Below are 56620 nucleotides of genomic sequence, written 5' to 3' on the forward strand. Positions count from 1 at the left end.
GCATGAATGGCGATCGGGTCGAGGCGGGCAAACGCTGCGCGTCCTCGACTAATCGTAACTTCAAGGGCCGTCAGGGACGCGGGGCGCGGACCCATCTGATGAGCCCCGCGATGGTCGCCGCCGCAGCAGTGACCGGACATCTCGCCGATGTGCGCCCGCTGCTGGAGGGACGCGCATGACCGGCTGGACACAGATCAATGGCACCGCCGTCGCGTTACCGCAGGAAAACGTCGATACCGATCAGCTTATACCGGCGCGCTTTATGTCGGCGCCGCGGGCTGACGGCTATGGCAAGTTCCTGTTGCATGACTTGCGTCAGGATGCGGCGGATCATGTGCTTGATCGCCATGTGGGGGCAGATGTGTTGATCACGCGGCGCAACTTCGGCAGCGGCTCAAGCCGCGAGGCGGCGGTCTATGCGCTGGTTGATTTCGGGATCAGGGCCATCTTTGCGCCAAGCTTTGGCGACATCTTTCAAAGCAATGCCGTCAACAATGGCCTGCTGCCCGCCCGTCTGAGGGATGCAGAGATTGACGCCCTGCTGGACGCGATCGGCACCGATGCTGTCAGCGCGACAGTGGATTTGGAAAAATGTGCAGCGGTGATCGCGGGGCATACCCTGACGTTCGAACTGGATCCCGTCTGGCAAGAGAAACTGGTGAACGGTTGGGATGATATCGACCTGACCGCCCAGCATAACGACCGCATCAAAGATTTTCGCACGGCACGGTTTGCCGCGCACCCGTGGGCAGTGCCCGCACCTTAAGACGTGCTGATCCCCGCAAGAGGGACAGGACGGCAACATAACGGGGTCCAACAGCCCCACCAACCGGGAGTATATACGATGAAACAGACAATCCTTGGCGGTATCCTCGCCTCGACGGCGCTGACCACGGCTGCTTTTGCGCAAGAGACGCTGACCGCAGTGCACGCCTTTCCTGAATCCCTGATCTATACCAAGTCGTTCCTTGAATTCGTCGACAAGGTGAACACCGCCGGTGAAGGCGTTGTGCAGATCGAAGTGCGCGGTGGCCCCGAAGCCATCGGCATGTTCCAGCAGCCCGACGCCGTCCGGTCGGGTGTGGTCGATATGGTCTATACGCCGGGGAGCTTTTACGCAGGGGCTTTGCCTGAAAAAGACGCGCTGGTCACATCCAACCTGACCGCGGTCGAAACCCGCGCCAATGGCGGGTTGGACCTGATCGACGAGATCCACCAAGAGAAGATGGGCGTCAAATACCTCGGGTGGTTCGATTCCGGCGTATGCTACAACCTGTGGACCCGTAACGAGCCCAGCCTTGACGCAGAGGGGAACCTGGATGTGTCGGGGCTCAAGCTGCGCGGCAACGCGGTTTATAACGCCTTCTTCACCGACTATCTGGGCGCGCAGGTGATCGATCTGCCCACAACCGAGGTTTATTCTGCGCTGGAACGTGGCGTGGTCGATGCAACAGGCTGGACACAGATCGGCCTGATTGACCTTAAATGGAACGAGTTCCTGAACTACCGGATCGAACCCTGCTTCTTCTCGACCGATCTTGGTACGATTGTGAACCTCGACAAGTGGAACTCTCTCTCGGACGAGGCGCGCAAAATCCTGCAAGACGTGGCGATCGAGCACGAGAAAGCCTCGGCCGAGAAGCTGGGCGCGGTGCGTGATGAGGACTTTGCCAAGCTTGAAGAGGCAGGCATGACCGTTGTCACGCTGGAAGGCGAAGCGGCGCAAAACTATCTGGCAGCGGCGACAGAGAATACGTGGAACCGGATGAAGGGCCTGATGGCCGAAAGCCCCCAAGGCGACGGGAACTACGACAAACTGATAGAGCTGTTCTACGACGCGCAGAAAAATCAGTAAGCCACATCTGGCGCGCTCTGATGGGGCGCGCCTGCTTTCGTTCAAAAGGGGCAGCCATGGCGCGTGTCGGACAAATTTACAGAGGTTTCCTTTACGCGATGGCGGGAATTGCCGGGGCCATGCTGGTGTGGCTGATGATTTCGGTCATTCTGTCAGTGGTGATGCGCAACAGCGGGATGCAGCCTTTTGCGTGGCTCTTTACCTCTTCTGAATACGCGATCCTGTATATGACCATGCTTGGCGCACCTTGGCTGGTACGCGAGAAGGGGCATGTGCATATCGAACTGGTGACCGCGGCGCTGCCCGAAGCGGCACGGCGCTTTGTCAGCCGGCTGGTCGCGGTGCTTTGTGTTGTCGTGTCCTTGATACTGGCGTGGAAAGGGGCAGAGCTGTGCCTGAACAACATCGCGCGCAATGATCTGGATGTGCGTGCGTATTACTTTCCGAAATGGATACTGACGCTGGCCTTTCCGGTCAGCTTTGGCCTGATGGCGATTGAATTTTCCCGATTTGTTTTTGGCGATGACCTGATGCACTCCGGCGAAGCAGGGGTACATGAATAATGGAATGGTTTGAATCGCTGGCCCTTTTGCTGGGCTCTATTCTGGTGCTGATGGCCATCGGGATGCCGGTTGCCCTGGCTTTTCTCGCAGCCAATATCGTTGGGGCGTGGTTCTTTATGGGCGGAGCCAAAGGGGTCACGCTGCTGCTGAACAATGGTTTCGGCGGGCTGACCAACTATGCGCTGGTGCCGATCCCGTTGTTCTTGCTGATGGGCGAAATCTTTTTCTACACCGGTTTGGGCAAGCGCATGTTCAATGCCATCGACCGTTTGCTCGGCAAGCTGCCGGGGCGGCTGTCCTATGTCACGGTTCTGGGCGGCACGGCATTTTCAACGCTGTCTGGGTCGTCCATGGGCTCCACCGCGTTGCTGGGCAGCCTGATGGTGCCAGAGATGACGGAACGCGGGTATAAAAAGCATATGTCCATCGGTCCGATCCTCGGCACGGGTGGTCTGGCAATTATCATCCCGCCCTCGGCGCTGGCCGTGTTGTTGGCAACCTTGGCGCGGATCGATGTGGGCGCGTTGTTGATCGCGGGCATCATCCCGGGGCTCATCCTTGCCAGCCTCTATATCGCGACAATCTATATTCAGACCCGGATCGATCCTGACGCCGCCCCCGCTTACGAGGTTGAAGACCTGCGCTTTGGCCAGAAGATGCGCCTGTTCTTCGGCGATGTGGTGCCCATGTTGTCAGTCATGGTCGTGATCGTGATTGGCATGGTGGGCGGGCTGATCACCCCGTCCGAGGCCGCGGCATTCGGGGCGCTTGGCGTGTTGATCTTGGCCGTGGCCTTCCGTTGCCTCACATGGGAAGCGATGAAGAAATCGGTGATCGGCGCGATGCGGGTGACCCTGATGGCCTATCTCATCGTTTTTGGGTCGGCCACCTTCAGCCAGTTGCTGGCGTTTTCCGGTGCTTCCAGCGGGTTGATCCGGTGGGCGACGTCGTTTGATCTGGCCCCTGTGGCGATGCTGCTGGTGATGTTCGGGGTACTGCTGCTGCTGGGTATGTTCATGGAGCAGATCTCAATGATGTTGCTGACCGTACCGATCTTTTTCCCGCTCGCCACAACGCTGGGATTTGATCCGGTGTGGTTCGGTCTGGTAATCCTGCTGGCGCTCGAGATCAGCTTTACCACACCGCCCTTCGGGCTGCTGCTTTTCGTGATGAAGGGCGTCGCCCCCAAGGGCACAACCATGCGCGAGATCTACGGATCTGCATTCCCCTATATGGGATGCTCGGTGCTGCTGGTGTTCTTGTTAATCCTGTTCCCGCAACTGGCGCTGTGGCTGCCTGGGATGTAGTCGGAGCGCCAGTTGCAAACTCGCGCATATCATCCGCCGCTACTGGACCAAGCCGGCCAGCATTCGGCGGTATTCGGTGCGGTTTGACAGGGCGACGCTACCCACGGGTAGTCCGAGCAATCGGTCGCAGATTTCACCTTCAGATCGAAGACGCCTGTCAAGTGCGTCAACTGCCGCGTCAAGATCGTTCGCGCTCGCCAGGTCAAATGCCTTGATGAGAACCTCCCGACGGCCCTGCGAAAGGCTTAGCATCAGCTCGGCGGTCAACCCTGCGTCAACGGGGTTGAATGTTCCCTCAGCAATACCGGATTCAATGATGGCTTTAAGGACCGGCATCACGACCGCCGCCTCGGCGTCACAGATCCGGCGGTAGGGGATCTCGTTGCCGGGCCGTGAGAAGATTTGCACCAAACCGCGCAGTTCGTTGACGTTGTCGGCCGTCCATTGCGCCGCGCCATCCAGCAAACCGTTCAACTGGACCAATGCATCGCCGTTGTTCTGGCTCATCGCGGCTTCAGTGGTCTGCATCGCTTGTTCAGTCATGCGCGCGATGAGCCCGCTCAACAGGTCTTCTTTTGCGGCAAAGTGGTGGTAAAAGCCGCCGCGTGAAATGCCCGCCACTTCCTGAACATCCGCGATTGTCACGGCATCCCAGCCCCGTTCCATAAACAGCGCTTGGGCCGCTTCAAGGATAAGGTCTCGCCTTACCGCTGGCGCCATACGCACACGGCTGTCTCTTTTTGTATCGGTCTTTGCCAATGCGACGTCTCCATAGCCATACAGATCGTTAACCATACAGATCGTTGGTCGGTAAATACCTAGGCCCGTGTCATTCACTGTTCAAGACCCATGAGCATCTAAATGCTGAATGAGGTTGTACGTGTTCAGCAAAGCGCGTTTGATCCATCGCGATTGCGCTTCGTTTCAGCGGTAGGATCACTGGATGCCTAGACGTCACGTTGACGTTTCATGCGCACCGTCTATTTCTCGCTTACAGACTGCTGGTCTGTTTCTAAAAAGCGTCATATGATGCGACCTCTTTGAACGGCGGCCTACATGGTATGCATGTCTGAAAAGGAACCCTGCGTGTGAGAGTGAAGGCCAACTGGAAATGAGCGACAGCGAAAACAAAGAGCAATTGTCTTTCGAGGACGATAAAGGCGCGTCGCGGTCGGCGTGGATTGCCGCGGCTTTGGTTGTCGCCATCGTCTGCTGGATGGGCAGCGGGTATATCCTGCCCTCGGGTGACGAAGACGCAGGGCAAGCTGAAACTGCCCCCGCCAAGCCGGTTGCCGTAGCGGTTGAAAAGTCGACGCCTCAACAGGTCACGATATCCTTTCAGGCGGAAGGGCAGGCGCAACCTGACCGCGATACGTCGATCCGCGCCGAGGCGTCAGGCGACGTCGTGGATGTCTTGGTGATGGAGGGGGAAGAGGTCGAGGGCGGCGCGGTGATTGCTCGGCTTTCTGCGACGGGAGCGCAGGCGGATCTTACGCGGGGGCGCGAAGAATTCGCCCGTGCGGACCGAGAGTTCAAGAACGCAACCGAGCTATTGAACAGAGGGGTGGCGACTGCCGATCGGGTCAGCCAAGCACGCGCCACGCTTGCCGCCGCCGAGGCATCCGTGACCGCAGCGCAAGAGGCGATAGAGGCACTTGTTATCACGGCCCCGTTTACCGGACGTGTCGAAGAGCTGTCACTTGATGCGGGTGAGTTTATTCAGGCGGGTGCCGAAGTCGGGCGCATCGTTGATAATCGGCCGCTGACAGTTGCGTTGCAAGTGCCACAACAGGCGCTTGGTCAGATCAAAAGCGGCCAGACGGCGACGGTGAATTTCATCACCGGAGAAGAGCGTGAAGGCACGGTGAGCTTTGTCAGCACGGCTGCAAATGCCGAAACCCGCACGTTCCTCACCAAGATCACAGTGCCGAACGAAGACGGTGCCATTCCCGCCGGTATTTCCGCCGAAATTCTGATCCCGACCGGTTCGACAAGCGCGCATTTCGTGCAGCCCTCGACGATATCGCTGAGCCCAGAGGGGCGCTTGGGCGTCAAAACCGTTAATGAGAATGATATGGTCGTGTTCACCCCTATTCGCATCGTGCGGGCAGAGATCGATGGCCTGTATGTAAGCGGCCTGTCGGACGCGGTGCGGATCATCACTGTTGGTCAGGGGTTCGTGAACGAAGGCGAAGAGGTGGCACCGTCGTTACAGACCAAGGCGGATGACGGTGAGGAAAACAGCACCCCTCAAGATGGGCAGCCCGCGCTTCCCATTCCCGATAGTGACGCGGCAAGCGACGAAGGGCAGCGGGAATGAATACGATTATTGACGCCGCATTCTCGCGTGGCCGGGTCGTTCTGATGGTGCTTCTGATGCTCTTGGGCGTAGGCGCGGTCGCCTATGTCGCCATCCCCAAAGAAGCCAACCCCGAGGTGCCTTTACCGCTTGTTTACGTCTCCACGGGCCTTGAAGGGATCAGCCCGTCGGATGCCGAACGCCTGCTGATCGAGCCGATGGAATCCGAATTCGCCGCGATTGCCGGGCTTGAGAAGATCCAAAGCAACGCATCCGAAGGCTATGCAAACGTCCAGCTTGAATTCACCCCCGGCGGAGACATCGACGAAGCGCTGCGCAAAGTCCGGGAAGCCGCAGACAGGGTCGAGGGAGATTTGCCCGAAGACGCCTATGACCTCACGGTGACAGAGATCAACACCGCGCTCTTCCCGATTATCACCGCGCTCATTTCGGGGCCGGTGCCAGAGCGAACGCTGAACGCTATCGCCGATGACGCGCAAGAAGCCATCGAAGGGCTGTCCGGCGTTCTGGAGGTCGAGATTGGCGGCGCGCGGGACGAATTCCTTGAGGTACTGATCGACCCGACGGTTTTCCAAACCTACAACCTGAGCTTTGATGAGCTGATCGGCCAGCTTCAACGGAACAACCGTTTGATTGCGGCGGGGGCCATCGAGACGGGGGGCGGGCGCATCGTGCTCAAGGTGCCGGGCCTGATCGAGGACCTGCAAGACGTCATGGAAATTCCGGTAAAGGTGCGCGGAAATACGGTGGTGACATTCGAGGACGTCGCAACCGTCCGCCGCACCTTCCAAGATCCGACGGGCTACGCACGCATTGACGGGCAACCGGCACTTGCGCTGGAGGTGAAAAAGCGGTCCGGGGCGAATATCATCGAAACAGTCGCGGCCACGCGTGCTGCGCTGGAAGAGCTGCGCAAGGATTGGCCCGAAAGCATCGAGGTAACCTACCTGCAAGATCAATCCGAGCAGGTAGAGACGTTGCTGAGCGACCTGGAGGCAAACGTCATTGCAGCGGTTTTGCTTGTGATGATCGTCATCGTGGCTGCCCTTGGTCTTCGGTCGGCTATCCTTGTCGGTCTTGCCATTCCGGGGGCGTTTCTGGTGGGGGTAACGGCCCTTTGGGCGATGGGGTTCACGATGAATATCGTGGTTCTCTTTTCGCTGATTTTGGTCGTCGGGATGCTGGTCGATGGGGCCATCGTAACGGTCGAGCTGGCGGACCGTCGTCTGCAAGAGGGGGATGATGCGCAAACGGCCTATGCCTATGCCGCAAAGCGCATGGCCTGGCCGATCATCGCCTCAACCGCCACGACATTAAGCGTGTTCTTTCCGCTGCTGTTCTGGACCGGCATGGTCGGCGAGTTCATGAAGTTCCTGCCCATTACCGTGATCCTGACCCTTTTCGCGTCCCTTTTCATGGCGCTCATCTTCATCCCGGTACTGGGTGGCCTCATCGGCAAACGCCAGCCGCAAAATGCGGCGGCCAAACGTGCGCTAAGCGAAGCTGAAAAAGGTGACCCACGGCGCATTGGCGGGCTGACCGGAGCTTATGTGCGTCTGTTGGAATGGGCAATCCTCAGACCCGGCGCGACGGCGTTGCTGGCGCTTGCCATGCTGCTTGGCAGCTTTGGTCTATACGGGCAGTTCGGCACCGGCCTGTCGTTCTTCCCCTCGGTAGAGCCTGAGTTCATGCAGGTGCAGGTGCTTGCCCGTGACAACTTCTCTATCTACGAACGTGACGCGTTGGTGCGCAGGGTCGAGCAGCGATTGATGGGCTATGACGAAGTAGCCACCGTCTATGCCCGATCCACGATGAGCGCAGGGCAAGGCAGCGAAGAAACCATCGGTACGATACAGCTTGAGCTCACCGAATGGGACAGGCGGCGCGCGGCAGAAGCCATCGGCACCGATATCCGGCGGGATGTCGCAGACATTGCGGGTATTGATGTTCAGGTTCAGACCGAAAGCGGCGGACCCACCGCTGGCAAGCCGATCAACCTTCAGATCGCGGCACGCAATCCGGCGGTGCAGGGTGATGCTGTCGCGCAGGTCCTGTCCATCATGGAGCAGATCGGCGGCTTCACGGATGTGACCGACACGCTGCCGCTGCCGGGGGTAGAGGTGTCCATCCGCGTGAACCGGGCGGAAGCCGCGCGATATGGTGCTGATGTCAGTCTTTTGGGGCAGGCCGTTCAGCTGCTGACCCAAGGCATCGCCGTCGCGGATTACCGGCCCGAGGACGCGGACGGGGAGCTGGATATCCGCGTACGTTTCCCGGCCGAGGAACGGTCTTTGTCAGAGCTTGGAAACCTGCGCGTTCCCACCTCTGCCGGATTGGTGCCGATCTCCAACTTTGTCACCTTCGAGCCGGTTGAACGGACGGGCACGATCACACGCGTCGATGAAAAGCGCGTCGTGACGATAGAGGCAAATGTCGCACCCGGTTTGTTGGTCAACGATCAGGTGATGGCTTTGCAACAAGCCCTGGACGCCGCGGATTTGCCCGACGGGGTCAGCTATAGCTTCGCCGGCGAGGCGCAGGACCAGACCGAAGCGATGGTGTTCCTTGTTGGCGCCTTCGTGTCCGCGATTGTCTTGATGCTGGTGATCCTGGTTCTTCAGTTCAACAGCTTCTACCAAGCCTTCGTCGTGATGAGCGCGATCATCTTCTCGGTCGCGGGTGTTCTGCTTGGCTTGATCGTCACGGGGCGCCCCTTTGGCGTTGTGATGGGGGGCATCGGGATTATCGCGTTGGCGGGCATCGTGGTGAACAACAACATTGTTCTGATTGATACCTACAATGATCTACGATCCTCTGGCATGCACCCGCGCGAGGCCGCCTTGCGCACAGGCGCACAACGCTTGCGGCCTGTTCTTCTGACATCGATTACCACGGCGCTTGGCCTGATGCCGATGGTGCTGGGGGCCAACCTGAATTTTTTCACGCGCGAAATCGTCTTTGGCGCGCCATCGACCCAATACTGGACCGAACTGTCGAGCGCTATTGTAGGCGGGCTGGTCGTCGCGACCCTTCTGACCCTCATCCTGACACCCGCCATGCTGATGTTTGGACAAAAGCGAAGCCTGCAAGGGGACGAGGCGACGCCAGCGGAACGGCCGAGGAGAGCGTGGTTGTCGAGCTTATTCAGACGTAAACGTGCAGACCCTCAACGCTGACCAGGCGTGCGGTTAACATCCTTCGATTGGAAAGCCTGCGCGTTTACCAAGCATATGAGAGCAACATCCCAGAATAGTCAGGCCGAGACGCGCTTTAGCCCAGATCTTCCGATCTATGTCGGTGAGCGAGGTCAGGAATTATAAAGACCGCTACCTTTGATTTCGATGGCACCCGCATTCGCTTGACGTCAGCACCGCGTATGACCGACTGGCCCGTGAGGGTAATATGATCAGCGCCATCATCCGCGAGATGGCGGCGTAAAATGCCGTACACAGGGGTAATACGCGTTTCTATATCTCTGAAAAAAGCCCTTTTCCGAACCAAATAAGAAGAAGGGCCCCGGCAATCCATGGACCAAACGCGAGGCGCTCTTGGCGCCCGTGGCCCGAGAGCACTGCGTATCCAAGGGCACCCAGAGCCGACAGGAGCACGACCCAAGGCAAGGCGAAAACCCCAACCCATGCACCCGCTGCCGACAGTAGCTTTGCATCACCCAAGCCCAACCCTTCCTGCCCACGGCTGCGGAAATAGACCGCTCCGATCAGCCAGAATACCACATAGCCAATGATAGCGCCCCAGATCGCCTCTGTCGGGAGGGCACGCTGCGCGAGGGCATTCGTTACCAGTCCGACGCAGATCAGCGGAAGCGTATAGCGATCCGGCAGGCGGTGTTGGCGCAGATCAATACGAACAAGCTGACCCAAAATCGGAATCAGAATGAGGGATGACAGGATGAACACAGGCATTCGCGCATAAGACACGGCAGGCAGCGAAAACGCCAGTGTGCCTAGGTTCCATCTAAATGAGATATTCTATCATAAACTGTGAAACTTTCTCGGCGGCAGCACGTGGTGTGAACGGCGGAGCAATACTCGGCCACGGTAGCGACGGCATAGTGTTGTCGCGGGCGGCGTAAAAGTCGTCCACTTTTGCCCTTTCGGATTTCGGGAGGGCTTGGGGATATACACCGTGGACTTGTATTTGAAGGTGCGTCACGCTCATTTCCAGGATGGATTGAGCGGGCGTCAGATTGCCCGGGATTTTGGGATCAGCCGGGACAGTGTTGCGAAGATGTTGGCCTATTCGGAACCGCCTGGATATCGGCGGACAGCGCCGATCAGGCGCCCGAAGCTGGATGCGTTCACCAGCCAGATGGACCAATGGCTTGCTGAAGACAGGAGCCGCCCTCGCAAGCAGCGTCACACCGCCAAGCGTATTTTCGAGCGGTTGCGGGACGAGTGCGGTTTTGATGGCAGCTACACCATCGTCAAGGATTACGTTCGAGACCGGAAGCGGACCGGCAAGGAGATGTTCGTGCCGCTGAGCCATCCGCCCGGTCATGCACAGGCCGATTTTGGTGAAGCGCTTGTCGTGATCGGCGGCGTCGAGCAGAAGGCACACTTCTTTGCCCTCGATCTGCCGCACAGCGACGCATGCTACATCCGGGCCTATCCTGCGGCCAATACCGAGGCGTGGCTTGACGGCCATGTCCATGCCTTTGCGTTCTTCGGCGCGGTTCCCCAGTCGGTTCTTTATGACAATGACCGCTGCCTGGTAGCCCGGATTCTGCCGGATGGCTCCCGGCAAAGAACCCAGCGGTTCAGCGCGATGTTGTCGCATTACGTGATTCGGGACCGCTATGGCCGTCCCGGCAAGGGCAATGACAAAGGGGCCGTGGAGGGGCTGGTCGGCTACGGACGTCGCAACTTCATGGTGCCGATCCCGTCCTTTCCGGACTGGCACGCGTTCAACGCTCACCTGGAAGAGCAGTGCCGCAAGCGCCAGGGTGATGTTCTGCGTGGCCACAAGGTCAGCATCAGGGAACGGCTGAAGGCCGATCTCGCGGCGATGCGGGATTTGCCCGGCACCCCCTTTGAGGCTTGTGAGTTGCAAAGTGGCCAGGTCACATCGACATCGGTGGTGCGTTATCGCGGCAATGATTACTCGGTGCCGGTTGCCTACGGCCACCGTGCGGTCTGGATCAAGGGCTTCGTGACCCGGGTTGTTATCGGCTGCGGCGCCGAGGTGATCGCTGAGCATTCGCGCTCCTATGACACCGGCGACATGGTGTTTGATCCACTGCATTACCTGGCGCTGATCGAACGCAAGATCATGTCCTTCGATCAGGCCGCGCCTCTGCAGGGCTGGGAGTTGCCCGAAGCGTTCAAAACCCTGCGCCGACTGCTGGAAGCCCGGCAGGGAAAGGCCGGCAAGCGCGAGTATGTGCAGGTCCTGCGCCTTCTGGAGCGCTTCGAGATTGACGTGCTGCATCTTGCCGTCAAAGATGCCCTGCGAATGGGAGCGGTCAGCTTCGATGCAATCAAGCACCTGATCTTGTGCAGGGTCGAGCAAAGGCCTCCGAGGCTGGATCTGGATGTCTATCCCTTCCTGCCCAGAACCAACATCACCACCACCTCCGCCGCATCCTACATGAGCCTGCTGGCAGGAGGTGGGGCATGACGGATGCACCCGAACTGCTGCTGGCCCACCATCTCAAAACGCTTCGGCTGCCCACGTTCTTGCATGAACATGACAAGCAGGCCCGTATCTGCGCCGCTGAAGGCGTAGATCACGTGCGTTACCTGGCCCGGCTGACCGAGCTGGAACTGATCGACCGGGAACGGCGCATGGTGGAACGCCGGATCAAGGCCGCAAAGTTTTCGACCATCAAAAGCCTGGACAGCTTCGACTTCAAGGCGATCCCGTCGCTCAACAAGATGATGGTGCTGGAGCTGGCGCGCTGCGAATGGATCGAACGCAAGGAGAATGTGATCGCGCTCGGTCCCTCCGGCACCGGCAAGACCCATGTCGCCCTCGGGCTGGGACTGGCTGCCTGCCAGAAAGGATTGCCTGTCGCCTTCGTGACCGCCGCAGCCCTCGTGCACGAGATGATGGAGGCCCGCGACGAAAAACGCCTCCTGCAACTCCAGCGCAAACTCGCCAAGGTCAAACTGCTGATCATCGACGAGCTGGGATTCGTCCCCTTGAGCAAAACCGGCGCCGAGCTTCTGTTCGAGCTGATCTCACAGCGCTACGAGCGAGGGTCGACCCTGATCACAAGCAACCTGCCCTTCGAGGAGTGGACCGAAACCTTCAGCACCGAACGCCTGACCGGCGCGCTGCTGGACCGGCTGACACACCACGTCAACATCCTCGAGATGAACGGCGAAAGCTACCGCCTCAATCAAAGCCGCGCCCGCCTCGCCGCCGCTAACAAATGAACCTCACAGAATTGGCCTGACGGCCAATGCGCCTTGGACCGGGCTTGCTATATGAGGGCCGCACGCTCCAAGGCGCTCGCCCCAAACTGGCCGACTTTTGCTCCGCCACAATGGCCGAATTTTACTCCGCCGTTGACACTCCCTAGTGCCTGCAGAAGCATCTGGGGCGCTGGGATCCATAAATTGGCCTTGGTCTTGCCCTGGCGGACGCTGATCGCCTCTCCGTCGAAGTCTGACCACTTCATCTTGAGCACGTCGCCGATCCGCTGCCCGGTGCCCAGCAGGAGCTCGAACAGCAGGCGGGTGCGCGGCTCAGCCTTCTCTCTGGCGGCGTCGATCATCTCGGTCGGCCAAGGCAAGCGCTCTTTCTTGTCGTTTGACCTCGGAGACGCCCTTCGCCCGGTTGCCGCCAGTGGGCAGCAGGCCAAAGTCGATCGCCTTCTCCATCACGATTTTGAGGATCCGCAAGCGATAGTTGGCTTTGTGCGGGCTTTTCTTGGCCCATGTATCCCGCCACTTGATGACGTGGTACCGCTCTATCGCCTTGGGCTGCAGGTGTCCGATCTTGTCCTGAAGAAAGTCTAGGTGCTGCCGGTAGTCAGCCTTCGTTCGCGGCGCAAGGTTCGCAAAGTCGTCAGACCGCTCGTAGCGCTCGATCACGTGAGTGACTGTCTTACCCTCAGCCACCGGCATGGGGGCGTTCAGCATGCGCTCACGTTCCTGGTGCAGGGCAAAGGGGACAGGGTCGCCCGCGGGGAACTGGGTCTGGAGCGGGATCTCCACGATCTTCGCGCCGTAGCGTTTTCGGAAGAACAGCTTACCGTCCCGCTTGCGCCTATGGATGTAGGAGGGGAGGTCGCGTCCCTTCATTCAGTCATGTCCACAAGGTCAGCTGGGTTCGACGATTTGTCATGGCCTGCAATCTCTACCTCGATCCCACCACCTGGCAAAATCGTTGCCTTGCCGATTTGGCGGCCGAGCTTCTGTTCCAACGTCGACACATAGAGAGCGACGCGGGCAGGAGACAAGATGGTAGTGCCCGAAGTCGGTTTGACGTGTGCGTTCATCGTGCTGCACTCCGGTACTGGCCGGGTCGCAGTCGCAGAGGCTTCGCATTAACGTCGACTATCTCGATGCAACTTGTACCGTATTCACGCGACATAACGTATCCGGTTTCCCGCTCGTGGGAGGGGGATCTGGTAAAGATTACCTCGTCGCCTACTTCGGGGAAGTGAAACGGGAAGCGAGAGTTCACGGAGGCGCTCGTCTGCGTATCGACATTCGGTGCCGCTTCAACCGTTTGCTCAGAGTGGGCAGAGGGCTTGGGTTTCGATGTGTCCATTCTGATATGTCCGCTCTTCGAGTGATGGAGGATATCTCGCCAACCGAATGGATTGGTTGCACCTAAGCTGCGCTGAGACCTTAGGTGCAACCAAGGTGCGGCATGGGCCACGCTAGTTGCAAGCCTGCCTATAAGTTTGGGAAAAACTGCGAATTTGTCAACTTTTTCGAACGCAAAAGCGGTAGCCTTGGGAAAAGAGCCAATCCGGATTGAGTTGCGCAATCCGGATTGACCTAGTGCTTCACAGGGAAGGGGTGCCCCCGAGCGGGAGTTAATGCTCGAGGGCCGATGGGAAATTGCGACACTGTTGCGGAGTGCAATTCCACTCATGAGTGTGACAGATCGTAATGGCATGTCAACATTCCTTGCAGCTGTGGCGTCATTCGCAGACGCCTTCGATATCCAGTTCCATGAGCCCCTGTTCAGTGAGATGTGCTCTGCGATCGGGCTTTTCACCAGAGACCTGAAGCAATCCAGCCCGCACCAGCAGCTGCATTGTGCTGTCGGCGTGGCGCTTCTTGTAGGTTGGGTTCATAGCAGTCCAAACGATATCCAGTGGGTTGCGCGAGGGCATTTCGATAAGCCCGCCGTAGTTCAGTGATCGGTGGGCATCTATCAGCGCCGCCAGTTGCTGCTCTGTCAGTTTCCGGGTGCTCATAGTGCCTTGCCCCGTTGCAGCTGCGCTAAGCGTGTCTGGTTCACACTGTGGCCGCGAGCCGCCATCAGCGTCGACCATGCAAGGCGGCGCAGAAGGGGGCGGTCGTGGACTTCCTCAGGGTAGGCCGCGACCGACATCGCATCGGCTAGCTGGGCAGGCGGGGGAACCGCCAGAGGAAATTGGATTACCCGCGGGCAAATATGTTTGCACGACTTGTCCGCGGGCAGGATGCCGGTGCTTCCAACACCGACATCCAATCCATCCCGAAAAAACAAAGGAAATACGGGATGAAACTCAGCTGTGAACTCAAGCTCCCTGGAGCGTGGAAAAAATTTAAGGAGGTTCGGCGAATGCTGACCATCATGTACGACAACCCCGGTCTCACCATCTTTTTGGCAGTGTGCTTGATAGTCATGGCACTGTGCCTGCTGGCTGCTTACGCAATCTACCGGCTTGGTTAGGCCTTGGGCTGATGGGGTGGGTCCGGTGTAGGTTAGCATGTCTTCCTCCAATATCACTGGAGGTTTGATAATACGAAAAAATTGTACACATCAATTCAATAATTCAAAAAAATCGTATTATTTGAAAATTCACCTATACACCGTGGCGCTTGGCGATGAGAATAAAACGTGAACATTTGGGGGAATCGGGTTGCTTGTGCGGTTAGTCGCTAGGGTTGGGTTGGCGTTGGGTATCAATCTAAACTGGATATTTGCGCCGATAACGTGGGCTATAGTTAGTCGAGCTCAGCCAAAATCGCTTCACGCACGTCGGCTGGAAGTCTCGCTGGATCACCGCCGAGAATGAAGTTGTAGTCGACCATGAATGCTTTGAGGTAAAAGGTCATGAGCTTCACAGAAGGAGATCCTGCTTTCTCCTGGGAGATGAATGTCGTGTATTTAATGCCAGCGCTGGCTGCCAGCTGCTTGCTGGTCATACCCGTCATCTTTCTGGTTGCGACCAGACGGTGATGGATCGCTTCAGGCGATGTATCGCCAGCGCGGGTGAGTTTTTCTTGTTCAATGTAATCCATAGGTCTGATTACGCCCTGATACGAAAAAATTGCACTTTCCATCGACTGAACGGTTGATTGTACGAAAAACTCGTACTACGCTTAGTGTATGGAAACACCGACGCGAGCGTTCATTTTGGCCTTGGGTGGCTATCAAGCTGTTGCCCGATCTCTGCATAAGAGGTCGACTACGGTTCATACCGCCATGCAAAGCGGTACTTTTCCTGCCTCTTGGTATGACGCGCTTTGTCGAATGGCGATCGATGCGTCTTTGGAAGAACCGCCACGCTCGATGTTCTCCTTTCTGCAGATTGAGGAGGACGCGGCATGAGCTGGTCACCTTCAGTTTACCACCCTGTTTATCGCGGAGGGGTGTTTGAGAGGCTCGACGGTGAATACTGTCTCGCAGCCACTGCAGATCTTAGTGTTGTTCCCTTGCAGAAAAGACTTTCTCTTGTTGGCCATGCAGTTCGGACAAATGAAATGCTCTGGTTCTCCCATGTCGTGGCCTTCTTTCAGCCGATACATGATGCTGCCGGCAGGAGTATTCCAAAGTTCATAGCGGTCGAAGTCAGGCTGCTTTGTCTTCGATGCCGCAAGCGAAGCGGCAAGTATCGACAACCGTTGTATCAGCGTCGCGTTCGCGACCTGGATGCTAGCCACCTGTGCCAGCAATTCGCTAGCGGCGAGTTTGATTTCTGAAGCTGGGATGTCTTCCACTGTTTTCGACAGCTGTTTGATTTCGACGAGGGTTTCAGTTGCCCGCTTCGCAGACGTGCCAGTGTCTTCCGCGAGTTCAATCGCGTCTCTGATGGATTGGAATTCGATATCCACAGTCTTCCCCAAGTTGATTCGTTTCCGAATGTTACCTCCAAAGGGAGTTTCGCGACATGAGTGCGTTGCCGGTGACCTGCCCCCCGCGAAATCCCTCACCATGATGTAGAGTCTGCCCAACCCTGAAGGAGTAGACGAATGCGGAAGAGCCGTTTTACCGAGGCGCAGATTATTGGGATGATCAAGGAGCAAGAGGCAGGCATGCCGACGGCGGAGGTGTGCCGCAGGCACGGGCTCAGCCCGGCAACGTTCTACAAGCTGAAGTCCAAGTATGGCGGCATGGAGGTGTCGGAGGCCTCGAGGCTGAAGGCCCTGGAGGACGAGAACGCCAAGCTGAAGCGGCTTCTGGCCGATACGATGCTGGACAATGTGGTTCTGAAGGATCTTCTGGGAAAGAACTGACGACGCTGACCAAGCGGCGAGAGGCGGCGCTCAGGGCGCTGCGGGATCACGGCATCTCGCAGCGCCGGGCCTGTCGGCTTGTCGGTGTCGACCCAAAGACAGTCCGGCGCGAACGCCCGCCGGACTGCCCTGAGATCCGCAAGGAGATGCAGGAGATCGCTGGAAAGCGGCGCCGGTTCGGCTATCCCGCTGCCCGGCAGGGCATCACGAAGTGATGTCCCGAGAGGGGGCGGATTGGCGTGTTGCTTGAGCGCAAGGGCATGAGAATGAACCACAAGAAACTGTATCGGCTCTACCGGGAAGAAGGGTTGTCAGTGAAGCGGCGGCGCGGCCGCAAGCGGGCCCGTGGAACGCGCTCCCCGATGCCGGTGGCTACGTATCCCAATGCGCGCTGGTCTCTGGACTTCCTGGCTGACAGCTTCGGCCCATCCCGAAAATTCCGCATCCTGGCAGTGATAGACGATTGCAGCCGCGAAAACCTGTGCCTGATTGCTGACACCAGCATCTCCGGCGCGCGTGTTGCGCGTGAGCTGGATGCGCTGGTGCGGATCTACGGTAAACCCGGATGCATAGTCAGCGACAACGTCCTATGTCGGGAAAATCTGGCTGCTTAGGTCAGCAGGTCATGGGACATCCGGAGCACCGGATGCCCTGTTACGTTTGCCCAGACGGGCTCTGCCATCAAGAAATGATCTCTTCCATAGCAAACACAGGGTACGCGCGCTGGCGGCTCTCACCGTCCTTAAGACGAGATCATCGGGTCGCAAACACAGAAGGCCTGAACATTATCTACGAGGTCAGTTACCTGCCTCCACGGCACCTACAGAGAAAGGTCCTTCTGCGATCGATCACCCCTCAAAGAAGGGGCGATAGGGCTCGCCATGTTTAATGATCCCGTGAACTGTGAGGGCCATTCACCGCCCGACAGGGTATTGCGCAGCAATGTCCCGAAAGGGTGGCGGCGATTGCGGTATACGCCTTTCGGCGCAAATGTGAGTTGTGGCGGTCCTTGGCAATGTAGCGCTCGAACTTATCCCGGAAGCTGTTGGTGCGCTGCAGAATGGCAACCTGACCAGCCATCCATAGGGTGCGGCGCAAACGGGCATTCCCGTATTTTGACAGCTTGGTTTGGCCCCGGAATGTGCCCGACTGAATGGTTGCCAAGTCCATGCCGCAGAACTTCAAGAACTGCCGATGATGTCCAAAACGGCGCAAGTCGCCAGCTTCTGCGAGGATGGTCAAAGCGTTGATCGGGCCGATCCCAGGTATTGATGTCAGCAACTGATAGTCAGGTAGATCCTTGAGAAGCGCGACGGCGCGATCTTCAATTTGATTACGTTGCGCAATGAGACTGCGGCCTTCTCCAAGGACCAAGCGGAACATTCTGATCGCATCAGAATCTGGGGCAACCGGCAACCCCACTGAAGACTTAGCTGTCTCGTAAATATCTGCAAGCAAACGCTCTTTCGCGACCTTGCGCCCAATGACATCCCAAGCATCAGTGGTGAAAGCGGCTTTGCCCATTGCTGCGATCAAATGTGGTGATGGATAACGCTCAAGGAATGCAAAGAACCAATCACTGCGTGAGCTGCGGTAAAACCGACCCGCTTCAGGGAAGTACAGCGGCAGATAATGGGTCAACACCCGGTGCCAAAGTTCAGTCTTCGACTTGGAGACGATATCGTGGGTTTTGGACAGCTCTTGAATGTCATTCGTGCCGCATACCAGAGGGTCGTGGTAATATTGCTCGTTTCCGATCTCCATCATATGCAGGATCACTTGCGCATCCTTTGGGTCATTCTTATCCCAGCTGTTGTTGAGGGCTTCCCGCGTCCGCGCCAAAGCCACTGAGGACACCAGCTTTATCTCAAAGCCAGCAGTTGCCAGATAGTACGCCAAGGCACGGTGATAAGTGCCTGTCGCCTCAAAGGCCACACGAACTGGGCGTCCGTATCCCTTAAGTGCGGTGGCGAGGCGGTTGAAGTCGGCGAATTCGTTCAAAACTGTTAAGCGACGTCGCCGTTTCTGATCTGGAATAGCGATCAAAACTTCATGCCGGGCCTTGGCGATGTCGATAGCCACCAAAACAGGGGCATCTTGTGCAACAATAATCTTGGTCATAGTTGGTCTCCTTTGCGGTGTGGTTTGTGCAAAACCACTGTAGGGACCCGAGACCCGGCTATGACCACCTGCTGCGCTATCTGGAGGCTGCGCAGGCGGCCATAGCCTCTCAATCAGCTTCATTCCAAAGGTGTTACGGGACAGAGTTCACGAGCCGGGCCATTCTGAGGTGGGCCGATCAGAACGCAATTCCGTGGCACTATATCGACCCAGGGAAGCCGCAGCAGAACGCCTTTATCGAGTCATTCAACGGCAGCCTGCGTGACGAACTGCTGAACGAGGAGATATTTGACACCCTGGACGACGCCCGTCGGAAGCTGGCGCTCTGGCGTTACGATTACAACACCGTCAGGCCACACTCATCGCTCGGGAACAAAACACCGGTCGAAGCGCGCCCGACGCTTGAGCAATTTGAGGGCTCCGCGCCCGGCGCGCTTGCCCAGCACGAAACCGACGACTATCAAGACCAAACCCGCAGACTCTCGTCATGAGCGAGGGACCAGCGGGGGGCAGGTCAGTACGGAAACTTTGGCTCGCGCCATGACCATCATCGAAACAGCCAAGCTAAAGCATTTCTAATTTAACCTGAGGCATATCCGGCAGCCTGAAAGTAGTTTGAACACTCCTGCGGGGAGTACATTGCGCAGATATCGCCAAGGGCTTCGAACACCGAGGTGAATGATCGCGCACTGATGCGTCTAAGGTGGGACTTCAATTTGGAGAAAGCCAACTCAATCGGGTTCAGATCTGGCGAATATGGCGGCAGATAGAGGAACCAGCATCCGTGAGCCTTGAGCGCCGCAGCGGCTTCTTTGTTGTGATGGGTCGCGAGATTGTCGAGAACGACTGCCGTGCCTGGCGCGATCTCAGGGATCAGGACCTTCTGCACATAGGCCGCGAAGGCAGGACCATCCATCGCGCCATTGATCACCCAAGGTGCGATCAGAGCCTCATGTGTCAGCCCCGCAATCAGGGTTTGGGTTCCCCAACTGCCGAAGGGCGCATCCATCGTCAGGCGTTCGCCACGCGGAGCCCAACCGCGCAGCCGGGTGAGGTTCGTTTTGACCGCTGTTTCATCAAGAAAGACAACGCTTTCCGGCATCCGCGCAATGGCTGGCAAACGGTGTGTGAACCAGTCCTCACGTCGTCGCCTCACCTTGGCACGGTGACGTTCGGTAGCGACCAGTGACTTTTTTTGTGTGTAAATCCGAGGCGCTTTAGCAGATGCCCGATAGCAGAGTGCTGGACTTGCAATCCGGTTGCATCAGCAAGCGCATCACGCAACTCAAATAGTGTGATATCAGGGTCTTGGGTGATCAACTCTTCGAAAAAACTAACATGGGGTGCCAATTTCCCTGACCCTTTTGGACGACCCTGTACGGCAGGATCAGCCCGGCCCGTCGTTTGGATCTGATGCCGCCATCGGGCGCCCGTTGCTGGCGATAGCTTCAAGCGCGCTGCCGCCGCTCGCCCGCTTAGCCCTTCCTCAATATATTTCTGAAACCGCGCCCGAAGCGCTGATGGCAAAGGTGCTGACATAGTTCATCCTCCCAAACAGGATGAATCACAATCAGACCAGTTTGGGAATCCCCAGCGATTCAGGTTTTCTTCGAAACGCTTTAAACGGCCTCGATCCACAGGCCTATCTCGCGGACGTTCTCGACCGTATCCACGACCACAAAATCAAAAAGCTGGACGAATTGCTGCCGTGGAACTGGAAGGCGCGACACCCTGAAGCAAGCAGTCAGGCCACATAAACCGCGGTGCCAATGGCTTGGTTACCGCGGATCTGCGAACTGATCGCAGGAAACTCTTCGTTGAAAGTTGCAACTGCAGCGATCTTGAGGGCCCGAACGGCACTGCGTAGCGAACTTTCTGCCTACGAGCGCCGAGTCCCCATGATCGTACATTAGGACGATGCCTGTAGACTAATGATGACGATGCCAGGCGTCGGCACCGTGGTCGCCCAAACGGTCCGGTCAGTGATTGATGATCCAAGTCGTTTCCGCTCGTCGCGCGATATCGGCCCATGGGCAAGTCTGACGCCGCGAAGAGAGCAGTCTGTGAAGTCAATCGTCACAGTTGGGGACTCACTATCAAGCTCAAAAGCCCTCCCCCTACCATGCGCGAGCTAGGTGTAACCAACCGCAAAAACTTGCGACAGATCTCATTGCTCCGATTGCAATCAAGCTTCGCTGAGTAGGCGGGACAATATGCGTGCCTCGTGGTCCTGACCTCCGAAGAAGATCGCGAGAATGCGGACACGGTGTTGATGATCATCCACATCGAAATAGAGGACGGCGCGGCCCTTCGTAACGTTACGAATGCGCTTGCCGAGATGTGGACGGCGCGTCCCCTGATAGGGTGCCCCGCCCAGGCTGCGCATGGCAATTTCTATCTCGATCAATCTTTGCTCCGCGAGGTTGAAGGCCCGTTGTCCATCTTCTCCGAGCTCTTGCGCTGACTTGATGAGAAAATCAAAGATTAGGTCAAGGTCGTAATCGACGCCGTCGCCGCGAACGACGTCAAAGACCATGTTTGGTTTTCTTACGCGCTATCATGTCTTGGGTCCGTTGCTCACCCTCAACAAGCGACACGAAAGTGCCGTTCTGACGCTTGGTGAGAAGCTCACGCAGAGCTTCAGTCGCTTGTGATTGCTCTCTCAGGAGTTCAAGCCCCTGCTGCACGACTGCGCTCAGGGTAGCATAACGCCCTTGGGACACGAGATCGCGCGCGTAAGCCTCTTGGGCCTCGCTGATGGATACAGACGCTTTTACGCTCATTAGAGTCGCCTCATCTAGATGCTACTCAGTAGTATATACCCCCGGAGACCCATTGTCGAGAGGGTTAAGCAAACTGCCCTTCCAAAGAGCCATTGTTCTCGTAGCTATCAATCGGGCTTAGTTCGAGTGCCTTTCCAGACGGTTGCGATTGCGGGTTCGTCGGGGCGTACGATGTTTGAAGCTGAGTGCCCGAAGCCATCCGCGCGCAAGTCGTCCGCTGTCCGGCCCGGCGCGATGGCGCGCAGGTCGTCGTGGAACCACCTCGTAAAACCACGTACAGTGCGTAGCCAGAATAAATGGCGAACGATAAGCCGCCGACTAATTTTCGTACTGTACCTTTAATCGCCATACTGTGACCTTTATCACCGCACGGTCCGATCTGTGGATAACTGAGCGCGGGATTGATACTCGCCGTCAGATACCGTCATGTGTTTAAGTTCAGAATTTTGAAGTGCGGTTGGTTCTCGCTAACGCGATCTGAACAATGCAGGATGGACACCTTCCGGCGACTGCTCTCGCAGAAGTTTGCGAGAGCAGTTATTGGTTTTTTTAAACGTAAACCTCCGGCGGTGGCCGTCTGATCTCAAGCTCAATCCGATGGTAAGTCCGAGCTTATGTCCGACTTTATCAATCGTGCTCAAATCGAAGTACTTTCCGCAGCCGATGGTGAACGCCGCCGGCATTGGTCGGATGATGACAAACTGCGCATTGTGGAAGAAAGCTTCATTGGCCACCGCCAAGCGACAGTCACGGCGCGGCGGCATGGCATTTGCCGGTCGCTGCTGACCACTTGGCGGCGGCAGTTTCGTAACGGAGAGCTTGGGTCTTCTCGTCCGGTATCTTTCGCGCCGGTGACTGTGTCGAAGGAAACGCCCGTGTCACGAGCTAATCCAGTCAACTCCTGTTCACCTTCGGACTGTCAGGTAGAGATTGCCCTTCCGAATGGGCGTCGGCTCATCGTGCCGGTGGACGTCGAGACCGAAGCCCTTGCCCGGATTTTGGCAGTGGTGGACCGGCAATGATCGCGTTTCCGGCGGGTGTGAAGGTGTGGATTGCAGGCGGCGTCACCGATATGCGGCGAGGCATGAACACGTTGGCGCTGCAGGTGCAGGAAGGGATCGGCCGCGATCCCCACGCGGGCGAGATCTTTTGCTTCCGGGGCCGTAAGGGCGATTTGGTCAAGATCTTGTGGCATGATGGCGTGGGCATGTCGCTCTATCTAAAGCGCCTGGAAGCGGGCAAGTTCATCTGGCCAGTGAGCCGGTCCGGCGAAGCAGTGCAGATCTCGTCAGCGCAGTTGGGCTATCTTCTGGAGGGCATCGACTGGCGCAACCCGTGCTGGACACAACGCCCTGCAAAGGCTGGTTAATTCGCGCCATAAAGCCTGTTTTTATTGGTGCTTCGCGGCTTCGGCTGGTAAATATTGGTCATGTCTGACGCCGCCTCTGAACTCGCTAAATTACGCGCTGCCCTGGCCGCCGCAGAGGCCCGTGCGCAGGTTGCGGAAAGCGAGCTGGCGCAGGCCCGCGCGGTTGTCTCCTGCTCCGAGGCGATGATCCAAGAGCTCAAGCTTGAGATCGCCAAACTGCGCCGTGACAAATACGGTATCTCATCAGAACGACGCGCCCGGCTGATCGATCAACTGGAATTGCAGCTTGAGGAACTGGAAGCGGCGGCTACCGAGGATGCCTTAGTCGCAGATCAAGCAAGCGAGAAAGCCAGCACTGTGCGCGCCTTCACACGCCGCCATCCGGGGCGCAAACCGTTCCCCGATCACTTGCCGCGCGAGCGGGTTGTCGTCGAAGCACCTGCCGTTTGCACCTGCTGTGGCTCGGACCGGATCGTAAAGATGGGTGAAGATGTCACCGAGACGCTGGAGGTGATCCCGCGTCAGTGGAAGGTGATCCAGACTGTGCGTGAGAAGTTCACTTGCCGGGCCTGCGAGAAGATCAGCCAGCCGCCGGCCCCGTTCCATGCGATCCCGCGCGGATGGGCCGGACCCAGCCTGATCGCCATGCTTGTCTTCGAAAAATACGGACAGCACCAACCCCTGAACCGGCAGGCAGAGCGCTTTGCCCGTGAAGGCGTTGATCTGAGCCTCTCCACCCTGGCAGACCTGGTCAGGCACGCGACTGTCGCCCTGCAGCCGATCCATGCCCTGATCGAGGCCCACGTGCGTGCCGCTCACCGCCTACATGGGGATGACACGACCGTGCCGCTTCTGGCACGGGGTGGCGCGAAAAAAGCTCGTCTGTGGACCTATGTCCGTGATGACCGCCCCTGGAATGGCGGCGCACCGCCGGCCGCGTTCTTCCGCTTCTCCCGAGATCGTGGCGCAACCAATCCCAATCAGCATCAGGCAGAATGGCAAGGGGTGCTGCAAGCGGACGCCTATGGTGGATACAACGACCTCTATCGAGAGGACCGAGACGCGGGGCCCGTGACCAGCGCGCTGTGTTGGTCGCATGCGCGCCGGAAGTTCTTCGAGCTGGCCGACATCGCGGGCAACGTCCGCAAGGGCAAACCCGCCCATCAGATCTCGCCAGTCGCCCTGGAAGCGGTGAAACGGATCGACGCCATCTTCGACATCGAGCGCGAGATAAATGGGCTGGATGCTGATGCCCGGCTCGTCGCCCGCCAGAACCTGTCCCGTCCCCTGGTAAACGGCCTCCACGACTGGCTGCAGGAAGAGCGCGCGAAACTGTCCAGACACAACAAGGTGGCCAAGGCGATCAACTACATGTTTGAGAAGCATGGCCGTTGGAAGGCCTTCACGGCATTCCTCGATGACGGGCGTATCTGTCTGACAAATAATGCGGCCGAACGCGCCTTACGTGGCGTAGCTTTGGGCAGAAAGTCATGGCTCTTTGCAGGGTCCGAGCGCGGCGGTGAACGGGCTGCCGCCATGTATACCCTTATCGTCACCGGCAAAATGAACGACATCGGTCCGCAGGCCTGGCTCGCCGATGTTCTCGCCCGGCTGCCCGACTTGCCCGTCTCGCGCGTACATGAGCTTCTGCCTTGGAACTGGAAAGCTTTATCCCTTCCACAAGCAGCGTAACCATGCAGCTGAACAAGGTGTATTCCGTCAAGACAATCGACCGCGTCGCTGTCGAACTGGGCGAAACCGTTGATCGGATCTTTGATCTCGCCATCGGTATCGAAACCGAAGATGGTATAATCTGGGTCTACGGTCCCGGCGACGACGGTGTCATCGCATTCAATCCATTCGGGATCGAAAACCTGCAAGAGCTCATCGAAATGGACCGTGATCGCGACCGATGACCTCGCCGCGGCCTACGCCGGATGCTTACTTTTAAACGAACTTCGTGTTTTTGAAGAGTGCTTCAACACATCCGGTAAGGGGCTTGAGAGCGGCCCGCATTCCGTAATTCCCAAACATTAGGCCCTTGGCTTTTTTGGCGCCCAGGGCTCCTATCAAAGGTCATGCGACTTTTACTCCGACCGCATTAAAATCCACAACGAACTTAAAGGCGCCAAGGCCTTCGCAGGCATCGGAAAAACCTGCAAGACAGATCTCAATGTCTTGTTTGAACTGAGCCAAATTCATTTTTGAGGGCTGTTCGTGGAGAATAAGCTTGAACCTGGACGGTGTGTCATTCCCATCGTCCATCATCTGTGCATCGTAAAATAGGGTAAAATCGCGGAATAGAAGTGTGTGCAGTTGTTTCCCTGGCCAGCAGGAATAGTGGAATAGCATACAAACAATATGCAGGTTCATCATGCTTACAGCATTCTGCGCCTTGCGGCATTTTTCAGCTGCCTCCATGGTGGGAAAGTTAATGACATGCCCACGACACTGGTCGTTCTCCTGAAAAAAGTAGGCCGCAACCTCCGACATTGCATAGCCGCCTTCACCATACAGCTTGTACGCTATGTCAATTCCCAAAAGCGTACCATCATCTGTAACTGACGGACAATTAATGTATTCCTTCGCCAGAAAACGCAATGCGTCGACGAGGGGCTGAGGAAAAGAGGCTGGTTTCAGAACGATCGGTGTCAAATTAGTCATTGTTGTTCTCCATTTAACGGGCGGGGTTGATTGTGCCCATGAAAAGAAGATTGGAACGTTTATTTTAAGACAGAAACACTGAACGATAATTTGTGAAATTTTTTAGAAAAAGGCTCGATCCGGGGGGGGCAGGGCTGTATTCTGGTTCATACCTGCTCTTTGTGACATTGTTTGCACGCCGAAGACCTGGCGTGCGCGGAGCACTGCGTACGCCGCGCCGCTCGCTCCACCGATAAGATATCGGTTATAGGCCTGTTGGCTGATGCCAAGGGCTCTGGCAAATCCGTAAGCAGTACCCAGCCCAGCAGAAATCGCTGGCATCATCATGTTCTCCTAAATTGTCCGAACGAGAAAGTGCGTTGCGACAATGAAGCCTCTGGCCATAAGCACCATCATGAACAAGGGGATGGGGGTGTTGTCACGTTAATGGGCTTGAGGTTGCTGGTTCATTTCAATGTGGACGGAATAGAACGATAGAGGAACGTTCTTGCAGGACTTTGAGGTATCACGGGTTTGACCGGCAAGGCGAGGTACAAGGGTCGCGGAAGATGGACAGAGGCTTAGGTCTCATCTTGCGAGTGTCATTCGGCTGCCCCCCGTGGCGCGATATCATCATACTGTTCTTCGGTAGAAGGAGACCTTGAGCCTGTCATCCAGTTGCCCAAGGCGGTCGAAATCTCCGACATTCCGGGTCACAATCAGGCATCCAAGACGGGATGCCTGCGCCGCCAGGATCGCGTCGTTCTGCGTCTTCCTGCGGTTTTCCCCGTTATAACCGAGAACGCGCGCCATGCAGCCCGCAAGCACCATTCCTCGCATGGTGTCCTCATGCGTCAAATCAAAGATCCTGTGGGCGTCGATGCTCGTCAGAAGGGTTCGGAGCTCGCGCGTAGCATCGGATGTGCGAGGGTCGTTTGGGTCGAGCCGACCGAAAAGAAAGGCCAACTCGCCGAGAACAACGGGGGAGTGGTAAATCGCCCGCGCCCGAATGCGCTCCTCGATGTCATATGGAAGTCTACCTTGAAGCTGATCCAGGATCACGCATGTGTCGAGCATGATCCGTTCGCCGCCAACCGACGCATCGGCCAGAAACGAGAGATTACTGTCGGCACGCAAGGGCAGATCGGCTTTGCCGAGGGCGACCCGGCAGCGCCGTAGCAGTTCGTCGATTTCCATGCAGCGTCAGGCTTCCAGATAGAGGGTGGGGTCGATCTTTCCGCGCGCGGCGGTGAATGCATCCGCGAAGCCGTCCTCGATCACGATATTTGCGAGCGCGAACTCCAAGAGCTGGCTGTCAGACATTGCCCCGGCGCGGGCGCGCGCAAGCTCGAGGAGTTTCGGGTTGATCCGACCGGTCACCCGCGCACCCTTGTCACGCGACAGGCCCATTTCTTCGATCTGACTCAGAACTGCCTCAAGGCGGGCTCTGGAAGCCTCTGACTGCCGAAAGGTCTCTGTTTTTGCCATGACATCCTCCATTGATCAAAGTGTTCTACAAATACAATAAATTGTCAAACATTGCAAGATGCAAGGATCCTACCTGTATCTCACGTATACCCAAATTGAGGGGTAACTCATACTCACAGCGGCCGATCAACTGACAACACATTCTTTAGATTTAATCGGTCTGACTGGCGGACGTCTTCTTTGATTTTTCAATAAGCCTCAACACCGCCGCTGGATCGTTCGGGCGATCCCGTCCGCTGGTTTTTACGATCCGGTGGATATAATAAAGACCTGCAGCAGACCCGACGACCGATACGACTGATAGAAAAACTTCGAAATATGACATTTTTCGGCTCCTCGGCTGTATCGTAATTCAAATATAGTAGCACGGGTCAATGACCTCGTTAACTGCCAGCTAAAGGCGTCGGGTCAAATCCGATCCTACCAGCACCAAGAGACCTGCACACCAGCCTGCACCCGCGCCCAATTTTGAAATTGGCTCTTCCCCGAGACGGCACACAGCCCCAGTTTGCACACCGGCGGGCAATTGGCCCGCCGGTGCGTTTGTTCAAGCTGCCAGACTTTCAGCTAGGTCGGGAAGAACAGCTTCAGGGGCCCAAGCGGCAGTGAGTGCGGTGACGAAGTCCAGGAGAAATTTTTCGGCTTGGGCTCTGTTCGCAAACGGCTGACCGGTGCCTTTGTCAAGGACGAGAAGATGGCCGTCAGGCGCGTCGTGAAGGACAATGTCGGCATTCCAACCACCGTTAACTGGGTAAAGAACGGCCGCCTGAATATTTTCCGGATGCCAGTGTGGCAGGCCCCGACGCAGCGCAGGGGACTCTTCATGGAAAGTGGCGGGAAGGGCATCGACGTGGGTCCTGCGCTGCGCCATTTTGTGCAAACGACGTAAGCGATCCATGCCGTCAAAAAGCTGCTGATCAGTATATACATGTGTGGTCATAGATGTGGTCATAGAGTTTTTCCTTGAGGTCTTGGTTGGCTCACATCGCTCAGGCAAATGAGGGCATAGCTGAAGCGATGTGAGGGTAGGGCGGCTTTAGGTGCGCAACGCCGAGGGTGTCTGCGCATATGCGAGGAGCCGGGCTATCATCTCTACCCCTGCCCAAACGGCTTCCCCGTAGGTGGGATGAGGCAAGGCGTCCGGGGTGCCCAAGACATCCGGAGATCCATAGTAGGCCGAAGATTCTGGCAGCGGTGAGTGCAGCAGAAGATCAGCGACCCATCCGCCATCACGTCGAGTAACGATTAAGGCTCGAAAGTTCTGCGGGGCTAGGTGATGCACTACCTTGTCTAGCCGGGCACCGAAGGGCAGCTGGCCGGTTAGGCCTTTTCTCTTAAATACATCAAGTAGTTCAGCGAGTTGGGATTCGCCTTCAGCGATTTCGATTTGAGTGAAGCGATCAGTGTTCATTCGGAGTTCCTTTTGGATGTACGCCAGTTTCAATGGCGAAGAGGGTTTTTGAGGTTGGGGTTTCTGCTGGTTTTGAGTAGCAACCGGCTCGTCATCCCCTGCCTCGCCAGCAGGGCAGGGGTGACGCGGCGATGCCGCGAATAGAGTCTTTATTTTTTTGGAATTTTTGGGTGCGCTGCTTGGTGAGCTGTCACCATTGATCGAGCTGTTTGGCAGCGAGACTCTGAGCCTTCGTGCGCAAAGCAGGCAGATTTTCCGTCGCTTAGGTTTCGGGGTCCGCCGGAAGGGACGTGCCAAAAGCTAATCTGGAGCTGCGTTCCTGCGTGGACCTTCAGCCACCTGCCGCCCGCTCGTGAAAGCAACGTGATCCAGAACGCGCGCGCCCGAGGCAAAGGGGGGTTTCTTCTAATAGTATACTTATAGCGGTTTCCCCCTCTTGGTCAGAGGGGCTTAGCTGGCCCCTTATGCAGGTCACCAGGCACCCTTGCTGGCCAAAATCGCCTTCGCTCCATCGGGTACTAATGAGAGCGAGATGAACAGACCTCAGCGGCCTGATGGCCGCACCCGTTCGTTTGAATGTCTGATGATGGCCCTGTCATCCCGAGGGAGCATAGCTTTTTGAACAAGTGCTCTGGCGGGTACCAAACGAAGGCGTTGGGGTTTTGCCAATCCAAAACGCAAGGCCAAAGGTTGCCTGATCTCGATGTGATTTTCAGAAAAGCGCCTTTTTTTATGAAAGGCGTTTTTCAAGAACCTCAATCGATCCCCCGGCCTTTCTGTAAACAAACAAAGGAAAAGTTATGACAGATACTCAAACACATTCGCGATCTGCCGCCCATGCATCCAATATGCTTGTAATTGTAGAGACCGCACTGTTTGCCAAAGACCGCCTCCCCGCGGTAGGCCGCAATCCGCACGGCCAAGATGTGGCAAGCTTCCATCTTGCTGCCCGTCCTGGAGGCTGGGCACCAACGATCACATTCAAAGGTGGATCAGCAGGCAGCCCCGCGAAAATCTACCCATCCAAAAAAGAGGCATTTTTGGCCGGAGCAGGAACCTTGTGCCGCATCCTCAGCGGATCCAAGAAGCTGCCATTTGTCGTCGAAGGCGACATGTTGATGGTCGCAGGATACGGCACGGGTGGTTTTCCAGGAATTTTCATGATGAAAATGCCGGCACCCTGGATCTAATTAAGAGCACGGCCGAGCCTAAAACAGGGCTCGGCCAACAGATACCGCGATCTGCGGCGTTCATGATAACGGTTCGAGAACCGCAGTTTCATCATTCCTGATGACCGGGCGCTCTTCGCTCACGATGTGTTTGTCGAATTCCGGCCAGAGATGTTGAGATAATTGCTGTGCACCTTTCGCGGTGGTGAATACAACCGCGTGAGTCTTGTGACCACCACGCATGCTCCTCGAGAGCAGCATGGAAGTTGCAGACAGACCCCTGTCAGCTGCAATGCTTTTCACCCACTGCAACATGACTTCCGAAGGGAGTTTTTTTCTGAATTCCTTTGCTGACTCGAAACTGGGAAACACGTCCTTGGCGTCTTTAGTCAACCCGCTTGGAGACAACCGAATCCCACGCAGCACAGGTCCATTCGCTCCATCAATCGCACGTTCCAACTTTTGATATTTTTTGGAAACCTGCTCATCAGACTTGTCCTGAACGACAGCGTCGAATTTGAGCCAATCATTTACGGGAAGACCAGGCAACGGGACGTTACTAAGAACTAGGACCCGCTTAGGTGTGTCGGTGCTCAGCAGCCTCAGCCGTGCAATTGCCTGCTCAGACTGCGCCTCGCGACTTTGACGAAGCAGGGCTGCCCCGCGTGGGTCCGGATGGCTTCGGACCTTCACATCCACGCGCGTATCGTCTGCGCGCAGAAGGCTGGTCTTGGAAGCCATCAATCTTTCTCCGTCGGTAAAGCTAAGCGGCATGTCACTATCTCCAAAAAGCGCACGCAACTGATCTTCGAGAGCAACGACAGGAAGTTGCAAACGACCCACCAGTATGATTGTTGCGAAGTCACTATAGGTGTTTACGCCCAGCAATCTCGGCCCGAACCATCTGACAGTAGCGCCATGGAGCATCTGAGGCTGGGTCGACCTGTCATTGAAGGTTTCCCCGTTGTCTTCATATAATTTATGCAGAACAGCCTTAGGTGCCACGACAAGCACATCTTTTTTACGAGCGCGTTCTATTTCGCGCTTGATGATCCTGACAATGTCATCGCGCCGTTCTTTGTGTTCCTCGCCCTTGAGTGTTGAGTACGCAAGGGTTTGGTCGCTCACCTGGATAACATGTGCTTTTGGTCGTGTGAGTAAACGTTCAAACTTTGCATTTGCGCAAAAGCGACTGACGATGGTTTCGTCGAGATCTGCATCCAAGAGAAGAATTGGCGCATCAACGGGAATTTCATCTAATTGATGCACTTTTATCAGCGCACGGTTGCCCGATTGTTCTGTTGGTTTTGCCAGGCTGAGGCGCTCTGTACCGCCCCGACCTATAGTTCTTGCCAACAGGTTAAAAACCAGCGACCGGACCTTAATGCTGTTAGCTTTCGCGTGATCGAACGAGGCTATTTGCAATCGGACGAGATTCTCTGGGAGTCCCGGATCGAGTTCCAATACCGGCATAGCCAGCCGCTCTGCTGTGCCAAGGTCGCGCAATGATTTTGCTGTTATCTTTTTGTCGCGCAGCGCGAGATGCACCGGTTTTTTTTCCCGCAAGGCAGCTGAAACCGTCTCTTGCGTGTCTATATAGCATTCCTTTAGGGCTTCGTCCTTCAGGTGATCTGGTGTGAACATCCAGTCGTCATGGGGCAATGTTTCAATATTGATCATCTCTTTCCAGAATTTTTCGTCAATGATCCGCAGCGCAACAGGGCACGACAAAGGTGGTTTAGAGTTCAGATATGAATGAGCCAGAAACACGACGTGTGGCTTCGTGATGGCCTCTTGCGCAAGATAGGGGCATCCCTTGGCGCAGGCCGCTTCGACGATCTTGCCAGCTCGGTTTTCCTCTCGACATAGGGCCCGCGTGACCGATGAGACGTTTTTCGCGATTTCTTTCGCGACATCGGAGCGCGCGCACATAGCGGTGGCCGTTCCCGGGTTTAACGCACTCCTGCCGCGCAGCACGAAACTTGGATGATCGGAATTCAACTCTCTGAAGGTTTTCTCCGCTTCAACGGCCAAATCAAGCGTGGGCACATAGAACAGGATATGACCCCTTTTTAGGAATTCATGCCCATGCTTTGCAATGCACTCCAGCGCTGTGCGCGTCTTGCCAAGACCGGCCGAGACCTTGAGGCCGAGGACCGGAGGAGCGTTGTGCTCATCCCATGCATTCTGACCAGAACTGGTCGTCAAAAACCGCGCAATGTGTTCCATGAGTTGTTCTCGAGCCGTCTGGAGGTCGAGCCAGTCATCATGTGGAGGTACGCGTTGAGGGTCGGAAGTGTTATCAAGCATTTTGCGCGCTTTTCGCTATAGCAACAGACATCGTGGAGCACGGCTGTCAGAATTTTTGATTTACCAACGCTTAGAAAAGGCGTTGAAATTTGGGTTTGATGTCGTCGGCTCCTAGTACCGGTATCTTTGAAACCGGGGCGCGCAATGCGGACTAACTGCTGCACCAGCGTTGCCAGCGGATTGGCGCAGAAATTGGTCGAAAATTTGACCATCTCGTGGCGCGTTGTGTTTTGTCTGCCAAGCGTCAGCGCGGTGGGTTTCGGACGTGACCTATCGGTCAAAAGCCGCCAAGGTCGAATGTAACCGTCGAACATTTGGTGTCATGCCGGTCATAGGTATTCATTACCGGTGTGACACTTTTTTTGATCTGCGGAATTTCTCTGCCAGCAGGGTTCGACCGATTTCCTTGATATGATAATCAGAGGATCGGTCATGACGAACACTACCCTACTACCCCGAGATCTTGCCGGCCGTTTTGGAGGCTTTGGCGCGTTTCAGGCCAAAACCCCCGCACCGACAACGATGTTTACAAAATTGTCCCGCGCAGAGCCCAACCTCAGGCTGGCACTCACGTCAGCCATCGAACATCTTGTCGAAATCGGGGACGCGTCCGAAGGCGCTCCTGTTCCTGCGATGGTTATTACCGCCAGTCCCGGGGCTGGTAAAAGTCGCGTCGCGCGCGAGCTACTTGGGCATTTGGCTGGCAACAAACGCATTGTGTTTCATGCACCCACACTGGCGCTTTCTGAGGAAGCCGCTGAGCACGCCCAAGAACTTGAGGGGAAAGTCCATATCATTCGTGGTCGCGCCGCCCCCGACCCAACCACTTCGGACGAAAAGATGTGCCGAAAGTATCAGCTGGTTGAGCGCGCAATACGGCTAGGATTGAATATCCGCGAAAGCTTTTGCGAGCAGGGTGACGCGCGCTGTCCACATGCCGACAGCTGTGCTTATCTGAACCAATTCGCTGACTCCAATACGGTAGGGCATCGCTATATGGCGACGAGCTACCTCGGCTTTCCCGACGCCGACCAATACGGCGGTATCTTGCGTGTGATTGATGAAACGTTTTGGGCACAACAACTCTCATTCGTGACCATCGGCATCGATGCGTTTCGCTTGCCTCGAACTTTTGTGCGGCACTATTCCCAGCGTGGTCGAAAAGAGGACTGGCGCGTTGAAGCACATGCAGAACTTCTGACCGCCGCTCACAATCTGATCGAGACAATGATGCTGGGCCAATCCCCCTTGGAGTTGTCCTATACAGAAGAGGAGTATCGCGCGTTTGCGCGCCTCGAATATTCGGCTCAAGCAGATGTTCCCGCACCTGAACCGGATCAGACCGACGCGCAGCAATCCAGGTTGCTTGCGCGCGGCGAAGATCTCCTAAGAAATGCGTCCTGGTACGCCGCAGTCTGGACGGGCCTCGCCGATGCGAAGCAAAGGATGAGAACAACGACAGAACGGCTGCGTCTTGTGAACGGCCCCTCGGGCTACGCACTTAGTGTCTGCCGCGTACGCCCACAGCGTCATAAACAACCCATGCTCATTCTCGATGCCGATGCAGACCTTGAGATACTTGATGCTCTGGGTATTGAAGCACATCGCAGCACTAACATGGTGTTGCGCGCACATGCGGATGTTGTCCAAATTCATGATCGGCGCATGACACTCGGAAGTTTGAACAAAGGTCCCGAACTGCGCGAGGACTGGCGCCGGGTGATCCGTCGCGAGGTATTGGCGGATCAGATGGGACAAGGTGGCGGGGTTCTAGTCGGATGCAGCAGAAAGGTGGCGCTGCGCTTCTTCGAAGACGCGGGCCACAATTTCTCAGGGCTTCGGGATGAAGAGGTGTCCCAATGGATGCTGAACACACCGCTGCATGGGGCACACTGGCTCTGGTACGGCGGGCGCGCCCTTGGCACCAATCGATATCGCGACTGCTCGACCGTGATCGCGATCGGTCGCGAAGAGTTGCCTGTTGAAGCACTTGAAGACTACGGCCGTGCCCTGTGGGGGGATCGTGAGGACGCGGATCTGGAGTTTATTCGACCAGACGCACGCGGCCAACTGCGCCTGCCGGAAGTCGAAGTTCCCTATGAGATGTCAGATGGCAGTGCCGTTGCGGTGCAAATCCCCTGCCATCCAGATCCGTTAATCCGGCGCGTGCAACTTCAGACGCGAGAGCTTGCCACGCGCCAGCTTGTCGAGCGCCTGCGTCTTGCCCGCTCGGAAACGCGCAAGCGTGTTATTTTGGGGTGCAACATTCCGATACCGGGTCTGCCGGTTGATGAGCTCGTGAGCTGGCAAGAGTTTCGGCCGACGCGGCTCGCGGCGGCTTTGATTGATGGTTTGACCGACAAAGGAGGGCTTCGTCTCTCGGGCTCCGGTCTCGTCGAAGACGCCCCGGCTTTGTTTACATCACTTGATGCAGTAAAGGCTTACCGAAAACGGTGTAGGATCGAGGCGGCAGATATGTTGTCCAGCTTGCCTGCGCAAATACGTGACCAACTTCACATAATTGAGCTACAGCAAGCGCGCCCCTATGCGCGTTCTTGCACGGCGCTGATCAAGGCTGACAGTGCGCTCGACGCGCTTCGGCGTGCAGAGGAAATCTGGGGCCCGCTTTCAACGTGCACCTGTGCAGAGGTGCTAAGGCCAACGGGTCGGAAAACAGCACCAATCCAAGCTGTTCCGAACGGCTACATCACTGGCACGGGGCAGGGGCAAAGTCGGCAGAATCTGCGAAGTATTATGTAATGGCTCGGACCGGTTTGTTGCGATGTTCGGGATTTTTTTTTGTGCTGGGAAAACAGACATTGCTCACTGGCCCCATGCATCTTGAGATAACTGTCTGAGCAACCTTTCCGGCTCACGCTCAGCAGTCTGAAGCGCACGTACAGTCCACAAAGTTATGTGGTTTTCGAGCGGAGTCCTCGGCTGATGCAGCGTGGCGCATGCCACCGCTTCGGCGCGTCGCCACGGCCAGTATTGGAGCACTATTATGCCTGATCCTCGCATTCGACGCCTAAAGGATGTCGATATTATAAAACCGCAATACCCTGTTTGTTGCAAACAAGGGGAATTTTAAGGGGCAGGGTCCCTTCGACCCTGCGCGTCTTCTTGCGGACGCGCAGGACGAAGATCCCCCTTGTTGAATAATAGGGAGGTCGACGCCCATTCCCAGCGACACCTGTCGATCACCCACAGCGCAAGCTTTAACGCGCAGGCTGCGTTGGTGCGTCGTCCTTCATCCCCGAGCCTCTGCGTCCGCAGGCGCTTTTCCATTTTCGACTTTTTCAAGGATACTATGATGACCGAACTCAACCCCAGCACTCGCCCAGTTCTTTCTGCAGAGGTTCTCTTCCGCCGTCTCGCACCAACTGTTGCTGCAGACGTTTCCCAGCAACTGCACCGCGCAGGTCTGGTCAATGCCAATGATCTGATCTTTGCCTTAACCACCGGTCTGCACAGTTTCGCGCGCAACCAGGGCCTGTGTCTTGCGACAGAGTTCCCGCTGGCTTGGCCCCAAGCTTTGGAGGTTTTGAGGGGGTGCCGCAGTGAGGCAGAATGGGAGACGTTTTTGATGCAAACGAGCACTGCGCCTCAGGTCAAAGGACATAAGATGGCAAAAGGCGCGTCTCAGATGATCAGGATTCTGGAGACATTGCAGCAAACCGCTGACATGAGCCCAAGGATCGTAACAGCGTTTGGAACATGGGTGATCACGGCGGTCGTCATCGCGCATTCGGGCACCTTGGATGCCGATATTAGCCTCGAAGAATTGTCCGACTGCCTCTAGACAGCTTAGGCCTCCCTTCTGGCTTTCTAAAAGCCGGAAGGGAGGTTTTTGATGCAATTGGTTTAAATAGCTGGAGCCTATATGACAGTGATCGACTTGCTCCCCCCGCGAAGGGATCGCGTGCAATGATGCGAAATAAAATTGAAAACTTCGCCGTTCTGGACTTTGAAGCGTCAAGCCTTTCGCTCGAAAGCTGGCCGATCGAGATCGGTCTTTCGTGGATCGACAATGGTGCCGTGCAGACGTGGAGCTCGCTGATCAGCCCCGCCGCAACATGGGATATGAATGACTGGTCGTATCTTAGTGCCGCAGTCCACAAGATTGCGTTCTCGAGTTTGGCGGGCGCACCTTCGGTGCAGGTTGTGTCTCAGACTTTTCTGAACACCCTTGCCGGGCGGCAACTTGTTTCAGATGCGCCCGAGTTCGAAACACAATGGCTCACCCGCTTGCTGCACGCCGGTGGATATGACGAAGTACCCTCAATTGAGAGTTTCGAGCACATCTCGTTTGCCCTCTACTCTGATTATGCTTTGGATATGCTTTACGAAACGCTCGAGCGACGTGCGGCACCACACCGTGCAGGCCCTGACAGCGCACGACTTGCAAAGAGCTGGCTCAAGGCATCGAGGTTTTGAAGATAAGGCGGGCCTGCTCGGCCCCCCCCGACCGAAAGCCCGACATCTGCATAAAATTTTGCAGTGGCGTTTCCGCTGCATAATCGCTCGACCCATATTCTTTATACGACGGACGGACTTTGTGTTTTTCGTCGTTTGACTCCGTTACCGGCGTCTCATGAAAGGAAGGAAACGCACGTCGGAAGGAGACTGTCTTGTCGCAGAACATGGCAACGCGTTGCTTGGGATCTGATCAATCCCTGACGCGGCAAACAGAACTCAGGAGTTAAGCGGTGAAAGGTTCTTTGACTGTCTGATTGGAGGAGGTCGGCCCATGAGCTGTGAACGGCGGAGCAATACTCGGCCACGGTAGCGACGGCATAGTGTTGTCGCGGGCGGCGTAAAAGTCGTCCACTTTTGCCCTTTCGGATTTCGGGAGGGCTTGGGGATATACACCGTGGACTTGTATTTGAAGGTGCGTCACGCTCATTTCCAGGATGGATTGAGCGGGCGTCAGATTGCCCGGGATTTTGGGATCAGCCGGGACAGTGTTGCGAAGATGTTGGCCTATTCGGAACCGCCGGGATATCGGCGGACAGCGCCGATCAGGCGCCCGAAGCTGGATGCGTTCACCAGCCAGATGGACCAATGGCTTGCTGAAGACAGGAGCCGCCCTCGCAAGCAGCGTCACACCGCCAAGCGTATTTTCGAGCGGTTGCGGGACGAGTGCGGTTTTGATGGCAGCTACACCATCGTCAAGGATTACGTTCGAGACTGGAAGCGGACCGGCAAGGAGATGTTCGTGCCGCTGAGCCATCCGCCCGGTCATGCACAGGCCGATTTTGGTGAAGCGCTTGTCGTGATCGGCGGCGTCGAGCAGAAGGCACACTTCTTTGCCCTCGATCTGCCGCACAGCGACGCATGCTTCATCCGGGCCTATCCTGCGGCCAATACCGAGGCGTGGCTTGACGGCCATGTCCATGCCTTTGCGTTCTTCGGCGCGGTTCCCCAGTCGGTTCTTTATGACAATGACCGCTGCCTGGTAGCCCGGATTCTGCCGGATGGCTCCCGGCAAAGAACCCAGCGGTTCAGCGCGATGTTGTCGCATTACGTGATCCGGGACCGCTATGGCCGTCCCGGCAAGGGCAATGACAAAGGGGCCGTGGAGGGGCTGGTCGGCTACGGACGTCGCAACTTCATGGTGCCGATCCCGTCCTTTCCGGACTGGCACGCGTTCAACGCTCACCTGGAAGAGCAGTGCCGCAAGCGCCAGGGTGATGTTCTGCGTGGCCACAAGGTCAGCATCGGGGAACGGCTGAAGGCCGATCTCGCGGCGATGCGGGATTTGCCCGGCACCCCCTTTGAGGCCTGTGAGTTGCAAAGTGGCCAGGTCACATCGACATCGGTGGTGCGTTATCGCGGCAATGATTACTCGGTGCCGGTTGCCTACGGCCACCGTGCGGTCTGGATCAAGGGCTTCGTGACCCGGGTTGTTATCGGCTGCGGTGCCGAGGTGATCGCTGAGCATTCGCGCTCCTATGACACCGGCGACATGGTGTTTGATCCACTGCATTACCTGGCGCTGATCGAACGCAAGATCATGTCCTTCGATCAGGCCGCGCCTCTGCAGGGCTGGGAGTTGCCCGAAGCGTTCAAAACCCTGCGCCGACTGCTGGAAGCCCGGCAGGGAAAGGCCGGCAAGCGCGAGTATGTGCAGGTCCTGCGCCTTCTGGAGCGCTTCGAGATTGACGTGCTGCATCTTGCCGTCAAAGATGCCCTGCGAATGGGAGCGGTCAGCTTCGATGCAATCAAGCACCTGATCTTGTGCAGGGTCGAGCAAAGGCCTCCGAGGCTGGATCTGGATGTCTATCCCTTCCTGCCCAGAACCAACATCACCACCACCTCCGCCGCATCCTACATGAGCCTGCTGGCAGGAGGTGGGGCATGACGGATGCACCCGAACTGCTGCTGGCCCACCATCTCAAAACGCTTCGGCTGCCCACGTTCTTGCGTGAACATGACAAGCAGGCCCGTATCTGCGCCGCTGAAGGCGTAGATCACGTGCGTTACCTGGCCCGGCTGACCGAGCTGGAACTGATCGACCGGGAACGGCGCATGGTGGAACGCCGGATCAAGGCCGCAAAGTTCCCGACCATCAAAAGCCTGGACAGCTTCGACTTCAAGGCGATCCCGTCGCTCAACAAGATGATGGTCCTGGAGCTGGCGCGCTGCGAATGGATCGAACGCAAGGAGAATGTGATCGCGCTCGGTCCCTCCGGCACCGGCAAGACCCATGTCGCCCTCGGGCTGGGACTGGCTGCCTGCCAGAAAGGATTGCCTGTCGCCTTCGTGACCGCCGCAGCCCTCGTGCACGAGATGATGGAGGCCCGCGACGAAAAACGCCTCCTGCAACTCCAGCGCAAACTCGCCAAGGTCAAACTGCTGATCATCGACGAGCTGGGATTCGTCCCCTTGAGCAAAACCGGCGCCGAGCTTCTGTTCGAGCTGATCTCACAGCGCTACGAGCGAGGGTCGACCCTGATCACAAGCAACCTGCCCTTCGAGGAGTGGACCGAAACCTTCGGCACCGAACGCCTGACCGGCGCGCTGCTGGACCGGCTGACACACCACGTCAACATCCTCGAGATGAACGGCGAAAGCTACCGCCTCAATCAAAGCCGCGCCCGCCTCGCCGCCGCTAACAAATGAACCTCACAGAATTGGCCTGACGGCCAATGCGCCTTGGACCGGGCTTGCTATATGAGGGCCGCACGCTCCAAGGCGCTTGCCCCAAACTGGCCGACTTTTGCTCCGCCACAATGGCCGAATTTTACTCCGCCGTTGACAGATTTCACAGAAAAAGAAAAGTGTTGCCCTGTACGGTGCAGGGCGATTTGAACAACTCGGTTTTGCAGAAGCTTTAAAGTCCGATCCAGATGGTGAAGATTTTAATTTTATCAGTCTCTACAACCTTGAGAACTGCAAAAAGCAGCTCTCAACAAAACCTGAAAACGTTGATTTAGGCCGTATTGTAGTTTTCGTAGTTTCGACCGAAAACGATACGGACATTCTAGAAATAAGGAAAATGTCGGAAAGCTTTTTTCCTCGGTCTATTGTGTTGGCGCTACAATGCCCGACAATCCAATTCAGCCCGTCGGCTTGGCCGACCAATGTTCGTGCTGTGGTTAGGTGGGACGAAATGAGTGAAAGAGTAGGACTATTTTTGTCACTTATATCCGGAGGGCTAGCAATCTTCGACACCAAAATTATAAAAACAAGTACCCTTGGAGAACCTGGTAAATCGAATGGCCACAACAGTATTGAAGCCGAACCAATGCAAGTTCTCACTCGGCGTGAGATGGAGGTTGCAAGCGAGGTTTACAGAGGGGCGACAAACGCTATTATTGCTGAAAGATTAGGGATTAAAGTAAATACAGTTAATACGCACCTAAACACTTTGATGCGAAAACTCGGCAAACACAACCGCACAGAGGTGGCAGTTTGGTACGCTACATTCCACAAATTTCCTGATTAGGAGCGAAGCGTGAAGTGGCATCAAGCCAATTTATTGCGTTTGATTCTCGGATCATATCATTCAATTCGAGACGACGGCCACGACATTATTATATATGCTTTGATTTTTCAAACATATAGGCCGCCTCTGTCGGCTACGCAACGGTGAGGCATCAAATCTTCGCAGAGTACTTTACGATAAAACTCCATCAAACATTACCGATAGAAAATTGCATCTGAACAATAACCAATTCGAATCTTGCGGACCTAAACTCAGAATTTGTAAACTACGATATAGATGTATTTCTCAGTCAGTCAGAATATGGAAAGACCTCATTAAGTATATGCCGCATCTTTTGGTGCATATAGTTTTCGCGCGAAAGGCATTGCCGTGTCAAATTACCTTACTTCCTTTTCTAGCATAATTATTCAAAACTCAATTTTAAACGTATCTCTATTTAGCAAAGACGGAAGCATAACAAAATGCGTGACTCGATCAGTCTTTATTTTAAATAGCAGGACGCGACGATGTCCGCCTTGTGCTCCTAAATCGAGTGAGCCAAAAGGTGAAAATGACCTATACATCATAGATCCCGAGATTACAAAAACTTGGGAAAGCGCAAATATCCCTCAACTAGATACAGAATGTTATCTTATTCTTCTACACGGTGGCCCCGCTGAAAAATTGTTCACCTCTCAATCAGCTAGATACCTGGTAAACTGCAAAGTAGAAGCCGGTGATCTTGCATCGATAATAAGAAACTTTGCACATGCGATGAGTGTTGACCGCGCGCGAAGGCACCCCCATTAAATGAGCTACACCTGAGCACCGTGCATCTATATAACAAAATAGTGTGAGCGCCACTTGTTGAGCTCAGGGTAGGGGCGTCATCGCATTTCTTCCGATAGCTTTTCGCCTAAGTCTTCGGTTGGGGTCTTCCATCCAAGACACTTTCGCGGCGTGTTGTTGAGGCGATCACAGATCACCTTCATATCGTGATCAGTGCATTGCCGGATGTCGCGTTTGCGGGGCAACCACCTTCGAAGGCGTCGGTTTGTGTTCTCGACTGTGCCTTTCTGCCAGGTGCTGGAGGGGTCGCAAAACCACGTCTGGGTTCCGATCTCAGCTTGTAGGTGTGGCCAACTGACAAACTCGGTTCCGCGGTCAAAAGTGATGGACCGACGGGCGACGAGGGGGAGATCTTTGATGGCACTCATGATCTTGCCCATGACCGGCTTGGTGCGCTTGTTCGGGTTTTTCAGGATCACGGTGAAGCGGCTGACGCGCTCAACCAGTGAGGTGACGTTGGTCTGGCCAAGCTTCTGTTTAAACAGCATCAAATCGGCCTCCCAGTGGCCAAATTGACGGCGATGAGCCACATCATCCGGGCGAAATAAGATGCTGACATCGCGGTGGAACTTGGGTCCTCTGCGTCTTCGGGTGCGGCGGGGACGTCGAGGGATACAGTGCGTCGGCAGATACCACCACAGGTCTTCGCGCTGACCTTCCTTGGAATAGATGTAGCGATAGATGGTTTCTTGGTAGACCCTGAGTGGGGCATCCTCGTGGATCATGTGGTTACTGATCTGCTCAGGTGTCCAGCCGTTCTTGATGCGTTCAATCACGCGTCTGCACAGCTCAGGATGTTTAATCAGCTTGCGCTCTCGAGCACGACGTTCCGCTTGCATGAGGTGGGCAGCGGCACCATAATAGCCATCGTATCCAGGCATGTTTTCGTCCGAGGAATGGCTGCGCTTTAACTCGCCGAGTATCGTTGATCTGCAGCGCTTCAGAACGCGCGCCATCTCGTCAACCGGGACCTTCGCGTGTCTCCAGCGTTCTATCTTGCGTCGTTCTGTGATACTCAGTTGGTCGTAAACGGCTCCCATAACGGTTCCTCTCATTAGAAAAACTATTGTTTTCTGAAAAGAGTCGCACTTGAGGGTAGCGCGCGCCCCGGTGTGAGCTCACGGTGAAGTGCAGTTCCTGATATCTCGTTTTATTCCAAACGGTTCTGGATTTCCATCAGCTTGGTCTCAAAGACTTCCGCCGGTGTCCGGTAATCCAAGCATTTGCGCGGCGTGGAATTGAGGCGGTGGCAAATCGACCTCAAATATCGATTTGTCAGCGCCGTCGGGTCGGTTGAGCGGGGCAGGTACTTCCGCAGCCTGTTGTTCGTGTTCTCGACCGTGCCTTTCTGGTACGGCGCTTGCGGGTCGCAGAACCACGCATCTGCGCCGATCCCGGCCTTGAGATGTCTCCATGCGGAGAATTCGGTGCCGCGGTCGAATGTGATCGACTGACGCGCATCGGCGGGCAAGGGAGCCAGGCCCTGGATCAGCGCCTCCATGATCGGTTTGGACTGGCGATCCTCGTTGCGCATGACGACAGCATACCGGCTCACCCGTTCGACCAGAGACGTCACGTTGACCTTTCCATGCTCCTTGCGGAACATCATCAGATCGCATTCCCAGTGACCGAACTCGGCACGCTCTGAGATGCTCTCAGGCCTGTAGGACAGGCTCTGCGTGTCGAAGATGTGGGTCCGGTTGTGCCTGCGGTAACCACGCGGCCTGCGGCGTCTGCGATGTTCGGGAAGATGGCGATAAAACTGTTCATCGCGACCATCTTTGGAATAGGCGAACCGATAGATCGTCTCGTGACTGACCCGGATCGGATGGCGCTCCAACCGCATGCGGCCCGCAATCTGTTCGGGTGACCAGCCAGCCTTCAATCGGTCTTCAATGGCTTCCTTCAGTTCAGGGTAAACGATCATCTTGCGATGGATCGCGCGGCGCGCCTCGTATTTGTCCTGAGCGACAAGCGCGTGGTATCCATCCAGTTCCGGTATCTCTTTGTCAGTGTAACGATTGCGCTTAATGTCTCGGTAGATCGTGGAGGGATCGCGGCCCAGGCGATCCGCAATCTCTGAAATCGGCATTTTGACTTCCAGCCACTTTGCAAGCTTGCGTCGTTCGTCCAGCTTCAGGTGACAGTAGTGGGTTCCCATTCTTCATACTCCATGCAGCTCTCTGTATTCGTACAGAATTTGCACTTCGTTTGTGAATTCACCCTTGGATTCTCAAGGGTCGTTGCGACGGTTTCCGCTATCTCAGTTTCATCAGTTCTTCCCTGAAGGCTTCAGTCGGCGTTTTCCATCCCAGGCACTTTCTGGGGGTGCCGTTCAAGCGGTCACAAATCGACTTCATATCTCGATTTGAGAGCGCGGCCACGGGCGCATCTCTTGGTAGGTAGCGCCGCGCACGCTTGTTCAGGTTTTCGACGGAACCCTTTTGCCACGGAGCCTGTGGATCACAAAACCAGGCCTCTGTGCCGATACCAGGCTTCAACTTACGCCAGTTCCTGAACTCGATCCCACGGTCAAAGGTGATCGACTTGCGCGCCGGTTGGGGCAGGGGTTCCATCACACCCATCAAGCGGTTCATCAGATGCGTGGTGCTGCGGTCGTTGTTGCGGAACAGGACAGCAAAGCGGGTCTTCCGCTCGACCAGTGAGGCAACGTTCATCTTGCCCTGAGCGCGCTCGAATATCATCAAATCGCCTTCCCACTCGCCGAAAGTCTCGCGGCTATCAACGTAGTCAGGGCGTTCGTGAATTGAGCGATCCGGCGGGAACACAAGGCCTCGTGGCCTGCGCGCGTGATGCGGACGCCGTTTTTTCCGGCGGTTGGGCAGGTAGCGTGCGAGTTCCGCAGATTGACCATCTGGGCCGTAAACATAGGCGTAGATCGTTTCATGACTTACGCGGGTTGTTTGGCCTTCATATTGCAATCGGCCCGCGATCTGCTCTGGTGACCAACCTTCCTTGAGCTGCTTGATTACGGCTTTTCTCAAGCCGACAAGGCGCACCAGTTTGCGCCGCCGCGCACGTCTTTCGGTCGCCGCTTTTTGAGCAACCACGCCGTAGTATCCGTTCAGTTCCGGCAACTCTTTGTCGAAATAGTGATTGCGCTTGATCTCGCGATACACCGTGGAAACATGCCTGCCGATCTCTGCTGCAATCTCGCGCACAGCAATCTTGGCGTTCAACATGTCTTCTATCGCGCGTCGTTCACGCAGGTTAAGCTCTTTATGCGCCATCTTCCATTCTCCTTGCTTTCCAGCAAGATAGGGGAAATTTCGCAACCCACGTGTGGATGCCCCGGTTTATGTGGGTGATTGTTTCGACGTTTAGATAGCATGATCGGGTGCAGTCACGTGTCCGGCCTGTTTGTGCAGCACACTTGGCTGCTGGCCCTTATGGAGATGCGCGAACGTGGCTCCAAATCAGTTTATCGGGCTCGAAGCCGCGAAGGGTTGCACTGGTTTTTCCATGTTCGTTCTCGTCGATCCGCTTTCCTTAGTCGATCCTTTCGTCCTTCACATACCTGCCGGTATCCGTGGGTCTGCCGCTAAGCGACGGCCCCGCGAATGCGATAAATCTGGCCCGTCATCAACATGGCCCAAAGCCTCCGAGCCATGCGGTTTGCCAAAGCAACAGCAACAACCATCCGGGGGCGTGTTTCAAGCATACGCGCTAACCATGGTTCGGCACAACGCTTCCATCGTTCGATGGAATTGATAACGGACATTGCACCGATGATCAGCAACCGCCTGACATCTTTCTGGCCCATTTTTGTGATGCGCCCCAACCGTTCCTTACCACCTGTCGAATGCTGTCGAGGTACAAGACCAAGCCATGCTGCAAAATCCCGCCCCGTGCGAAAGTTTTTGGCGGGAGGACAGAAGGCCGAAATTGCGATGGCGGACATTGGGCCGACGCCAGGCATCGTTTGCATAAGCCGCGTTTCCTCTGACGTTTCTGCATGCATCTTGATGGAATGATCCAGACCTTCGACTTCTGCGCTGATAGTCTCGATCTGCGCTAGGAGCCGTTCCGCCAAGCGTTTGGCCTCGTCGGGCAGTTTATGTGCCTGTTCCTCTACTTCTCGTTTGAGAATATCAGCGTTCCGAATGCGTAGCCGCAGCACAATCCCAAACTCCGCCAAGTATCCGCGAAGCGAATTGATAAGCTGGGTGCGCTGCCGCACGAACAATTCCCGCGTCCGAAACAACATCGCCTGTGCTTGCTGTTCCGGGGCTTTCACTGGGACGAAGCGCATTGAGGGACGCATCGCGGCTTCTGTAATGGCCTCTGCATCGACAACATCACTCTTGTGGCGTTTGACAAACGGTTTCACATATCGCGCCGGTACCAATCGAACCTCATGACCTGCAGCAAGCGCTTCACGCCCCCAATGATGGGCGGACGCGCACGCTTCCATCGCAAAAATGCAACTTGGGTGCTCATTTAGAAACTTATTGAACTGAGGCCGGCTCAGCTTTCTACGGTATAAAACTTTACCTGCGGCATCAGCGCCGTGTATTTGAAAAACGCGCTTCGCCAGGTCGATACCGATGATAAATGCTTCTGACATTTGTTCCTCCTGCAAGACGTCCGCACCACCATGGCTCGGACGGTTCTATAATGAACCAACAGGAGGGGCATCCAATCCATCAGTTTAGAATGTGCCCCGGCTACAATACGTGAACCGATAATCATGGTTATGTTAAATTCCAAATCTCATTGTTCTTGGTAACCCGCGCTTCCGCGAAGAGCTTTTCCAGGTGCGCTGCGGCATTGCGTTCGGCAGCCATTGCGATATGCGGGTCGGATTTCTTGTAAACCGATACTGCAATATTCTTGATCGTATCGGGTTTTTTCGACAGATGCGCGAGAATCTCTGCTTCGCGGCGCATCCGGTTGTCGAGCAATCGCTGGATGTAGGGTTGCGGGTCGTGAAGCACGGGGCCGTGACCGGGCAAGCAGACCCTGTCATTACGGTCGATCAATCGTTGAAGCTGGGCGCAGTAATCGCGCATGTTGCCGTCAGGCGGGCTTACGATCGAGCTGTTCCAACCCATCATGTGATCACCAGAAAACAGAACCCCGTCCGGTCGTGCGAAGCACAGATGATCGCTTGCATGACCGGGCGTGTGCAGAACAGTGAGCCCGGCGATCACATCACCGTCGTCAAGGTATCCGTCAGGTTCGAAGGCGTCGTCCGGAAACACCCGTGAGACGTGAACAGGCAGACCTGTCCTTTCGCGCAGTGCCGGCGCGGCGCCGAAATGATCGGAATGGTGATGTGTGACGAGAATTCCGGTGGCACCTTCTCCCAGAGTTTCGACGATGGCTTCGAAATGGTCGTGGTCTTCTACCGGTCCGGGGTCGATCACGAACCGGCCGTCAGAGCTGTCGATGATATAGGTGTTCGTCCCGTAATAGGTCATCTTTCCCGGATTGTCGGCAACGATCCTCTGAATGCCCTCGGCCACCTCGACAGCCTGAGCGCGACACGGTTCGGGTTCCGTGAAAAACATGCTGCTTTTCGTCATTGATGATCACCATCTTCCATGCTTGCGCAGATTATCCTTGTGTTCGCCAAATGGTCGGCGTCTCGGGCTGACGGTTCACATGCGTTTCGCAACCTCTTCGAGCATCACCTCGCTGGCACCGCCGCCGATGGCCTGAACACGGGCATCGCGTGACATCCGCTCGACTGGTGTTTCGCGCATGTAGCCCATGCCGCCGTGGAATTGCACACAGTCGTAGAGCACTGAGTTTACCAGCTCGCCGCAGTACGCCTTGACCATCGAGACCTCTTTCACGCAATCGCGGCCTGCCACATCCTGCCTGGCTGCATGATAGACAAGCTGGCGACCTGCCTCGATCCGGGTCTGACAGTCGGCTAGCCGCTGGCGGATGGCTTGCTTGTCCCACAACACGCCGCCAAAGGCCTTGCGTTGCTTGACGTAGTCCACGGTCATGTCCAGTGCGGTCTGTGCCTCGGCGCAGGCCATGGCGCCCAGAACGATGCGTTCGTTCTGAAAGTTCTTCATCACCGAATAGAAGCCTTTGTTGACCTCGCCGAGAATATTCTCCGCCGGGACGCGAACATCCTCGAAAATCAGCTCGGCGGTGTCCGAACACAGCCAGCCGGTCTTGTTCAGCGCCCGTCCGACCGAGAAACCGGGCGTGCCCTTTTCGATCGCGAACATGGTGATTCCGCGCGACCCCTTGGCATCTGGATCGGTCTTGGCACCGACGAAATAGATGTCGCCGTGCACGCCGTTGGTGATGAACATCTTGGTGCCGTTCAGCACCCAGTCCGACCCGTCCTGCACCGCGCGGCTGCGCATGCCCGCCACGTCCGACCCGGCACCCGGTTCGGTCACTGCCACGGCGGCGATTTTGTCGCCTGCGGTAATCGACGGCATCCAGCGGGCTTTTTGCTCCGGGGTGCCGGCGTTTTCAAGATGCGGCGAGGCCATATCGGTATGGACCAGCACCGTGGCCGCGAAACCGCCGAATGTGGAGCGTCCGACCTCTTCGGCCAGGACCACGCTGGACATCACATCCAGCCCGGCGCCACCGTATTTTTCGTCATAGCGCATGCCCAGAACGCCAAGATCACCCATTCGGCGCAGCACGTCGCGCGGCACCATGCCCTCCTCTTCCCAGGCGTCGGCCTTGGCCGTCACTTCGGTCTGGATGAACCGACGCAGCTGATCGCGGATCATGTCGAGGTCTTCGTTGAACGGGCCGCCGGTTGTGGTGATGGTTTCCTGTTTGGTCATGTTTGTTCCTCCGGGTCGAGTTTGACGAGTGGGGCGTGTCCGGCGACTGTATCGCCCGGCGCACAATAGATTTCCGCTACCACGCCCGCGACCGGCGCGGGCAGGCTTTGCAGCAGTTTCATGGCTTCCAGCACCACCAGCGTATCCCCAGCGGCGACAGTATCGCCGGGAGCGACGCGCACCTCGGCAACGGCGCCCGGCATCGGGGCTGTCAGCAGGTCAGCGCCGCTTGCGCCGACGCTGGCGCGGGCGAGGTGCCGATCTTCCAGTGTGCGCAGGTCTGTCAGGGTCATCCCCGCAGGAGTCTGCAGATGCACCCGCCAATGATCGCCGGCGCGTTCGACATGGGCAATGCGCGTGAACGGAACACCGTCGACGCGCCCGCTCAGGCGGTCGGCGGCCATGGCGGCGGTTTTGGTTGTGAGGCTCTGGCCGTCCGGCAGAACAGCGACAAGGGTTTCCGGGGTGCCGGATATGCGGATCGGATCATCCAGAGATGTGGTCCAATAGGATGCTGCACCGCGCCGTCCTGCGGGGGCCGTGAGCCGCCACGCTCCGAGGCTTTCCCAGGGCGATGTGCCCGCCGGGGCGAGATGCAGATGGAGCGCCATGACGGCGAGTCCGGTGTCGCGGGTGTCGGGCGTGGGTTGCGTCCAGCCATCCGGGAACATCTCGGGCAGTCCCGAGGTGTGATGGCGAAGCGCCTGAAAATCCGCGTGTGTCAGCAAGGCGCGTTGATACGACAGGTTCAGCCCCACACCGCCAACGGCGAAGGTATCAATCGCGGCGACAGCCCTGCGGATCGCCCCGGCGCGGTCGGGCGCGTGGACGATCAGCTTGGCCAGCATGGAATCGTAATGGTGACCGACGACCGAGCCCGCCGCGACTCCGCTGTCCAGCCGTACGCCTGCGGGCGGTGCCCAAAGGGTGATCCGGCCGGTTTCGGGGCGGAAATTTTCGGCCGGGTTCTCGGCGGCGATGCGCACCTCGATGGCGTGGCCGTCGAACCGCACATCGGTCTGCGCCAGCGTCAATGGCTCGCCCCGCGCGATGCGCAACTGCCATTCGACCAGGTCGATGCCGGTGATCGCCTCGGTCACAGGATGTTCGACCTGCAGGCGGGTGTTCATCTCAAGAAAGTAGTATTCGCCGCGCGACGGGTCATAAAGGTATTCCACCGTTCCCGCCGAGCGATAGTCGATGGATTGCGCCAGCCGGACCGCCGCCGCGCGCATGTCATCGCGCAGATCTTCGGGCAGATCGGCGGCGGGGGCCTCCTCGATCAGTTTTTGGTGGTTGCGTTGCAGCGAACAGTCGCGGTCCCCCAGATGCAGCAGGGTGCCGTGGCTGTCGCCCAGCACCTGCACCTCGACATGGCGGGCACGGGGCGCGTAGCGTTCGAGGAAAACCGCTGCATCGCCAAACGCGCCTTTCGCCTCGGACCGGGCGGAGGCAATGGCCTCCGGCGCGTCGGCCAGATCGGTGACAAGTCGCATGCCGCGCCCGCCTCCCCCCGCACTCGCCTTGACCAGAAGCGGCGTGCCAAGCGCCCGCGCTTCTTCCAGCAACCGCGCGTCGGATTGGTCGGTGCCGCGGTAACCGGGCAGGACAGGCACACCCGCGGCCTCTGCGGCGGCCTTGGCCTCGATCTTTGATCCCATCATGGCAATCGCGCCCGGTTCCGGCCCGATAAACACAAGGCCTGCCGCCTCGACCGCAGCGGCGAAACCGGCGTTCTCGGACAAAAAGCCATAGCCGGGATGCACCGCGCCCGCGCCGGTCGCGCGGGCGGCGTCAAGAATGGCATCGACGTTCAGATAGCTTTCCGAAGGTGCCGCCCCGCCGATGCAGACGGCGTGATCGGCTTCGATTACAAAGGGTGCATCGCGGTCGGCCTCGGAAAAGACCGCCACCGTTTCCAGCCCCAGCTTGCGGCACCCGCGCTGGATGCGCCGGGCGATTTCGCCCCGGTTGGCGATCAGGACGCGGGTAAAGCTCATTTCACCCGCCAGGAAGGAGTGCTTTTGTCGAGGAAACTGTTGATGCCTTCGATGCCTTCCTCGGTCTCCCAGGCGTCGGCCAGACGGTCGGCGGTATAGATCATGTTGGTTTCCAGATCATGCGCCGCGACATAGGCGATCAGTGCTTTGGTGTCAGCCACAGCACCCGGCGCAGCCTGCAAGTGATTATGCACGACGCGCTCGATGGCAGCATCCAATTCACCGGCGGCGGCGACCTCGGTCAACAGACCGATCCGTTCGGCGCGCGTGCTGTCGAACAGCGCCCCCGACAGCATGGTTTCGCGCGAATGCACCTTGCCGATGCGGGCCACGACATAGGGCGAGATATTGGCGGGCAACAAGCCCAGTTTCACCTCTGTCAGGCCAAAGCGCGCGTCGTCCGCCCCGATCGTATAGTCGCAGACCGAAATCATGCCGACGCCGCCGCCATAGGCCGGGCCGTTGATCCGACCGATCAGGGGTTTGGGCAGGGTATCGAGGCGGCGTAGTAAATACGCAAGCGTCGCGCTTTGATCGACCCGCTCTGCGCGGGACTTTTCAATGTTGGAAGAGAACCAGTTGAAATCCCCACCGGCGCAAAAACTCTTGCCGGTTCCGGTCAGGATCACGATACGCACCTTGTCATCGGCGGCCAGTTTCTCTGCGGCATCCGCAAGCTCGGCGATCAACGTTCCGTTCAGGGCATTGTGTTTGTCAGGCCGGTTGAGTGTTACCGTGGCGACACCGCGTTCGTCGGTTTCAAGCAGGATGGTTTCGTAGGTCGTTGTCATGGTGTGGGCCTCACATTCTGAATACGGGCGTGTGGCGCCCTGCTTCGGGTACCGAAGAGACGATGGCCAGACACAGGCCAAGGATATCGCGGGTCTGACCCGGTTCGATCAGCCCGTCATCCCACAACCGCGATGTGGCGTAATAGGGATCGGACTGTTCACCGTACTGAGCGCGCACCTGCGCCTCGATCTGGTCCATATCGGCCTGCATCTTGTCTGGATCGCCCCCCTTCTGGCGGCGCAGTTCCAGCATTACGTTGGTGGCGATGTCGGCGGACATGGTGGCCAGTTCCGCCGTCGGCCACGCAAAGAGGAAGTTCGGCGCAAAGCCGCGCCCGCACATGCCGTAATTACCCGCCCCGTAAGAGCCGCCCAGAAGGACCGACAGGCGCGGCACCTTGGCGACCGACATCGCATAGACCAGCTTTGCGCTGTCCTTGGCGATGCCGCCGCGTTCGGCCTCGGTCCCGACCATGAAGCCGGAAATATTGTGCAGGAAGAGAAGTGGGATATTCCGTTGGTCACACATTGATACGAATTGTGCGCCCTTGAGTGCGCTGTCGGACAATAGCGCGCCGTTGTTGGCCAGGATACCTACGCGATAGCCGTGGATACGCGCCGTGCCGCAGACCAGCGTTTCGCCCCAGCCCGGTTTGAATTCGCGGAATTCGCCCGCGTCGATCATGCGCAGCAGAACCTCGCGCATGTCATAGGGTTCCTTGCGGTCGGCGCTGATGACACCGAGCAATTCCGACGGATCATGCGCAGGCGCTTCGGGAGCTGCGTCAGGCTCCATCGGACGCGACTGGCCAAGCTCGGCCACGATGTCGCGCATCAAAGCCAGCGCATGGTGTTCGTCTTCTGCCAGATGGTCGGAAACGCCCGAGACACGAGAATGCATCTCTGCCCCGCCCAGCGTTTCGCCATCGACCTCTTCGTTGATCGCCACCTTGACGATCGAAGGCCCGCCCAGATGGATGCGCGCGTTGCCGCGCACCATGATGACTTCGTCCGACAGCGCGGGGATATAGGCCCCCCCCGCCGTGCAGCCGCCGAACACGGCCGAGATCTGCGGCAAGCCGCTGGCCGACATATTTGTCTGGCGATAGAAGGAATTGCCGAAATGGCGGGCATCGGGAAAGACACGGTCCTGTTCAGGCAGATAGGCGCCGCCGCAATCCACCAGATACAGGCAGGGCAGCCGATTTTCCGCCGCGATTTCCTGGGCGCGGATGTGTTTCTGCACCGTCTCGTGATAGAAAGAGCCGCCCTTTACCGTGGCGTCGTTGGCGATCACCATACAAGGCAGCCCGTGGACCATACCGATGCCGGTGACGATACCGGAACCGGGAACCTCGCCGCCGTATTGGCCATAGGCCGCCAGCGACGACAGCTCGAGAAACGCGGTGCCCGGATCCACCAGCAGGTCGATCCGGTCGCGGACCAGAAGTTTGCCGCGCTTGCGGTGCCGGTCGACCATGTCGGGACGTCCACCCGACGTCGCCTCGGCAATACGGGTGCGCAGGGTTTCGACGCGTTCGTTTTGCGCCGCGTGGTTGCGCGTGTAGGTTTCGGATGCGGTCAGTACTGTTGTTTCGAGACGCGCCATGGATCGGATATCCTGTTACAGTTCGGGCAACCGTCATGCGGCTGCCCGGAATTTTCAGTCGCACGTCAGAACCCGAATGCGCGGCTATGGTGGCTGGTGCTAGATCACGAAGCCGCCGCCGCAGATGATGTGCTGGCCCGAGATGAAGTTCGATTCAGGCGCACAGAACAGATAGACCGCGCCCGCGGCCTCTTCCGGGGTGCCGACCCGGCCCAGAGGGATCATCCGTTCCATCTGGGACAGAAGATCGGGATTCACGCCGACCTTGATCTCTTTTTCCTCGACCTTGATCGTGCTGTCGCCGTCGGCGCTGCCCTCGGTCAGACGGGTGCGAATCGGGCCGAAAGCCACGGCATTCACGTTGACCTTGTAACGGCCCCATTCCTTGGCCATCGTCTTGGTGACCCCCAAAATGCCAGCCTTGGCGGCGGAATAGTTGATCTGACCCGCGTTGCCGCCGGTGCCCGCGATGGACGAGATATTCACCACCTTGCGGAACACTTCCTGTCCGGCGGCGGCTTCTTCCTTGGCCTTGGCGCTGATTATCGGCTGGGCGGCGCGCAGAATTCTGAACGGGGCTGTCATGTGAACGTCGATGATCGCCTGCCATTGTTCGTCGGTCATCTTCTGAACAACGCTGTCCCAGGTGTAGCCGGCGTTGTTCACGATTATGTCCAGACCGCCGAAGCTGTCGACGCCGGTCTTGATGAACCGTTCAGCAAAACCGTCCTCGGTCACGCTGCCGGCGCAGACCACCGCTTCGCCACCGGCGGCGCGGATGGCTTCGGCGGTTTCATTGGCCGGATCGGCATCCAGATCGTTGATTACCAGCCGCGCCCCTTCCGAGGCAAGCTTGAGCGCGATTTCACGTCCGATGCCCCGGCCCGAACCGGAAACCAGCGCCACGCGCCCGTCGAGTTTGTCAGTCATGTTCTATCCTTTCGAGTGGTGCTGTCAGACTTTTTCGTAAAGCGTGGTCACACAGGCCCCGCCGAGACCGAGGTTATGCTGAAGCGCCAATCGCGCACCATCGACCTGGCGCGCATCGGCCGTACCGCGAAGTTGCTGAACAAGTTCGGTGCATTGCGCAAGTCCAGTGGCACCCAGCGGATGACCCTTGGACAATAGACCACCCGATGGGTTGGTCACGTATTTGCCGCCATAGGTGTTATCGCCGTCATCGACGAATTTCGCGGCATCGCCACGTGCGCAAAGGCCGAGAGCCTCGTAGGTGATCAGCTCGTTATGAGCGAAACAATCGTGTAGTTCGACGACGTCTACATCGTCCGGCCCGATGCCGGCGGCCTCGTAGACCTGATCGGCGGCACGTTTGGCCATCGAAAAGCCTACAACCTCGCGCATGTCATGCGCACCGAAAGTTTCGGGACCGTCCGTTGTCATGGCCTGCGCCGATATCCGAACCGAGCTGTCGAGGCCGTGTTTGTCGGCGAATTCCTTGGAACAGACGATTGCCGCAGCGGCACCGCAGGTCGGCGGGCAGGCCATCAGTCTGGTCATGACCCCCGGCCACATGACCGGGGCCGCCATTACCTCTTCGGGCGTCACTTCCTGCCGGAACAGCGCAACGGGGTTCTTGGCCGCGTGTCGGCTGGCCTTGGCACGGATTTTCGCAAAGGTTTCCATGGTTGTGCCGAACTCGTCCATATGGGCCTTGCCTGCACCGCCGAAATACCGGAGCGCCAGTGGAATTTCCGAATTACCCACCAGATCGTCGGTTTCTTCGTCGAACGCCGTAAACGGGCTGATCCGGTCGTGGAACATCGAACCAAGCGCACCCGGCTGCATCTGTTCGAACCCAAGCGCCAGAGCGCAGTCGACCGCGCCGCTTTCGACGGCCTGACGGGCGAGGAACAGGGCCGAGGACCCGGTTGAGCAGTTGTTGTTCACGTTCACTACCGGAATGCCGGTCATCCCGACATGGTAGAGGGCGCGTTGGCCGCTGGTGCTGTCGCCGTAGACATAGCCCACATAGGCCTGCTCTACCTTGTCATAATCCAGACCCGCGTCCGCCAAGGCGGAACGGGTGGCCGTGGCGGCCATCACATCATAGCTTTCGGATTTGCCGGGTTTCTGGAACGGGACCATCCCGACGCCGCTGATATAGGCTTTGTTGGTCATCTCTGTCTCCTATACTGGAACCGGCCGTAGAAGAATCAGAACCGGCCCATTTTCTATCACTTGTTAGATTTTTGCATCCAAGAGTGTCTGCCTGTCAACACTACCCTGCTGTGACGTGGGGTGCGCGTCGTCACCCCGAAGCCGTCAGAGCCGGAATATCCCGTAGTGCGGATCATCAATCGGGGCATTCAGCGAGGCGGAAATCGACATGCCAAGCGCATTGCGCGTATCTGCGGGGTCGAGAATACCGTCGTCCCACAATTCAGAGGTCGAGGTATAGGCTTCCACATCTTGGCGGAATTTCTCAAGGACGGGATCGCGGATCGCGGCGATTTCCTCTTCGGTCAACTCCTTGCCTTCGCGCTGAAGCTGGCGGATCTTGACGTCGGCCATGGTATTGGCGGCCTGATCCGCGCCCATCACGCCGATTTCGGCCTGCGGCCACATGAACAGCGTGCGCGCATCCCATGCCCGTCCGCACATGCCGTAATTTCCCGCTCCGTAAGAGGCATTGGCGATCACAGTGAATTTCGGCACGACCGATCCGCCCTGCGCCATCAGCATCTTCGCGCCGTCCTTGGCGATTCCGCGTTCTTCGTATTCGCGCCCCACCATGTAGCCTGTGATGTTCTGGAAAAAGACCAGAGGCGTGCGGTTCTGGTTGCACAGCTGCATGAAATGCGCCGCCTTGAGCGAACTGTCGTTGAACAGCACGCCATTATTGGCAAGGATTCCGACCTTGTAACCCCAGATATGGGCAAAGCCGCAGATCATAGTGGTGCCGTAATCGGGCTGATATTCGTGAAAGCGCGAGCCATCGACGATCCGGGCCAACACTTCGCGCATGTCGAACTGGGTCTTTCGGTCTTTGGGGATGATCCCATAAAGCTCTTTGGGGTCGTAATAGGGCTCTTCGAAAGTGGCGGTTTCGATGATCGTCTTTGGCGTGCGCTTCCATTGGCTGACAATCTCTCGCGCCAGTGAAAAGGCGTGTTGTTCGGTGGCCGCGCGGTAATCGCCGGTGCCCGAAACCGAGGTGTGCATGACCGCTCCGCCCAGTTCCTGAACGCCGACCTCTTCGCCGGTGGCCGCCTTGACCAGCGGCGGACCGCCAAGGAAAATGGCTCCGGTGCCTTCGATGATGATATTGTAATCGCTCAGCGTCGGCACATAGGCACCACCTGCAGTACAATGCCCGCCAACCACCGCGATCTGCGGGATATTGGCCTGGCTCAGCTTCACCTGATTGCGAAAGACGCGACCGCCCAGATAACGGTCGGGAAAGACGCCGTGCTGTAACGGCAGGAAGCCGCCGGCGCTGTCGCAAATGTGAATCACTGGCAGGCGGTTTTCCAGCGCGACATCCAGAAGCCGCACGATCTTTTTGACGGTATGGGGATACCATGCCCCGCCCTTGACGCTCGCATCGTTGGCATGAATGGCGACCTCGCGGCCCTGCACGATGCCGATGCCCGTCACAACGGCGGCGCCGGGCACCGCGCCGTCATATTCGCGGCAAGCCGCGAGGGTGGAAAACTCCAGAAACGGTGTGCCGGGGTCAAGCAACAGCTTCAGCCGCTCGCGCACGCCCAGCTTGTTCTGCCGTGCCAGCCGGTCGATGTCACGTTGCGGGCGCTCGAAACGCGTCGCGTGTTGGCGGGCGTGGAACTCTTTCAGCCGCGCGGACATGGCCGCATGATTGGCCTTGAAATCCGGGGCGTTGGTGTCGATCTGGCTTTCGATCCGGCGCATGATTATTCCTCCTCGGGAGCCAGCTGGGCGAGTGTGGCCTTGAGCCCAAAACTATCACCAGCGGCAAATGGTATTTCAGCGATCACACCATCGCGCGGCGCGGTCAGGCTGGTTTCAAGTTTCATACTTTCGATGACCAGCAGCGGCTGACCTTCCTTGACCTGATCGCCGGCCTTGGCATTCACGGATACGACAACTCCCGGCATCGGCGCGACGATGCGGTCATCGACCGCGCCGCCATCATTTCCGGCCAGACGCTCGGCGGGATCGACGCGACCGATGGCGAATGTCCGCCCGTTCAGATGCACGAATGTCGCGTCCGGCCCGACGGCCACCCGCATGTCGTAAGTGCGCCCGCGCACCCGCAGTGTATAGCCGCCGGGTGCCTCCGCCGCGTCCAATTGGCAGGGGATCGCGCCATCGGGGGTGTTCAGTATCATGCTTCTGCCGTCGTGCGACAGCCAGCATTCGGTCTCTTCGCCGTCGATCTGGTAAATCCGCCGCATCAGTTTCTCCACCCGCCCATTTTTCGGTGCATTTCAGGTATCTGCATCACATCGCTCACCAGCCGTTCGTCCGACAGGGCCGCCGCCGCCATCAACAGGTCGCTCACATCTTCGCCAGGTGCTGTCAGCGTATCGGCCTGTTCGGCCAGAAAGCCGGTCGAGACATCCCCTGATGCGAAATCCGGATGTGCAAGGATGGTATCCAGATAACCGGTGTTGGTTGTTACCCCAAGGATCACGTAGTTCTGGACCGCTTCACGCGCCCGGG

55 protein-coding genes and 4 pseudogenes (2 of these 59 only partly in view) are annotated in these 56620 nt (G+C 57.3%); 25 read left to right on the plus strand and 34 right to left on the minus strand.

What is annotated here, in order from left to right; genetic code table 11:
- From leuC to C1J04_RS15450, 5 genes are all read left to right on the plus strand, one after another.
- Positions 1-179, plus strand: partial view of a 3-isopropylmalate dehydratase large subunit gene (gene leuC / locus C1J04_RS15430; RefSeq protein WP_114865490.1) — the end only. It extends 1219 nt beyond the left edge of the window; the window shows 179 of its 1398 coding nt (coding positions 1220-1398); its start codon lies beyond the left edge, outside the window; its stop codon occupies positions 177-179.
- Positions 176-766, plus strand: a complete 591-nt coding sequence (gene leuD, locus C1J04_RS15435) for a 3-isopropylmalate dehydratase small subunit (RefSeq protein WP_114865491.1) — start codon at positions 176-178, stop codon at positions 764-766. Before leuC ends, leuD begins: the two co-directional genes overlap by 4 nt.
- Before the next feature lie 78 nt (positions 767-844).
- Complete coding sequence (dctP, locus tag C1J04_RS15440; protein WP_114865492.1) at positions 845-1855, plus strand: TRAP transporter substrate-binding protein DctP; 1011 nt, start codon at positions 845-847, stop codon at positions 1853-1855.
- Positions 1856-1911: 56 nt separating this feature from the next.
- Positions 1912-2418 carry a TRAP transporter small permease gene (locus C1J04_RS15445; protein ID WP_005848588.1) on the plus strand — a complete coding sequence of 169 codons (507 nt, stop codon included), beginning with the start codon at positions 1912-1914 and terminating at the stop codon, positions 2416-2418.
- A complete protein-coding gene (locus C1J04_RS15450) occupies positions 2418-3725 on the plus strand; it encodes a TRAP transporter large permease (RefSeq protein ID WP_005848587.1) in 1308 nt (435 codons plus the stop codon). Before C1J04_RS15445 ends, C1J04_RS15450 begins: the two co-directional genes overlap by 1 nt.
- Before the next feature lie 39 nt (positions 3726-3764).
- Here the strand turns inward: C1J04_RS15450 and C1J04_RS15455 are convergent, their stop codons facing one another.
- Positions 3765-4520, minus strand: coding sequence for a TetR/AcrR family transcriptional regulator (locus C1J04_RS15455; protein WP_254693877.1), 756 nt, complete (start codon positions 4518-4520; stop codon positions 3765-3767).
- A 316-nt stretch (positions 4521-4836) separates the two neighbouring features.
- On the opposite strand from C1J04_RS15455, the gene C1J04_RS15460 reads away from it, so the two are divergent.
- Positions 4837-6045: an efflux RND transporter periplasmic adaptor subunit gene (locus tag C1J04_RS15460; RefSeq protein ID WP_114865493.1), complete on the plus strand. Its 1209-nt coding sequence runs from the start codon at positions 4837-4839 to the stop codon at positions 6043-6045.
- The gene (locus C1J04_RS15465; protein ID WP_114865494.1) at positions 6042-9221 is read left to right on the plus strand and encodes an efflux RND transporter permease subunit; all 3180 of its coding nucleotides are present in this window, start codon (positions 6042-6044) and stop codon (positions 9219-9221) included. The genes C1J04_RS15460 and C1J04_RS15465 overlap by 4 nt, the downstream gene beginning before the upstream one ends.
- Before the next feature lie 291 nt (positions 9222-9512).
- On the opposite strand, the gene C1J04_RS15470 is transcribed toward C1J04_RS15465, so the two are convergent.
- Positions 9513-9962 (minus strand): prepilin peptidase, encoded by a 450-nt coding sequence (locus tag C1J04_RS15470; RefSeq protein ID WP_162797841.1) that lies wholly within the window; start codon positions 9960-9962, stop codon positions 9513-9515.
- 220 nt (positions 9963-10182) lie between these two features.
- Here C1J04_RS15470 and istA (C1J04_RS15475) point away from each other — a divergent pair, with 220 nt between their 5' ends.
- Together istA (C1J04_RS15475) and istB (C1J04_RS15480) are read left to right on the plus strand one after the other, a co-directional pair.
- Complete coding sequence (istA, locus tag C1J04_RS15475) at positions 10183-11682, plus strand: IS21 family transposase (RefSeq protein WP_114865400.1); 1500 nt, start codon at positions 10183-10185, stop codon at positions 11680-11682.
- The gene (gene istB, locus C1J04_RS15480) at positions 11679-12443 is read left to right on the plus strand and encodes an IS21-like element helper ATPase IstB (RefSeq protein WP_114865258.1); all 765 of its coding nucleotides are present in this window, start codon (positions 11679-11681) and stop codon (positions 12441-12443) included. Before istA (C1J04_RS15475) ends, istB (C1J04_RS15480) begins: the two co-directional genes overlap by 4 nt.
- A 47-nt stretch (positions 12444-12490) precedes the next feature.
- Here the strand turns inward: istB (C1J04_RS15480) and C1J04_RS15485 are convergent, their stop codons facing one another.
- From C1J04_RS15485 to C1J04_RS15500, 4 genes are all read right to left on the minus strand, one after another.
- Positions 12491-12784: a tyrosine-type recombinase/integrase gene (locus C1J04_RS15485; protein ID WP_114865496.1), complete on the minus strand. Its 294-nt coding sequence runs from the start codon at positions 12782-12784 to the stop codon at positions 12491-12493.
- Positions 12756-13313, minus strand: coding sequence for a hypothetical protein (locus C1J04_RS15490; RefSeq protein ID WP_114865497.1), 558 nt, complete (start codon positions 13311-13313; stop codon positions 12756-12758). Before C1J04_RS15490 ends, C1J04_RS15485 begins: the two co-directional genes overlap by 29 nt.
- Complete coding sequence (locus C1J04_RS15495; protein WP_114865498.1) at positions 13310-13510, minus strand: hypothetical protein; 201 nt, start codon at positions 13508-13510, stop codon at positions 13310-13312. Before C1J04_RS15495 ends, C1J04_RS15490 begins: the two co-directional genes overlap by 4 nt.
- Before the next feature lie 654 nt (positions 13511-14164).
- The gene (locus tag C1J04_RS15500; RefSeq protein ID WP_114865499.1) at positions 14165-14443 is read right to left on the minus strand and encodes a hypothetical protein; all 279 of its coding nucleotides are present in this window, start codon (positions 14441-14443) and stop codon (positions 14165-14167) included.
- Between the two features lie 200 nt (positions 14444-14643).
- On the opposite strand from C1J04_RS15500, the gene C1J04_RS15505 reads away from it, so the two are divergent.
- Positions 14644-14904 carry a hypothetical protein gene (locus C1J04_RS15505; protein WP_114865500.1) on the plus strand — a complete coding sequence of 87 codons (261 nt, stop codon included), beginning with the start codon at positions 14644-14646 and terminating at the stop codon, positions 14902-14904.
- Positions 14905-15179: 275 nt separating this feature from the next.
- Here C1J04_RS15505 and C1J04_RS15510 read toward each other — a convergent pair whose 3' ends face one another.
- Positions 15180-15476 (minus strand): helix-turn-helix domain-containing protein, encoded by a 297-nt coding sequence (locus tag C1J04_RS15510; RefSeq protein WP_074634633.1) that lies wholly within the window; start codon positions 15474-15476, stop codon positions 15180-15182.
- 321 nt (positions 15477-15797) lie between these two features.
- Positions 15798-16289, minus strand: coding sequence for a hypothetical protein (locus tag C1J04_RS15515; protein ID WP_162797842.1), 492 nt, complete (start codon positions 16287-16289; stop codon positions 15798-15800).
- 138 nt (positions 16290-16427) lie between these two features.
- Between C1J04_RS15515 and C1J04_RS15520 the strand changes: the two are divergent.
- Positions 16428-17275: pseudogene (locus tag C1J04_RS15520) on the plus strand (transposase); the annotation flags it as partial.
- Positions 17276-17539: 264 nt separating this feature from the next.
- Here the strand turns inward: C1J04_RS15520 and C1J04_RS15525 are convergent.
- Positions 17540-18812, minus strand: a pseudogene (locus C1J04_RS15525) (IS110 family transposase).
- A 137-nt stretch (positions 18813-18949) separates the two neighbouring features.
- Between C1J04_RS15525 and C1J04_RS15530 the strand changes: the two are divergent.
- Positions 18950-19303 (plus strand): annotated as a pseudogene (locus C1J04_RS15530) (integrase core domain-containing protein); the annotation flags it as partial.
- An 89-nt stretch (positions 19304-19392) separates the two neighbouring features.
- Here the strand turns inward: C1J04_RS15530 and C1J04_RS15535 are convergent.
- Entirely contained in the window at positions 19393-19968 is a 576-nt protein-coding gene (locus tag C1J04_RS15535) for an IS630 family transposase (RefSeq protein ID WP_162797836.1), read from the minus strand.
- Positions 19965-20351 (minus strand): helix-turn-helix domain-containing protein, encoded by a 387-nt coding sequence (locus C1J04_RS19785; protein ID WP_368074075.1) that lies wholly within the window; start codon positions 20349-20351, stop codon positions 19965-19967. The genes C1J04_RS15535 and C1J04_RS19785 overlap by 4 nt, the downstream gene beginning before the upstream one ends.
- A gap of 80 nt (positions 20352-20431) precedes the next feature.
- Here C1J04_RS19785 and C1J04_RS15540 point away from each other — a divergent pair.
- Together C1J04_RS15540 and C1J04_RS15545 are read left to right on the plus strand one after the other, a co-directional pair.
- Positions 20432-20569 (plus strand): annotated as a pseudogene (locus C1J04_RS15540) (transposase domain-containing protein); the annotation flags it as partial.
- Between the two features lie 177 nt (positions 20570-20746).
- Positions 20747-20947: a transposase gene (locus C1J04_RS15545; protein WP_302667117.1), complete on the plus strand. Its 201-nt coding sequence runs from the start codon at positions 20747-20749 to the stop codon at positions 20945-20947.
- 50 nt (positions 20948-20997) lie between these two features.
- On the opposite strand, the gene C1J04_RS19595 is transcribed toward C1J04_RS15545, so the two are convergent.
- Both C1J04_RS19595 and C1J04_RS15555 read right to left on the minus strand, forming a co-directional pair.
- The gene (locus C1J04_RS19595) at positions 20998-21348 is read right to left on the minus strand and encodes a type II toxin-antitoxin system RelE/ParE family toxin (RefSeq protein ID WP_254693878.1); all 351 of its coding nucleotides are present in this window, start codon (positions 21346-21348) and stop codon (positions 20998-21000) included.
- On the minus strand, positions 21338-21595 hold the full coding sequence (locus C1J04_RS15555) for a ribbon-helix-helix domain-containing protein (RefSeq protein ID WP_114865503.1): 258 nt from the start codon (positions 21593-21595) through the stop codon (positions 21338-21340). Before C1J04_RS15555 ends, C1J04_RS19595 begins: the two co-directional genes overlap by 11 nt.
- Before the next feature lie 614 nt (positions 21596-22209).
- Here C1J04_RS15555 and tnpA point away from each other — a divergent pair.
- Genes tnpA through C1J04_RS15575 form a run of 4 tightly spaced genes read left to right on the plus strand, consistent with a single transcriptional unit; the run spans position 22210 to position 24880 of the window.
- Positions 22210-22617, plus strand: a complete 408-nt coding sequence (tnpA, locus tag C1J04_RS15560; protein WP_114865504.1) for an IS66-like element accessory protein TnpA — start codon at positions 22210-22212, stop codon at positions 22615-22617.
- Entirely contained in the window at positions 22614-22964 is a 351-nt protein-coding gene (tnpB, locus tag C1J04_RS15565) for an IS66 family insertion sequence element accessory protein TnpB (RefSeq protein WP_114865505.1), read from the plus strand. The genes tnpA and tnpB overlap by 4 nt, the downstream gene beginning before the upstream one ends.
- Positions 22965-23024: 60 nt before the next feature.
- Entirely contained in the window at positions 23025-24656 is a 1632-nt protein-coding gene (tnpC, locus tag C1J04_RS15570; RefSeq protein ID WP_114865506.1) for an IS66 family transposase, read from the plus strand.
- Positions 24657-24658: 2 nt separating this feature from the next.
- Complete coding sequence (locus tag C1J04_RS15575; RefSeq protein ID WP_114865507.1) at positions 24659-24880, plus strand: hypothetical protein; 222 nt, start codon at positions 24659-24661, stop codon at positions 24878-24880.
- 160 nt (positions 24881-25040) lie between these two features.
- Here the strand turns inward: C1J04_RS15575 and C1J04_RS15580 are convergent, their stop codons facing one another.
- The 6 genes from C1J04_RS15580 to C1J04_RS15605 form a co-directional block, all read right to left on the minus strand.
- On the minus strand, positions 25041-25628 hold the full coding sequence (locus C1J04_RS15580) for a hypothetical protein (protein ID WP_114865508.1): 588 nt from the start codon (positions 25626-25628) through the stop codon (positions 25041-25043).
- A 612-nt stretch (positions 25629-26240) separates the two neighbouring features.
- Positions 26241-26804, minus strand: a complete 564-nt coding sequence (locus C1J04_RS15590) for a type II toxin-antitoxin system VapC family toxin (RefSeq protein WP_114865509.1) — start codon at positions 26802-26804, stop codon at positions 26241-26243.
- Between the two features lie 6 nt (positions 26805-26810).
- The gene (locus C1J04_RS15595) at positions 26811-27107 is read right to left on the minus strand and encodes a hypothetical protein (protein ID WP_114865510.1); all 297 of its coding nucleotides are present in this window, start codon (positions 27105-27107) and stop codon (positions 26811-26813) included.
- A gap of 139 nt (positions 27108-27246) precedes the next feature.
- Positions 27247-27420, minus strand: a complete 174-nt coding sequence (locus tag C1J04_RS19355) for a hypothetical protein (RefSeq protein ID WP_162797844.1) — start codon at positions 27418-27420, stop codon at positions 27247-27249.
- Positions 27421-27642: 222 nt separating this feature from the next.
- Positions 27643-28047, minus strand: a complete 405-nt coding sequence (locus C1J04_RS15600; RefSeq protein WP_114865511.1) for a hypothetical protein — start codon at positions 28045-28047, stop codon at positions 27643-27645.
- An 84-nt stretch (positions 28048-28131) separates the two neighbouring features.
- Entirely contained in the window at positions 28132-28506 is a 375-nt protein-coding gene (locus C1J04_RS15605) for a hypothetical protein (RefSeq protein WP_114865512.1), read from the minus strand.
- Positions 28507-29306: 800 nt separating this feature from the next.
- Here C1J04_RS15605 and C1J04_RS15610 point away from each other — a divergent pair.
- A complete protein-coding gene (locus tag C1J04_RS15610) occupies positions 29307-29696 on the plus strand; it encodes a hypothetical protein (protein WP_114865513.1) in 390 nt (129 codons plus the stop codon).
- Between the two features lie 60 nt (positions 29697-29756).
- Here the strand turns inward: C1J04_RS15610 and C1J04_RS15615 are convergent, their stop codons facing one another.
- Positions 29757-31985 (minus strand): hypothetical protein, encoded by a 2229-nt coding sequence (locus C1J04_RS15615; RefSeq protein WP_114865514.1) that lies wholly within the window; start codon positions 31983-31985, stop codon positions 29757-29759.
- Between the two features lie 432 nt (positions 31986-32417).
- On the opposite strand from C1J04_RS15615, the gene C1J04_RS15620 reads away from it, so the two are divergent.
- The 6 genes from C1J04_RS15620 (at position 32418) to C1J04_RS15655 (ending at position 39936) form a co-directional block, all read left to right on the plus strand.
- Complete coding sequence (locus C1J04_RS15620) at positions 32418-34745, plus strand: hypothetical protein (protein WP_114865515.1); 2328 nt, start codon at positions 32418-32420, stop codon at positions 34743-34745.
- Positions 34746-35298: 553 nt separating this feature from the next.
- Positions 35299-35787: a hypothetical protein gene (locus C1J04_RS15625; RefSeq protein ID WP_114865516.1), complete on the plus strand. Its 489-nt coding sequence runs from the start codon at positions 35299-35301 to the stop codon at positions 35785-35787.
- Positions 35788-35912: 125 nt separating this feature from the next.
- Positions 35913-36422, plus strand: a complete 510-nt coding sequence (locus C1J04_RS15630; protein WP_114865517.1) for a 3'-5' exonuclease — start codon at positions 35913-35915, stop codon at positions 36420-36422.
- Between the two features lie 427 nt (positions 36423-36849).
- Positions 36850-38349: an IS21 family transposase gene (istA, locus tag C1J04_RS15640; RefSeq protein ID WP_114865649.1), complete on the plus strand. Its 1500-nt coding sequence runs from the start codon at positions 36850-36852 to the stop codon at positions 38347-38349.
- Positions 38346-39110 (plus strand): IS21-like element helper ATPase IstB, encoded by a 765-nt coding sequence (gene istB / locus C1J04_RS15645; protein WP_058317429.1) that lies wholly within the window; start codon positions 38346-38348, stop codon positions 39108-39110. The genes istA (C1J04_RS15640) and istB (C1J04_RS15645) overlap by 4 nt, the downstream gene beginning before the upstream one ends.
- Before the next feature lie 490 nt (positions 39111-39600).
- The gene (locus C1J04_RS15655) at positions 39601-39936 is read left to right on the plus strand and encodes a helix-turn-helix domain-containing protein (protein WP_216825235.1); all 336 of its coding nucleotides are present in this window, start codon (positions 39601-39603) and stop codon (positions 39934-39936) included.
- Positions 39937-40802: 866 nt separating this feature from the next.
- On the opposite strand, the gene C1J04_RS15660 is transcribed toward C1J04_RS15655, so the two are convergent.
- From C1J04_RS15660 to C1J04_RS15725, 14 genes are all read right to left on the minus strand, one after another.
- Positions 40803-41804 carry an IS30 family transposase gene (locus tag C1J04_RS15660; protein ID WP_114865521.1) on the minus strand — a complete coding sequence of 334 codons (1002 nt, stop codon included), beginning with the start codon at positions 41802-41804 and terminating at the stop codon, positions 40803-40805.
- A 110-nt stretch (positions 41805-41914) separates the two neighbouring features.
- Entirely contained in the window at positions 41915-42925 is a 1011-nt protein-coding gene (locus C1J04_RS15665; RefSeq protein WP_114865522.1) for an IS30 family transposase, read from the minus strand.
- A gap of 97 nt (positions 42926-43022) precedes the next feature.
- Positions 43023-44015 carry an IS30 family transposase gene (locus C1J04_RS15670; RefSeq protein ID WP_005848490.1) on the minus strand — a complete coding sequence of 331 codons (993 nt, stop codon included), beginning with the start codon at positions 44013-44015 and terminating at the stop codon, positions 43023-43025.
- A 311-nt stretch (positions 44016-44326) separates the two neighbouring features.
- Positions 44327-45352, minus strand: coding sequence for an IS110 family transposase (locus C1J04_RS15675; RefSeq protein ID WP_114865523.1), 1026 nt, complete (start codon positions 45350-45352; stop codon positions 44327-44329).
- 127 nt (positions 45353-45479) lie between these two features.
- Positions 45480-46298 carry an MBL fold metallo-hydrolase gene (locus C1J04_RS15680; protein ID WP_254693879.1) on the minus strand — a complete coding sequence of 273 codons (819 nt, stop codon included), beginning with the start codon at positions 46296-46298 and terminating at the stop codon, positions 45480-45482.
- Between the two features lie 90 nt (positions 46299-46388).
- Positions 46389-47555 carry an acyl-CoA dehydrogenase family protein gene (locus C1J04_RS15685; RefSeq protein ID WP_114865524.1) on the minus strand — a complete coding sequence of 389 codons (1167 nt, stop codon included), beginning with the start codon at positions 47553-47555 and terminating at the stop codon, positions 46389-46391.
- Positions 47552-49555: an acetyl/propionyl/methylcrotonyl-CoA carboxylase subunit alpha gene (locus C1J04_RS15690; RefSeq protein ID WP_114865525.1), complete on the minus strand. Its 2004-nt coding sequence runs from the start codon at positions 49553-49555 to the stop codon at positions 47552-47554. Before C1J04_RS15690 ends, C1J04_RS15685 begins: the two co-directional genes overlap by 4 nt.
- Positions 49552-50346 carry a crotonase/enoyl-CoA hydratase family protein gene (locus C1J04_RS15695; RefSeq protein ID WP_114865526.1) on the minus strand — a complete coding sequence of 265 codons (795 nt, stop codon included), beginning with the start codon at positions 50344-50346 and terminating at the stop codon, positions 49552-49554. Before C1J04_RS15695 ends, C1J04_RS15690 begins: the two co-directional genes overlap by 4 nt.
- Positions 50347-50356: 10 nt before the next feature.
- Positions 50357-51955, minus strand: coding sequence for an acyl-CoA carboxylase subunit beta (locus C1J04_RS15700; protein WP_114865527.1), 1599 nt, complete (start codon positions 51953-51955; stop codon positions 50357-50359).
- Positions 51956-52054: 99 nt separating this feature from the next.
- Positions 52055-52885 carry an SDR family NAD(P)-dependent oxidoreductase gene (locus C1J04_RS15705; protein ID WP_037931802.1) on the minus strand — a complete coding sequence of 277 codons (831 nt, stop codon included), beginning with the start codon at positions 52883-52885 and terminating at the stop codon, positions 52055-52057.
- 24 nt (positions 52886-52909) lie between these two features.
- Complete coding sequence (locus C1J04_RS15710) at positions 52910-54094, minus strand: lipid-transfer protein (protein WP_037931805.1); 1185 nt, start codon at positions 54092-54094, stop codon at positions 52910-52912.
- Positions 54095-54238: 144 nt separating this feature from the next.
- Entirely contained in the window at positions 54239-55846 is a 1608-nt protein-coding gene (locus tag C1J04_RS15715) for an acyl-CoA carboxylase subunit beta (protein WP_114865528.1), read from the minus strand.
- A 2-nt stretch (positions 55847-55848) separates the two neighbouring features.
- Positions 55849-56352, minus strand: a complete 504-nt coding sequence (locus tag C1J04_RS15720) for a biotin/lipoyl-containing protein (protein WP_240790923.1) — start codon at positions 56350-56352, stop codon at positions 55849-55851.
- Positions 56352-56620, minus strand: partial view of an acetyl-CoA carboxylase biotin carboxylase subunit gene (locus C1J04_RS15725; protein ID WP_114865530.1) — the final stretch only. The gene runs 1201 nt beyond the window's last position; only the last 269 of its 1470 coding nucleotides appear in the window; its start codon lies beyond the right edge, outside the window — the gene reads right to left on this strand; its stop codon occupies positions 56352-56354. Before C1J04_RS15725 ends, C1J04_RS15720 begins: the two co-directional genes overlap by 1 nt.

The organism is Sulfitobacter sp. SK025 (assembly GCF_003352105.1).
Classification (GTDB): Bacteria; Pseudomonadota; Alphaproteobacteria; order Rhodobacterales; family Rhodobacteraceae; genus Sulfitobacter; species Sulfitobacter pontiacus.

Bases quoted from the DNA above. Each gene is read 5' to 3' on its own strand.
- C1J04_RS15655 (WP_216825235.1), top strand. From the start codon at position 39,601: ATGAGTGAAAGAGTAGGACTATTTTTGTCACTTATATCCGGAGGGCTA.
- C1J04_RS15455 (WP_254693877.1), bottom strand. From the start codon at position 4,520: ATGGTTAACGATCTGTATGGCTATGGAGACGTCGCATTGGCAAAGACC.
- C1J04_RS15505 (WP_114865500.1), top strand. From the start codon at position 14,644: ATGTTTGCACGACTTGTCCGCGGGCAGGATGCCGGTGCTTCCAACACC.
- C1J04_RS15555 (WP_114865503.1), bottom strand. From the start codon at position 21,595: ATGAGCGTAAAAGCGTCTGTATCCATCAGCGAGGCCCAAGAGGCTTAC.
- C1J04_RS15680 (WP_254693879.1), bottom strand. From the start codon at position 46,298: ATGTTTTTCACGGAACCCGAACCGTGTCGCGCTCAGGCTGTCGAGGTG.
- C1J04_RS15710 (WP_037931805.1), bottom strand. From the start codon at position 54,094: ATGACCAACAAAGCCTATATCAGCGGCGTCGGGATGGTCCCGTTCCAG.
- C1J04_RS15465 (WP_114865494.1), top strand. From the start codon at position 6,042: ATGAATACGATTATTGACGCCGCATTCTCGCGTGGCCGGGTCGTTCTG.
- C1J04_RS15590 (WP_114865509.1), bottom strand. From the start codon at position 26,804: ATGGAAATCGACGAACTGCTACGGCGCTGCCGGGTCGCCCTCGGCAAA.
- istB (WP_114865258.1), top strand. From the start codon at position 11,679: ATGACGGATGCACCCGAACTGCTGCTGGCCCACCATCTCAAAACGCTT.
- C1J04_RS15545 (WP_302667117.1), top strand. From the start codon at position 20,747: ATGACGATGCCAGGCGTCGGCACCGTGGTCGCCCAAACGGTCCGGTCA.
- C1J04_RS15670 (WP_005848490.1), bottom strand. From the start codon at position 44,015: ATGGCGCATAAAGAGCTTAACCTGCGTGAACGACGCGCGATAGAAGAC.
- dctP (WP_114865492.1), top strand. From the start codon at position 845: ATGAAACAGACAATCCTTGGCGGTATCCTCGCCTCGACGGCGCTGACC.
- C1J04_RS15700 (WP_114865527.1), bottom strand. From the start codon at position 51,955: ATGGCGCGTCTCGAAACAACAGTACTGACCGCATCCGAAACCTACACG.
- C1J04_RS15660 (WP_114865521.1), bottom strand. From the start codon at position 41,804: ATGGGAGCCGTTTACGACCAACTGAGTATCACAGAACGACGCAAGATA.
- C1J04_RS15625 (WP_114865516.1), top strand. From the start codon at position 35,299: ATGACCGAACTCAACCCCAGCACTCGCCCAGTTCTTTCTGCAGAGGTT.
- C1J04_RS15665 (WP_114865522.1), bottom strand. From the start codon at position 42,925: ATGGGAACCCACTACTGTCACCTGAAGCTGGACGAACGACGCAAGCTT.
- C1J04_RS15605 (WP_114865512.1), bottom strand. From the start codon at position 28,506: ATGAACACTGATCGCTTCACTCAAATCGAAATCGCTGAAGGCGAATCC.
- C1J04_RS15495 (WP_114865498.1), bottom strand. From the start codon at position 13,510: ATGAACGCACACGTCAAACCGACTTCGGGCACTACCATCTTGTCTCCT.
- C1J04_RS15460 (WP_114865493.1), top strand. From the start codon at position 4,837: ATGAGCGACAGCGAAAACAAAGAGCAATTGTCTTTCGAGGACGATAAA.
- C1J04_RS15620 (WP_114865515.1), top strand. From the start codon at position 32,418: ATGACGAACACTACCCTACTACCCCGAGATCTTGCCGGCCGTTTTGGA.
- C1J04_RS15715 (WP_114865528.1), bottom strand. From the start codon at position 55,846: ATGCGCCGGATCGAAAGCCAGATCGACACCAACGCCCCGGATTTCAAG.
- C1J04_RS19355 (WP_162797844.1), bottom strand. From the start codon at position 27,420: ATGTCATATTTCGAAGTTTTTCTATCAGTCGTATCGGTCGTCGGGTCT.
- C1J04_RS15500 (WP_114865499.1), bottom strand. From the start codon at position 14,443: ATGAGCACCCGGAAACTGACAGAGCAGCAACTGGCGGCGCTGATAGAT.
- tnpA (WP_114865504.1), top strand. From the start codon at position 22,210: ATGTCCGACTTTATCAATCGTGCTCAAATCGAAGTACTTTCCGCAGCC.
- leuD (WP_114865491.1), top strand. From the start codon at position 176: ATGACCGGCTGGACACAGATCAATGGCACCGCCGTCGCGTTACCGCAG.
- C1J04_RS15695 (WP_114865526.1), bottom strand. From the start codon at position 50,346: ATGACAACGACCTACGAAACCATCCTGCTTGAAACCGACGAACGCGGT.
- C1J04_RS15510 (WP_074634633.1), bottom strand. From the start codon at position 15,476: ATGGATTACATTGAACAAGAAAAACTCACCCGCGCTGGCGATACATCG.
- C1J04_RS15685 (WP_114865524.1), bottom strand. From the start codon at position 47,555: ATGACCAAACAGGAAACCATCACCACAACCGGCGGCCCGTTCAACGAA.
- C1J04_RS15445 (WP_005848588.1), top strand. From the start codon at position 1,912: ATGGCGCGTGTCGGACAAATTTACAGAGGTTTCCTTTACGCGATGGCG.
- C1J04_RS15610 (WP_114865513.1), top strand. From the start codon at position 29,307: ATGACAGATACTCAAACACATTCGCGATCTGCCGCCCATGCATCCAAT.
- C1J04_RS15580 (WP_114865508.1), bottom strand. From the start codon at position 25,628: ATGACTAATTTGACACCGATCGTTCTGAAACCAGCCTCTTTTCCTCAG.
- C1J04_RS15720 (WP_240790923.1), bottom strand. From the start codon at position 56,352: ATGCGGCGGATTTACCAGATCGACGGCGAAGAGACCGAATGCTGGCTG.
- C1J04_RS15450 (WP_005848587.1), top strand. From the start codon at position 2,418: ATGGAATGGTTTGAATCGCTGGCCCTTTTGCTGGGCTCTATTCTGGTG.
- C1J04_RS19595 (WP_254693878.1), bottom strand. From the start codon at position 21,348: ATGGTCTTTGACGTCGTTCGCGGCGACGGCGTCGATTACGACCTTGAC.
- C1J04_RS15675 (WP_114865523.1), bottom strand. From the start codon at position 45,352: ATGTCAGAAGCATTTATCATCGGTATCGACCTGGCGAAGCGCGTTTTT.
- C1J04_RS15690 (WP_114865525.1), bottom strand. From the start codon at position 49,555: ATGAGCTTTACCCGCGTCCTGATCGCCAACCGGGGCGAAATCGCCCGG.
- C1J04_RS15485 (WP_114865496.1), bottom strand. From the start codon at position 12,784: ATGATCGACGCCGCCAGAGAGAAGGCTGAGCCGCGCACCCGCCTGCTG.
- tnpC (WP_114865506.1), top strand. From the start codon at position 23,025: ATGTCTGACGCCGCCTCTGAACTCGCTAAATTACGCGCTGCCCTGGCC.
- C1J04_RS15490 (WP_114865497.1), bottom strand. From the start codon at position 13,313: ATGAAGGGACGCGACCTCCCCTCCTACATCCATAGGCGCAAGCGGGAC.
- C1J04_RS15575 (WP_114865507.1), top strand. From the start codon at position 24,659: ATGCAGCTGAACAAGGTGTATTCCGTCAAGACAATCGACCGCGTCGCT.
- C1J04_RS19785 (WP_368074075.1), bottom strand. From the start codon at position 20,351: ATGTCAGCACCTTTGCCATCAGCGCTTCGGGCGCGGTTTCAGAAATAT.
- C1J04_RS15615 (WP_114865514.1), bottom strand. From the start codon at position 31,985: ATGCTTGATAACACTTCCGACCCTCAACGCGTACCTCCACATGATGAC.
- C1J04_RS15705 (WP_037931802.1), bottom strand. From the start codon at position 52,885: ATGACTGACAAACTCGACGGGCGCGTGGCGCTGGTTTCCGGTTCGGGC.
- C1J04_RS15595 (WP_114865510.1), bottom strand. From the start codon at position 27,107: ATGGAGGATGTCATGGCAAAAACAGAGACCTTTCGGCAGTCAGAGGCT.
- C1J04_RS15600 (WP_114865511.1), bottom strand. From the start codon at position 28,047: ATGACCACATCTATGACCACACATGTATATACTGATCAGCAGCTTTTT.
- istB (WP_058317429.1), top strand. From the start codon at position 38,346: ATGACGGATGCACCCGAACTGCTGCTGGCCCACCATCTCAAAACGCTT.
- C1J04_RS15630 (WP_114865517.1), top strand. From the start codon at position 35,913: ATGATGCGAAATAAAATTGAAAACTTCGCCGTTCTGGACTTTGAAGCG.
- tnpB (WP_114865505.1), top strand. From the start codon at position 22,614: ATGATCGCGTTTCCGGCGGGTGTGAAGGTGTGGATTGCAGGCGGCGTC.